The sequence below is a fragment of the Marinobacterium sedimentorum genome, from assembly GCF_024267675.1.
Taxonomy (GTDB): domain Bacteria; phylum Pseudomonadota; class Gammaproteobacteria; order Pseudomonadales; family Balneatricaceae; genus Marinobacterium_A; species Marinobacterium_A sedimentorum.
Genome location: NZ_JALDYX010000008.1, coordinates 112,497 through 169,331, shown reverse-complemented (window position 1 = coordinate 169,331; position 56,835 = coordinate 112,497). Strand labels below are relative to the sequence as shown.

Annotated in this window: 47 protein-coding genes (1 of these 47 cut by a window edge); 25 read left to right on the top strand and 22 right to left on the bottom strand. The window is 59.4% G+C overall.

What is annotated here, in order from left to right:
- Positions 1-457: 457 nt before the first annotated feature.
- Positions 458-1,033 (top strand): SecY-interacting protein, encoded by a 576-nt coding sequence (gene syd, locus MRS74_RS09860; protein ID WP_254580113.1) that lies wholly within the window; start codon positions 458-460, stop codon positions 1,031-1,033.
- Between the two features lie 3 nt (positions 1,034-1,036).
- Entirely contained in the window at positions 1,037-1,627 is a 591-nt protein-coding gene (locus MRS74_RS09855; RefSeq protein WP_254580112.1) for a YajG family lipoprotein, read from the top strand.
- Positions 1,628-1,667: 40 nt separating this feature from the next.
- Here MRS74_RS09855 and MRS74_RS09850 read toward each other — a convergent pair whose 3' ends face one another.
- Positions 1,668-2,336, bottom strand: a complete 669-nt coding sequence (locus MRS74_RS09850; protein WP_254580111.1) for a DNA-3-methyladenine glycosylase I — start codon at positions 2,334-2,336, stop codon at positions 1,668-1,670.
- A 391-nt stretch (positions 2,337-2,727) separates the two neighbouring features.
- Between MRS74_RS09850 and MRS74_RS09845 the strand changes: the two genes are divergently transcribed.
- The 9 genes from MRS74_RS09845 (at position 2,728) to MRS74_RS09805 (ending at position 13,079) form a co-directional block, all read left to right on the top strand.
- Positions 2,728-3,942 (top strand): pyridoxal phosphate-dependent aminotransferase, encoded by a 1,215-nt coding sequence (locus tag MRS74_RS09845; RefSeq protein WP_254580110.1) that lies wholly within the window; start codon positions 2,728-2,730, stop codon positions 3,940-3,942.
- A gap of 115 nt (positions 3,943-4,057) precedes the next feature.
- Positions 4,058-6,328, top strand: coding sequence for a mechanosensitive ion channel family protein (locus MRS74_RS09840; RefSeq protein ID WP_254580109.1), 2,271 nt, complete (start codon positions 4,058-4,060; stop codon positions 6,326-6,328).
- 96 nt (positions 6,329-6,424) lie between these two features.
- On the top strand, positions 6,425-7,603 hold the full coding sequence (locus MRS74_RS09835; protein ID WP_254580108.1) for a glycosyltransferase family protein: 1,179 nt from the start codon (positions 6,425-6,427) through the stop codon (positions 7,601-7,603).
- Entirely contained in the window at positions 7,600-8,766 is a 1,167-nt protein-coding gene (locus tag MRS74_RS09830) for a glycosyltransferase family protein (RefSeq protein ID WP_254580107.1), read from the top strand. The genes MRS74_RS09835 and MRS74_RS09830 overlap by 4 nt, the downstream gene beginning before the upstream one ends.
- Positions 8,763-9,506 carry a polysaccharide deacetylase family protein gene (locus tag MRS74_RS09825; RefSeq protein WP_254580106.1) on the top strand — a complete coding sequence of 248 codons (744 nt, stop codon included), beginning with the start codon at positions 8,763-8,765 and terminating at the stop codon, positions 9,504-9,506. Before MRS74_RS09830 ends, MRS74_RS09825 begins: the two co-directional genes overlap by 4 nt.
- 40 nt (positions 9,507-9,546) lie before the next feature.
- On the top strand, positions 9,547-10,827 hold the full coding sequence (locus MRS74_RS09820) for a glycosyltransferase family 4 protein (protein WP_254580105.1): 1,281 nt from the start codon (positions 9,547-9,549) through the stop codon (positions 10,825-10,827).
- A 5-nt stretch (positions 10,828-10,832) separates the two neighbouring features.
- Positions 10,833-11,975 (top strand): glycosyltransferase family 4 protein, encoded by a 1,143-nt coding sequence (locus tag MRS74_RS09815; protein WP_254580104.1) that lies wholly within the window; start codon positions 10,833-10,835, stop codon positions 11,973-11,975.
- A complete protein-coding gene (locus tag MRS74_RS09810) occupies positions 11,968-12,567 on the top strand; it encodes a histidine phosphatase family protein (protein WP_254580103.1) in 600 nt (199 codons plus the stop codon). Before MRS74_RS09815 ends, MRS74_RS09810 begins: the two co-directional genes overlap by 8 nt.
- 143 nt (positions 12,568-12,710) lie before the next feature.
- A complete protein-coding gene (locus MRS74_RS09805) occupies positions 12,711-13,079 on the top strand; it encodes a hypothetical protein (RefSeq protein ID WP_254580102.1) in 369 nt (122 codons plus the stop codon).
- 108 nt (positions 13,080-13,187) lie between these two features.
- On the opposite strand, the gene MRS74_RS09800 is transcribed toward MRS74_RS09805, so the two are convergent.
- Both MRS74_RS09800 and MRS74_RS09795 read right to left on the bottom strand, forming a co-directional pair.
- Positions 13,188-13,667, bottom strand: a complete 480-nt coding sequence (locus MRS74_RS09800) for a 3'-5' exonuclease family protein (protein ID WP_254580101.1) — start codon at positions 13,665-13,667, stop codon at positions 13,188-13,190.
- Complete coding sequence (locus tag MRS74_RS09795; protein WP_254580100.1) at positions 13,667-14,572, bottom strand: class I SAM-dependent methyltransferase; 906 nt, start codon at positions 14,570-14,572, stop codon at positions 13,667-13,669. The genes MRS74_RS09800 and MRS74_RS09795 overlap by 1 nt, the downstream gene beginning before the upstream one ends.
- Positions 14,573-14,725: 153 nt before the next feature.
- Between MRS74_RS09795 and htpX the strand changes: the two genes are divergently transcribed.
- Positions 14,726-15,613, top strand: coding sequence for a protease HtpX (gene htpX / locus MRS74_RS09790; RefSeq protein ID WP_254580099.1), 888 nt, complete (start codon positions 14,726-14,728; stop codon positions 15,611-15,613).
- Positions 15,614-15,690: 77 nt separating this feature from the next.
- Here htpX and MRS74_RS09785 read toward each other — a convergent pair whose 3' ends face one another.
- The 4 genes from MRS74_RS09785 to pdxB all read right to left on the bottom strand — a co-directional run bounded on the left by MRS74_RS09785 (position 15,691) and on the right by pdxB (position 19,050).
- On the bottom strand, positions 15,691-15,891 hold the full coding sequence (locus tag MRS74_RS09785; protein ID WP_254580098.1) for a hypothetical protein: 201 nt from the start codon (positions 15,889-15,891) through the stop codon (positions 15,691-15,693).
- 89 nt (positions 15,892-15,980) lie between these two features.
- Entirely contained in the window at positions 15,981-17,093 is a 1,113-nt protein-coding gene (locus tag MRS74_RS09780; RefSeq protein WP_254580097.1) for an ATP-NAD kinase family protein, read from the bottom strand.
- Positions 17,094-17,157: 64 nt separating this feature from the next.
- Entirely contained in the window at positions 17,158-17,859 is a 702-nt protein-coding gene (locus MRS74_RS09775) for a flagellar brake protein (protein ID WP_254580096.1), read from the bottom strand.
- 42 nt (positions 17,860-17,901) lie between these two features.
- Positions 17,902-19,050: a 4-phosphoerythronate dehydrogenase PdxB gene (pdxB, locus tag MRS74_RS09770; protein WP_254580095.1), complete on the bottom strand. Its 1,149-nt coding sequence runs from the start codon at positions 19,048-19,050 to the stop codon at positions 17,902-17,904.
- A 165-nt stretch (positions 19,051-19,215) separates the two neighbouring features.
- Between pdxB and MRS74_RS09765 the strand changes: the two genes are divergently transcribed.
- Positions 19,216-19,464 (top strand): hypothetical protein, encoded by a 249-nt coding sequence (locus MRS74_RS09765; protein WP_067380078.1) that lies wholly within the window; start codon positions 19,216-19,218, stop codon positions 19,462-19,464.
- 494 nt (positions 19,465-19,958) lie between these two features.
- Positions 19,959-20,789, top strand: a complete 831-nt coding sequence (speD, locus tag MRS74_RS09760) for an adenosylmethionine decarboxylase (RefSeq protein WP_254580094.1) — start codon at positions 19,959-19,961, stop codon at positions 20,787-20,789.
- 102 nt (positions 20,790-20,891) lie between these two features.
- On the opposite strand, the gene MRS74_RS09755 is transcribed toward speD, so the two are convergent.
- A complete protein-coding gene (locus MRS74_RS09755) occupies positions 20,892-21,269 on the bottom strand; it encodes a diacylglycerol kinase (protein WP_254580093.1) in 378 nt (125 codons plus the stop codon).
- On the bottom strand, positions 21,269-23,056 hold the full coding sequence (locus tag MRS74_RS09750; protein WP_254580092.1) for a phosphoethanolamine transferase: 1,788 nt from the start codon (positions 23,054-23,056) through the stop codon (positions 21,269-21,271). The genes MRS74_RS09755 and MRS74_RS09750 overlap by 1 nt, the downstream gene beginning before the upstream one ends.
- Before the next feature lie 248 nt (positions 23,057-23,304).
- Here MRS74_RS09750 and dusA point away from each other — a divergent pair, with 248 nt between their 5' ends.
- Positions 23,305-24,321 (top strand): tRNA dihydrouridine(20/20a) synthase DusA, encoded by a 1,017-nt coding sequence (dusA, locus tag MRS74_RS09745; RefSeq protein WP_254580091.1) that lies wholly within the window; start codon positions 23,305-23,307, stop codon positions 24,319-24,321.
- Between the two features lie 26 nt (positions 24,322-24,347).
- Complete coding sequence (tal, locus tag MRS74_RS09740; protein ID WP_254580090.1) at positions 24,348-25,301, top strand: transaldolase; 954 nt, start codon at positions 24,348-24,350, stop codon at positions 25,299-25,301.
- Between the two features lie 682 nt (positions 25,302-25,983).
- Here tal and MRS74_RS09735 read toward each other — a convergent pair.
- The 9 genes from MRS74_RS09735 to ppnN form a co-directional block, all read right to left on the bottom strand.
- The gene (locus MRS74_RS09735; RefSeq protein ID WP_254580089.1) at positions 25,984-26,469 is read right to left on the bottom strand and encodes an STAS domain-containing protein; all 486 of its coding nucleotides are present in this window, start codon (positions 26,467-26,469) and stop codon (positions 25,984-25,986) included.
- Positions 26,462-27,637, bottom strand: a complete 1,176-nt coding sequence (locus MRS74_RS09730) for a PP2C family protein-serine/threonine phosphatase (protein ID WP_254580088.1) — start codon at positions 27,635-27,637, stop codon at positions 26,462-26,464. Before MRS74_RS09730 ends, MRS74_RS09735 begins: the two co-directional genes overlap by 8 nt.
- 80 nt (positions 27,638-27,717) lie before the next feature.
- Positions 27,718-28,422 (bottom strand): MlaA family lipoprotein, encoded by a 705-nt coding sequence (locus tag MRS74_RS09725; protein ID WP_254580087.1) that lies wholly within the window; start codon positions 28,420-28,422, stop codon positions 27,718-27,720.
- A 184-nt stretch (positions 28,423-28,606) separates the two neighbouring features.
- Positions 28,607-29,572 (bottom strand): porin, encoded by a 966-nt coding sequence (locus MRS74_RS09720; protein WP_254580086.1) that lies wholly within the window; start codon positions 29,570-29,572, stop codon positions 28,607-28,609.
- A 589-nt stretch (positions 29,573-30,161) separates the two neighbouring features.
- A complete protein-coding gene (hrpA, locus tag MRS74_RS09715) occupies positions 30,162-34,079 on the bottom strand; it encodes an ATP-dependent RNA helicase HrpA (RefSeq protein WP_254580085.1) in 3,918 nt (1,305 codons plus the stop codon).
- 117 nt (positions 34,080-34,196) lie between these two features.
- A complete protein-coding gene (locus tag MRS74_RS09710; protein ID WP_254580084.1) occupies positions 34,197-35,012 on the bottom strand; it encodes a class II glutamine amidotransferase in 816 nt (271 codons plus the stop codon).
- A gap of 90 nt (positions 35,013-35,102) precedes the next feature.
- Positions 35,103-35,495 (bottom strand): bactofilin family protein, encoded by a 393-nt coding sequence (locus MRS74_RS09705; RefSeq protein WP_254580083.1) that lies wholly within the window; start codon positions 35,493-35,495, stop codon positions 35,103-35,105.
- Complete coding sequence (locus MRS74_RS09700; protein ID WP_254580082.1) at positions 35,492-36,451, bottom strand: M23 family metallopeptidase; 960 nt, start codon at positions 36,449-36,451, stop codon at positions 35,492-35,494. The genes MRS74_RS09705 and MRS74_RS09700 overlap by 4 nt, the downstream gene beginning before the upstream one ends.
- A 218-nt stretch (positions 36,452-36,669) precedes the next feature.
- Complete coding sequence (gene ppnN, locus MRS74_RS09695; protein WP_256557876.1) at positions 36,670-38,058, bottom strand: nucleotide 5'-monophosphate nucleosidase PpnN; 1,389 nt, start codon at positions 38,056-38,058, stop codon at positions 36,670-36,672.
- 421 nt (positions 38,059-38,479) lie between these two features.
- On the opposite strand from ppnN, the gene MRS74_RS09690 reads away from it, so the two are divergent.
- The 4 genes from MRS74_RS09690 (at position 38,480) to MRS74_RS09675 (ending at position 44,706) form a co-directional block, all read left to right on the top strand.
- Complete coding sequence (locus tag MRS74_RS09690) at positions 38,480-39,868, top strand: PhoH family protein (RefSeq protein WP_254580081.1); 1,389 nt, start codon at positions 38,480-38,482, stop codon at positions 39,866-39,868.
- A 545-nt stretch (positions 39,869-40,413) separates the two neighbouring features.
- Positions 40,414-41,964 carry a malate dehydrogenase (quinone) gene (gene mqo, locus MRS74_RS09685; protein ID WP_254580080.1) on the top strand — a complete coding sequence of 517 codons (1,551 nt, stop codon included), beginning with the start codon at positions 40,414-40,416 and terminating at the stop codon, positions 41,962-41,964.
- Positions 41,965-42,049: 85 nt separating this feature from the next.
- Positions 42,050-42,349, top strand: coding sequence for a membrane protein insertion efficiency factor YidD (gene yidD / locus MRS74_RS09680; RefSeq protein WP_254580079.1), 300 nt, complete (start codon positions 42,050-42,052; stop codon positions 42,347-42,349).
- A 149-nt stretch (positions 42,350-42,498) separates the two neighbouring features.
- On the top strand, positions 42,499-44,706 hold the full coding sequence (locus MRS74_RS09675) for a sodium:solute symporter family protein (protein ID WP_254580078.1): 2,208 nt from the start codon (positions 42,499-42,501) through the stop codon (positions 44,704-44,706).
- 105 nt (positions 44,707-44,811) lie between these two features.
- Here MRS74_RS09675 and MRS74_RS09670 read toward each other — a convergent pair whose 3' ends face one another.
- Positions 44,812-45,627, bottom strand: coding sequence for a mechanosensitive ion channel family protein (locus tag MRS74_RS09670; RefSeq protein WP_254580077.1), 816 nt, complete (start codon positions 45,625-45,627; stop codon positions 44,812-44,814).
- Between the two features lie 334 nt (positions 45,628-45,961).
- Here MRS74_RS09670 and MRS74_RS09665 point away from each other — a divergent pair, with 334 nt between their 5' ends.
- The 4 genes from MRS74_RS09665 to MRS74_RS24020 all read left to right on the top strand — a co-directional run bounded on the left by MRS74_RS09665 (position 45,962) and on the right by MRS74_RS24020 (position 47,787).
- Positions 45,962-46,567 (top strand): TIGR04211 family SH3 domain-containing protein, encoded by a 606-nt coding sequence (locus tag MRS74_RS09665; protein ID WP_254580076.1) that lies wholly within the window; start codon positions 45,962-45,964, stop codon positions 46,565-46,567.
- Between the two features lie 160 nt (positions 46,568-46,727).
- Positions 46,728-47,183, top strand: coding sequence for an RrF2 family transcriptional regulator (locus tag MRS74_RS09660; RefSeq protein ID WP_254580075.1), 456 nt, complete (start codon positions 46,728-46,730; stop codon positions 47,181-47,183).
- Between the two features lie 82 nt (positions 47,184-47,265).
- Positions 47,266-47,508 carry a GrxA family glutaredoxin gene (locus MRS74_RS09655; protein ID WP_254580074.1) on the top strand — a complete coding sequence of 81 codons (243 nt, stop codon included), beginning with the start codon at positions 47,266-47,268 and terminating at the stop codon, positions 47,506-47,508.
- Positions 47,509-47,652: 144 nt separating this feature from the next.
- Positions 47,653-47,787, top strand: coding sequence for a hypothetical protein (locus tag MRS74_RS24020; protein WP_256557874.1), 135 nt, complete (start codon positions 47,653-47,655; stop codon positions 47,785-47,787).
- A gap of 12 nt (positions 47,788-47,799) precedes the next feature.
- On the opposite strand, the gene recD is transcribed toward MRS74_RS24020, so the two are convergent.
- Genes recD through recC form a run of 3 tightly spaced genes read right to left on the bottom strand, consistent with a single transcriptional unit; the run spans position 47,800 to position 56,528 of the window.
- On the bottom strand, positions 47,800-49,629 hold the full coding sequence (gene recD / locus MRS74_RS09650) for an exodeoxyribonuclease V subunit alpha (protein ID WP_254580073.1): 1,830 nt from the start codon (positions 49,627-49,629) through the stop codon (positions 47,800-47,802).
- A gap of 3 nt (positions 49,630-49,632) precedes the next feature.
- Positions 49,633-53,160: an exodeoxyribonuclease V subunit beta gene (gene recB, locus MRS74_RS09645; RefSeq protein ID WP_254580072.1), complete on the bottom strand. Its 3,528-nt coding sequence runs from the start codon at positions 53,158-53,160 to the stop codon at positions 49,633-49,635.
- Between the two features lie 2 nt (positions 53,161-53,162).
- Positions 53,163-56,528, bottom strand: coding sequence for an exodeoxyribonuclease V subunit gamma (recC, locus tag MRS74_RS09640; protein WP_254580071.1), 3,366 nt, complete (start codon positions 56,526-56,528; stop codon positions 53,163-53,165).
- 153 nt (positions 56,529-56,681) lie between these two features.
- Between recC and MRS74_RS09635 the strand changes: the two genes are divergently transcribed.
- A protein-coding gene (locus MRS74_RS09635) for a hypothetical protein (RefSeq protein ID WP_254580070.1) crosses the window boundary here: on the top strand, positions 56,682-56,835 show its 5' portion. It continues 29 nt past the right edge of the window; the window shows 154 of its 183 coding nt (coding positions 1-154); the start codon lies at positions 56,682-56,684; the stop codon falls past the right edge of the window.

Genomic DNA, 56,835 nt, shown 5'->3' with positions numbered 1-56,835 from the left:
CCCGCGACCCCCTGCGTGACAGGCAGGTATTCTAACCAACTGAACTACCACTCCGCATCCTGATCGAGGGAAGATTACACATCAACCTGCCCTTAGATCAACCGTCCTGAACATGTTGTTGCCTCAGAACGGAGTGCGAATTCTAATGATTTTGCGTGTGCTGTCAAACGTTTAGCAGCATTTTTTTTAAGTCATTCCAATGCTGCGCACTTTTCATACAGAAAAGTTCCTTCGGGTGACTGTAACCACTGCGCGCAACGACAAAGCAAGGCTTCCACAGGCAGTTACGCTCTCTGCCTGAACCGCCCACTGCCCTGCTCCACTGTGCTATTGCACAATCAAATCCGAAGCAGATAGAGTAAGCCGCACTTGAAGACACATAAGCAGACACCCTAACAGACGTGAAGATTGACGCAGCAGTGCAACCTGTATTCCACATCCAGACCCGAGTGACGCAATGACCCAGAGCGCCAACACCGCCCAGGCACTTGATCGCTTTATCGATCGAGTGCTTGAACATCAGCTACAGCAGGCCGGCAGGCTGCCCCTCATAGCTTTTGACACTGAGTGGCGTTCAGACTGCTACCAGAGTGAGGCCGCTGCAGGCGCCCCCACCCGGTGGTGCCCCGTACGCCAGGCCGACATCAGCGATCTGTTCGAGCGTATTGGTCTGGCACTGGAACAACCGATCCATCCCGATATCGTGACCTTTTACAGCCGCTACTGGTCCGACCCCCTGCCCGCTCTGCATCAGTCCGACCGGCTGACCCTGCTGCAACTGTGGAACCCCGAAGATGGCGAACGCCTGCGCAGCAATCTACTCGGCCACGCCCTGATGAAAACGCGCCAGAAGCAGCCTCTCACACTGTTCTTCGCCACCACTGAGCCTGATGACATGTTTATCAGCCTAAACAACAGCGATGGCAGCATCTGGCTCGAAGCACCGGGAAAAAAGCCACTGCGCAAAATTGCTGACAGTCTGACGCCGTTCCTTGACACGCTGCAGCCCGACACCATCCAGGATCAGGAGTAAGTCATGCCCCGTTACACGTACCTGTTTTTCAGCCTGCTCATCACCCTCGTAACCGGCTGTACCAGCCTGAGCCCGCAGCAGATAGAGCTTCAGCCACAGATCGATTCCCAGCAACGCCTGCCCAGCGGCATTCAGGTCGAACTGGATGCGAAGGATCTGCGCACATCTCCGATCATCGGCCACCGCGTATCGCGCTTTGAGCAGAATGCATTTATTACCCTGGCAACGGACGCCCGTTACACGCTGCTGAGCAGCGCCCAGCAGGGGCTGCGGCAAATGGGCGCATACCAGTTTGGCAGCAACACCGGGCAGCGCAACGAACTCAAAATCACGCTGCTACTGGACGAACTGACCTACAAGGCCAGCCAGGCAGGTTCACAGCAACAGGTGCGATTACAGATGACACTGCGACTGGTGACCCAGATGAATGGCCGCTCGCTCAGCGGAGAATATAAATCGGAACAACGCTATCAGTCACCGCTGACGCCCTCGGAACGCAAGAACCAGGAACTGTTCAATCTGCTGGCCAGCGATACTCTCAGCCGCGCCTTCAACGACCCCAAACTACTGCACTTCATCAACCAGCAGTATTAAGCGCGACAATCCTGGATCAGCCCTCGCCTGCTCCTGGCAACTACCAGCCGACGGTCATGGCCAGCAGCCGACTGATCTGACACAGAGGCCGACCGGACTCCAGCTGCCACTGATTGAAGGCCTGCTGCACCAGACGCAGATCACGCTGCGCCGTCGGCCTCTTGTCCACCAGGCCCTGTGCAATCAGGGCAGCAACCACATCGTCGGTCAGCACAAAGGTATCCTTGCCCACCATGCGCAGGAAGTAGGGACCGGAGTTGCCGCCCAGCTGTGAGCCCTGTTTTTTGAGCAACAGCCAGAGCCCGACGATATCATCCTGTGGCCAGTCCGCCAGAAAGCGCGCAAAGCTACCCTGCCTTGAAGCCATTTCTGTCACCATCAAGGCATTAGCACGCACCGACTTGAGCTTGCCCCAGTGCCGGATCAGCTTGTCGTTCTGCATCAGGCGCTCGAGCTGCTCATCCGACATAAGCGCTACCTTGTGGGCATCAAAGCCCCAGAAGGCCTCTTCAAAAGCCGGCCAGCGCGTATCCACCAGCGAATGCCTGAGCCCGGCACGAAACACCCGCCGACACAGGTCAGACAGCAGGCGATCATCACCAACCGCCGCCAGTTGCGCCGCATCAAGCGGCTGCGGCAGCAACGCCTCGATATCTTCGCCTGCGCGATGCTCAACCACATGTTGGTACAGCCACTGAAATGACTTCATCGCCGCTCTTTATCCCCCCTGATGTTGCACCACCCTGACCATTGCACGTGCAGCACGGCTCTATATCTGTGGCCGCATATTCTTTTGCACTGGAAAAGGACGTATGATTTATTCCTTTTCGCCAATGGACACAGGCACTTTGCCTAATAGTGTCCAGCCAGTCGCAGTGCCTGGCAGCCTGTCGGACTTAACACTGGTCTACTGCGGAAAAACCGCTTCTCTTGTACAAAGAGGGGTTATTTCTTGTTCTCTTTATTGTTGAATAGAACCACTATTTGCCTCAAAAGAGCTCAAAAACTAACTCAAATCGGTCTTCCCCTCGCGACGACCGGCCAAGCCCGACAGACTGCTAAAATCAATCGCAACTGCAATGGAGTTCAGGGTTGCAACCATGCCAGTAATCAGAAAATCGAACAAGCTGATCAACGTCTGCTACGACATCCGTGGCCCCGTCCTGCAGGAAGCCAAGCGCCTTGAGGAAGAAGGCCACCGCATCCTCAAGCTCAATATCGGCAACCCGGCACCCTGGGGCTTCGAAGCCCCGGAAGAAATTGTCCAGGACGTCATCCACAACCTGCCATCGGCCCAGGGCTACTGCGACTCCAAGGGCCTGTTTTCGGCGCGCAAGGCTGTCATGCAGGAAACCCAGCGCAAGGGCATTCGCAACGTTACCATCGAAGACATCTACATTGGCAACGGCGTATCCGAACTGATCGTCATGGCCATGCAGGGCCTGCTTAACGATACCGATGAAATGCTGATCCCCTCGCCCGACTACCCGCTCTGGACCGCGGCCGTGAGCCTGGCCGGCGGCAATCCGATCCACTACGTCTGCGACGAGCAGGCCGACTGGTTCCCGGATATCGAGGACATGCGCAGCAAGATTACCGAGCGCACCAAGGGCATAGTGGTAATCAACCCCAACAACCCCACCGGCGCCCTCTACCCGCTGGAGTTGCTGCAGCAGATCATTGATCTGGCCCGCGAGCACGACCTGATCCTGTTTGCCGACGAAATCTACGACAAGATTCTGTTCGACGGCCACGAGCACACCTCCCTCGCCTCCCTGGCGGATGATGTGCTGTGCCTTACCTTTAACGGCCTCTCCAAGACCTACCGCGCCGCCGGTTTTCGCTCCGGCTGGGTAATCGTCAGCGGCCCCAAGCACATTGCCCGCGATTACATCGAGGGGCTCGACATGCTCGCCAGCATGCGCCTGTGCGCCAACGTCCCGGCACAGCATGCCATCCAGACGGCACTTGGGGGTTACCAGAGCATCAACGAACTGACCGTACCCGGCGGACGCCTGTACGACCAGATGGACAGCGCCTGGCGCCTGATCAACGAAATCCCGGGGGTTTCCTGCGTCCGCCCCAAGGCCGCCATGTACCTGTTCCCGAAACTGGATCCGCAGATGTACCCGATCCACAATGACGAAAAAATGGTACTCGACCTGCTGCAGCAGCAAAAAGTGCTGGTGGTGCAGGGCAGCGGCTTCAACATGATGGATACACAGCATTTCCGCGTTGTCTTCCTGCCGCGCCAGGATGAACTCGAAGATGCCATCCAGCGCCTGGCCGACTTCCTGCGCCTGTACCGGCAGTAAGACGGCGGCCCGACGGCCGGAGACTGACCCGGGCGTCATTCTCTGGCATGCTGGAAGACGCGCATGAACAATGCGCACGTGCCGATCCATCAGAATAATAAGGCTGGAACCCACCATGACCCGACTTTTCTGGCGCAACCTGCTGCTGTCGTCCCTGCTGCTGATGTTCAGCCACCTGGGGCTGGCGGCGGCCGTCACCGCAGACCAGGCGCGACAGTCCAGCACCGGCAAGATCGCCCAGATGAGCGATGGCGAAGTACGCCAGATGCTGCTCGACCAGCTCGAACAGCAAAGCATTGCCCGCAAACCCAATCCCTACGACGCCCTGCAAAGCATGCCGGCGCCGACCAATGATTTCGAAAGCAGGCTCCTGCTGCTGCAACAGAGCTTCGACCGCTGGCCACAGCAGCAACAGCATTTCTGGGATTCACTCACCGATCAGCGCGGTTGGGACGGCTTCAGCGATCTGATAATCGCCTTCGCGCTGATGCTGCTGTCGGGCCTGGCGGTCGAGGGCCTGCTGGGCTGGAAGCTCAGACGCATGTCATCCGATATTTCCTGCCAGAAATGCCAGAGCCTGTCCAGCAGCGTGGGCTACCTTTTCCTGCAGGCGGCGCTCAACCTGGTGCGCCTCGGTGCCTTTGTACTCGGTGCCCTTGCCCTCCCGGTGCTGGCCTATGACCCTGGCACCGGCCTGCGCCCGACCCTGATGGCCCTGCTGATGGCCGTCAGCATCACCCGCCTGGTTGGCATCCTGTCGCGCTCGCTGTTCGCCCCCCATGCCCGCGGCATACGTCCGTTCCGGATGGAGTGCGAGAATGCCCAGGATATCCACCACTGGGTTATCGGTTTCGCCATTACCTACGTTATCGTCAACCAGGGCCTGGCGCTGGTCTATCACCACGGTATTGAAACCATTCTGTCGGCTATTACCGTCCCGCTGGGCGGCCTGCTGCTGAACCTGATCGCCATCGCCTTCGTCTGGCATCACCGCGACACCATTACCCGCCTGTTCGCCGACCCGGAAGCCGACCCAAGCTCCTCCATGCGCCAGACACTGCGGCAAAACTGGCCGATGCTGGCGACCATCTGGCTGATGCTGCTCTGGTGCATCTGGAGCTACCACGTCTTTATCGGCAATTACGAAACCGCCCGCAGCGTAGATCCCGTCTGGTGGCTGACCCTGGCCTTTATCCTGATCGACCGGCTGCTGCACGCCCTGCTGCAACGCATCTGTCAGTTTTCATGGCTGCAAAGCCATACCTTCGAGGAGCGCTCACGCAGCTTCATCCGCATCATCCAGAACGGCAGCCGCCTGATCCTGCTTGGCATGACGCTGTTCTTTCTCAGCGAGACCTTCGGCTTTTCGTCCATGTCGATGCTGGAGGAAACCCTGGTGCAGCGCAGCCTGGGTGTCGCCATCGACATAATGGTCATACTGCTGCTGGCCTATACCTGCTGGCAGGTGATCCAGTCCGCCATCGAACGGCGCCTGCCCGAACCCCAGACCGATGACGCCATCGCCAGCCTTGAAGGCGAAGGCGGTGCCGCGGGCGCCTCCAGGGCCGAAACCCTGCTACCGCTGGTACGCAGCTTTACCTCCGTCATTCTGGTGATCGTGGTCGCCCTGATGGCACTGAGCGTAACCGGCGTCGAGATCGGCCCTTTGCTGGCCGGTGCCGGGGTCGTTGGCATCGCCATTGGCTTTGGTGCCCAGAAGCTGGTGCAGGACATTCTGTCCGGCATCTTTTTCCTGCTGGATGATGCCTTTCGCCGCGGCGAGTACATTGAAGCTGCGAGCCTGCGCGGCACCGTGGAACAGATCTCGCTACGCTCCATGCGCCTGCGTCACCACCTCGGTGCGGTGCAGACCATCCCCTACAGCGAAATTGCCACCGTAAAGAACCTGTCACGGGACTGGGTCACCATGAAGCTCGAGTTCCGCCTGCCCTATGACACCGACATCGAGCAGGTGCGCAAGATCATCAAGAAAATAGGCATCAGCATGCTCGACGATCCGGAGATGGGCCCCCATATACTGCTGCCGCTCAAATCCCAGGGAGTGATGCGGGTCGAGGAATCCGCCCTGATCTTTCGCATGAAATTCACCTGCAAGCCCGGCGAGCAATGGATAATCCGCCGCGAAGCCTACCGCCAGGTGAAGGATGCACTGGAAGCCAACGGCATTCGCTTTGCCCACCGCTCGGTCCATGTGCTGCTGCCCGACAGTATCACCGCGGTGCAGCCACCAGATCAGGGGAATGCCACCAGCCTCGGCCTGGTTGGTGCAGCCGCCGCCCAGGCACTGCATCCGGACCTGCTCAAGAGCAACCGCATCGACGATGACCACGGCAAAAACCTGTATGACGAAGATGGTTCGGCCTGAACCGCACCCGCACCGCATCGGCCATGGCTATACAAGGCCTGAGCCGGTGCATTACTATGGCCGCCAGAAATGGACGCAGCTGCATAAGGCAATAGTTTGAAAAACCGTCGCTTGCTGATCTACAGCCATGACTCCTTCGGTCTCGGCCACCTGCGCCGCTGCCGTGCGCTGGCCCATGCCATGGTGGATGCCTACAAGGGACTTTCGGTGCTGATCATGACCGGATCACCCATCATCGGGCGCTTTGATTTCAAGGCCCGGGTCGACTTCGTGCGCATCCCAGGCGTCATCAAGCTGCACAACGGCGATTACACCTCGCTTGCGCTGCACATCGACCTGGCCGATACCCTGGCGCTACGCGAAAGCATTATTCTGAACACCACCAAGGCATTTGCGCCGGATATTTTTCTGGTCGACAAGGAGCCGCTGGGTCTCAAGGGCGAAGTGCACTCGACGCTTGAGATGCTCAAGGACACGTCCACCCACACCATACTGGGTCTGCGCGATGTCATGGATGCGCCGGACCTGCTGACGGCCGAGTGGCACAAGAAGGGCATTTTTGGCGAACTGGAACGGCTCTACGACGAGCTCTGGGTCTATGGCCCCCGCGCCATGGGCAACCCGCTGCGCGGCCTGCCCATCGAAGCAGATACCATGGCGCGAATGCGCTATACCGGCTATCTGCGCCGCGAGATCCCGGAGATCGCCAACACGGTCGACTCCACCACCCCGGAACAGCCCTACATTCTGGTGACGCCCGGCGGCGGTGGCGATGGCATCGAGATGACCGACTGGGTGCTGCGCGCTTACGAGTCCGGCGCCCAACTACCCTGGCGCGCCCTCTTTGTACTAGGCCCCTTTATGCCCCAGGCCGAACGCCAGCAGTTTTTGAACCGCGCAGAAGTAATGCCCAATGTGGACATGATCACCTTCGATGCACAGCTTGAACGCCTTATGGCCAACGCCAGCGCCGTCGTTGCCATGGGCGGCTACAACACTTTCTGCGAGATACTGTCGCTCGATCGCCCGGCGCTGATCCTGCCACGCAGCTTCCCGCGCAAGGAGCAGCTGATACGGGCGCAGAATGCCGCCGCGCTGAGCCTGATCAGCCTGGTGGATGCCGACGGCGAACGCTCCACCGCCGAAATGGTCGATGCCCTGCAACAGCTGCCACTGCAAGCGCCCCCGGGCGTCGCCGACAAGGCCGAATGGCTTGGCGGCCTGGACAGTGTCACTGAACGCATAGGCGAACTTTTCGACCAGGCACCGCTATGAAACCATCAGGCACTACTCCCCCACGGGTGCTGTTTTACGTGCAGCACCTGCTGGGTGTCGGGCACCTGCGCCGCGCTGCGCTGCTGTGCGAGGCGCTGGTCAAAGCGGGCCTTGATGTGCACATGGTACTGGGCGGTGAGGCGGTGCCCTCGATCAGCTTCAGCGGCGCGAGCTCCCATTACCTTAGCGCCATCCGGGTAGAGAATGCCGACTTCGCCACCCTGGTAGACTCAACGGGAAGTCCGCTCAGCGATGCCACGCGCAACGCCCGCCGCGACCAGTTACTGGCTCTGGCGGCGCAGATACGGCCCGATGCCATCATTACCGAGCTGTATCCGTTTGGCCGCCGCCAGATGCGTTTCGAGCTGCGCCCGCTGCTCGACTGGGCACAGCAGCAGAGGCCCCGTCCGCAACTGATTTGCTCCCTGCGCGATATAGTGCAGCAGCGCAGCCCGGCGCGGGAAGAGGAAACCCTGCAACTGATCAACCGGTACTACAGCCGCGTCTGGGCCCACGGCGATCCGCATTTCGCTCCGCTGGATGCCAGCTACGGCCTGACACCAAAGCTGGGCCCTCGGCTGCACTACACCGGATACATCGCCCCCGCCATACCGACGTCCCGGCCGCGCTGCGGCGTTGTCGTCTCGGCCGGTGGCGGTGCCGTCGGCCTGCGTCTGCTGCAGGCGGCCATCGCGGCTCACCGTGCAGGTCTGCTGCCAAACCGCCCCTGGACCTTGATCACGGGGCCCAACCTGCCACAGGCGGACTTTGATCGACTGCAAGCGTCACTGCATTCACCCGATCTGCAGCTCGTGCGCTTTTGCAGCGACTTTATCAGCCGCCTCACAGGCGCCGAGCTGTCCATCTCCCAGGCAGGCTATAACACCGTGATGGACCTGCTGGTCAGCCAGGTACCGGCAGTGCTCGTGCCCTACATCGGCAGCGGCGAAACCGAACAGACAAGCCGCGCACGCCAACTGGCGGACGTCGGGCGCGTCAGCATTGCCGATGAAGCCGAACTCTGCGCCGAGAGCCTCAGCCAGGCAGCACAGCTGGCGCTAAAGACAGGGCAACAGGATGTTGCTTCGCCCGAACTGCGTCTCGATGGCGCCCGCGAAGCCGCCGCAGACCTGCTCAGGCTTCTGAAAGGCCCGCAGCCATGAGCCCCTGGCAGGCGCTGCAGCAGGAACTGGATCGCTGGCACGGGCCCGCCACCTTCTGGTGGCGCGATGACGATGCCATTGCACCCGGCGCAGCCCTCGATCGCCTGCTTGCAATCACCGGCCAGCACGACATTGATCTGAGTCTCGCTGTCATTCCCGCCCTGTGCACCGATGCCCTGGCCCAGCGCCTGAGCACCGGGCCACGCGCCTGGGTGCTGCAGCACGGCTACGATCACCGAGCCTACGCCGCCCCCGGCGAGCGCAAGCGCGAACTCGGTGGCCCCCGGCCACGGGATGAAATTCTGCAGCAACTGCAAATAGGCCGGCAACGACTGGCACAGCTGTTTGGCGCCCAGGCGCTGGATATACTGGTACCCCCCTGGAACCGCATCGATGCCGACCTGCTGCCCCTGCTGCCGCAGCTGGGCTACCGGCGCCTGTCGGTACTGGGACCGCGACCGACGGACCCTGTGGGCCCGCCGCAGGTCAATGTACATATCGATATTATCGACTGGCAGGCGCGGCGCTTCGCCGGCACCGAGCTGGTGCTCAAGCGCATTATTGCCAACCTGGAAGCCCGCAGGCGAGGCCTGGTGGATGCAACCGAACCCTGCGGCCTGATGACCCATCACCTGGATCATGATCCCGACTGCTGGGGCTTCCTTGAGCAGCTCACCCAGGTTCTGGCAGCATCCCCACAGGTTCGCTGGGTTGAAGGATGCGCCCTGCCAACCGCCTGAGCGGCGGCTTTGTAAAGTATTGGCCATGAAGGAGTACCGCTTGAGCCGACAGATCACCCTCGTACTGAAAGGCTATCCACGCCTGTCGGAAACCTTTATCGCCCAGGAAATACGCGCCCTGGAACTGCGAGGCATGAAGATTACCCTGGCCTCCCTGCGCCACCCTACCGACAAGGCCACCCACCCGATACACGACGAAATTCAGGCTCCGGTGCTCTATCTGCCCGAATACCTGCACCAGGAACCCCTGCGCGTACTCAAGGGATGGTGGCAGGCGCGCCGCATGCCGGGCTACCGCACCTGCCTGCAGCGCTGGTGGCAGGATTTCAAGCGTGACCGCAGCCGCAACCGCCTGCGCCGCCTGGGCCAGGCCCTGGTGCTGGCGGCTGAGCTGCCGCCTGGTACCGAGCAGCTCTACGCCCACTTCCTGCACACGCCAGCCTCGGTCACGCGCTATTGCGCCCTGCTCACCGAACTGCCCTGGAGCGCCTCGGCCCACGCCAAGGATATCTGGACCAGCGAAGCCTGGGAGCTGCGGGAGAAACTCGCAGAACTTGCCTGGCTGGCCACGTGCACCGGCGCCAATCACGACTACCTGCAGGGTCTGGCGGCCGACCCATCAAGGGTACACCTGGTATACCACGGGCTGGATTTTCGCCGTTTTTCGGCCCCGCCCAGTGCTCCCCAGCGACGGGACGCGCGTGACGCAGAAGATCCGGTTCGGCTTGTATCGGTAGGCCGCGCCGTCGCCAAGAAAGGTTACGACGATCTACTGAGCGCACTGGCGGCACTGCCGAACGACTGCGCCTGGCAACTGACCCATATTGGCGGCGGCCCGCTGCTGAGCAGTCTCAAACAACAGGCAGAGGAGCTAGGCATAGGCGGGCGCATCCAGTGGCTCGGGGCCCTGCCCCAGAAAGAGGTACTGGAAAGCTATCGCGCCTCGGATCTGTTCGTGCTGGCCAGCAAGATTGTCGATGATGGCGATCGCGACGGCCTGCCCAACGTGCTGATGGAAGCCCAGAGCCAGGGACTCTGCTGCCTGAGCACGACCATTTCCGGCATTCCAGAGCTTATCGAACACCAGCGCACCGGCTGGCTGGTGGGCCCCGCCGATGCTCCCGCGCTGTCTGATGCGCTGCTACAGCTGCTGCAGGATCCTGCGCTGCGTACCCGTCTGGGCGAGGCCGGCCAGCAGCGTGTGCGGCAGGTATTCGATGTCGAGCGCGGTATTGATCAACTGGCAGCGCTGTTCGATCTGCCGGAAACGCCGGCCGGCACTAAAACTGCCGCTGCCCGGCACTGCGGCTGCGACCACTGAGCCTTATGTCCGCCCCCGTCGCCTTCTACGCCCCCCTCAAGGCCCCCGGCCACACCAACCCGTCGGGCGACCGATTGTTGGCCCGACTGCTAATGAGCGCACTGCAGGAAGCGGGTTTTGATGTGCGCCTGGCCAGCACCCTGCGCAGTCGTGACGCCAACGGTGACCCAGAACGCCAGCAGCGCATGGCGCAGCTGGGCGAGCACCTGGCAGCGCGCCTGATCCGGCACTGGCAACAGCAGCAATGGCGCCCCCGACTCTGGTTTACCTATCATCTGTACTACAAGGCGCCGGACTGGATTGGCCCCGCCGTCTGCCGACAGCTCGGTATTCCCTATGTCTGTGCTGAAGCCTCCTGGACCGCCAGCCGCGCCCAGGGCCGCTGGGCACTGTCGCACCAGAGCGTTGGCGATGCGCTGCACCTGGCACAACGCATTTTCACCCTCAACCCCACCGATATTGACGGCCTCCAGGACTGCCTTGGCCCAAACGCCCCCATTGTCAGCCTCGCGCCCTTTATTGACCTCGATGCGCAACCCTCCGCCTGCATCGACAAAACCGCCCTGGCCCGACGCTGGCAGCTAGACCCCAACAAGCCCTGGCTGATCAGCGTGGCCATGATGCGTCCCGGTGACAAGCTGGCGTCCTACCGTCTGCTGGCGGCAAGCCTTGGGCAACTGCACAGCGACGCCCAGCTGCTGATTGTCGGTGACGGCAGCGCCAGGGATGAGGTTCTGGCTGCCTTTGGCCCGCAGAACACCTCGGGTCAGCAGGCGCGTGTGCGCTTTTTGGGCCGGCTCTTACCCGCTGAGCTGACGCCCCTGCTGGGGGCTGCTGACCTGATGGTCTGGCCGGCGGTCAATGAAGCCTTTGGCATGGCCCTGCTGGAGGCCCAGGCCCAGGGATTGCCGGTGATCGCGGGCAACGAAAGAGGTGTCGCGACGGTAGTGCATCACAACCTGACCGGCCAACTGGTTGCCCCGCGGGACCCAGGCGCCCTTGCCCGCGCCCTGGACCAGGCACTGGCACAGCCTGAACTGCGCCAGCAATGGCGTGACGCAAGCCTGGCCAGCATTCGCCAGCGACACTCACTGGAAGCCGCCGCCGCCGTGCTGCGCACTGAACTGGAGGCTCTTGTCCATGTCTGAGCCCATACTCGAACTGATCTGTCTGCGCCACGGCCCCACCGAATGGAATCACCTGAAGCGCCTGCAGGGCCGCCACGACGAGCCGCTGATGCCGCAAAGCCGCAGCGATTTCCAGCGCCTCCAGCTGCCCGAGAGCCTGAGCGGGCTCGATTGGTACAGCAGCCCGCTGCTGCGTGCGAGGGAAACGGCACAGCTGCTCGGGCTGGCAGCGCGCAGCGCACCGGCGCTGATCGAAATGGACTGGGGCGACTGGGAAGGAAAACGCATTACCGATCTGCGACTTAAGGACCCCGCAGGCATGGCGGCGATGGAAACCCTGGGGCTGGATCTGTATCCGCCCAACGGCGAGTCGCCGCGCCAGGTGCAACAGCGCCTCACGGACTGGGCCGAGACGATGCGCCTGGCGGGATCCAGGCACATTGGCGCTGTATGTCACAAAGGCGTGATACGGGCGCTGCTCGCCGCCGCCTGCCAGTGGGACATGCGCGGCAAGGCCCCGGTCAAACTGGATTATCGTTGCCTGCAGCACTTTGCCTGGGATGGCCACCAGTGGTATCTGCGACAGGCCAACCTGGCACTGGAAGAGCGCTGAGTCACGAGCACCGGGCACGAAAACAACTGAGGGCACTCTGAAAAGACCAAATTTTTCAACAACCTGCTAAGCTGTCACACAACCTAAGTCAAATTGTCTTATTGTCGTTCGCAGTCGAAAAAACACGCAGAGGTTCGTCAATCATGTTTATCAAGATCAACAAGAACAGTGGCATCTACATGGAACACAACGGGCTGGAAAAACAGCGCCTGATTCCGGTGACCTCCAACTTTCTGATCAACCTGAATCACGTCACCGAAGTGTCCTTCTACAGCATCAAGGAAGCCAAGAAGCGCTTCGACCTGGAAAACCATGAGTTTACCGTGCAGCCGCACACCCGGGTTATCCACTTGCAGATGAGTTACCTGCACGCCACCTACAAGGAAACCATCCACGGCAACAAGGGCAACCTGGTGGATCGAGGCTACTTCAAGCTGTACTTCATGCCCGAAGAAACCGGCCAGTACGATGCCATCCGCAGCCAGATCGACGGACTGACGCTGAACGTCTGAGACGATTCTGCGGCACCACTCAAGCACTCTGCGCGTCACTGCAAGGCTTGACCTCCTCAGCCTTCAGTGGCCGCGCCGCACGCTCAGCCTCAAGCGTTAACTTGGGGATCAGGATCTTTCATAGGCGTATTTCAAAGCGCTGATCAGATCGGCAACATCATCCAGCGCGCGGTGATTGCGATCCTGACACTCGATGGCATCCAGAAAGCGCTGGCGCTGCGCGGCGTTGAGCAACACCTCCAGCCCCCTGAGCCGAAACAACGGGCGCATTTGCGCCGCATCGTACAGGCGCCGCATCCAGAAGTGGTCGAACTCCAGCGCATCGCAGTAAACCGTCTTGCCTTCCAGCGCCCGATTCAGCCGCCAGCAGGCCGCAGCAGCAGTAACGCCCTGATCGTACAACTCTGCGCGGGCCAGACCATGAATGCCCTCGGCCACCTCATCCCAGTGCGTCCAGCCCGGCACGGACTGAGGGTCAATCAGAAAACTGTCCTGCTCGCCGCTGCCGGCATTACGCCAGGCCACTTCTATAGGGTATGAGCTTGTACCCAGACCGCTGGCCTCGAAATCCAGGCAGATAATGTTCATCAGGCCTGCCGCTCGAACAGCAATACCTTGAGGGCCCGCTCCGGGTCCTGCTCGGGAAAGTCATCGGGGTTATCCAGCCGTTCAAGATAGGCAAACTGCGGGCATTCCTCTGCCATGAGGGCACGGATAAAACCGCTGTCGTGCAAGGGGTCATTATGGCACGCCAGTATGCGGCTGCCGGTCTGGGTCAGTTCAGGGAGGCGCCGTACCACCTTGCGATAGTCATGCTCGGCAACAAAGCTGCCGGGCTGGAAGCTCGGTGGATCAATCAGGATCAGATCATAGGGTCCGAGCTTGCGCAGCTTGCCCCAGGATTTAAGCAGATCATGCCCCAGGTAGCGCACATCGCGCTGATCATGCCCGTTAAGCTGATGATTCTCGCGCCCGCGCGCCAGGGCGCCGCGGCTCATGTCCAGATTCACCACCGAGGCCGCACCGCCCGCCATGGCCGCCACGGAAAAAGCACAACTGTAGGCAAACAGGTTAAGCACCCGGGCACCACGAGCCTGCGCACGCACCCAGCGACGTCCCTCGCGCATGTCCAGAAAGAGGCCGCTGTTCTGATTCTGCAGCGGTGAAACCCAGTATTGCAGACCCAGTTCCGTTGCCGCCAAACGCTCTGGCACCTCGCCCCAGGCAACCTGATTACGCGTTTCACGGCCCCGGCCGCGAGACTGTACCACCAGGGCTTCGATACCAGCCACCTGCGCCAGCGCAGCACACAGCCGCTCACACCAGCCAGGCTCGACCTCTTCATACAGCCGTACGACAGCCACAGGCGCAAACCAGTCGATCACCAGGTGCTCAAAACCCGGATAACGGTGGCCTCGACCGTGAAATAGCCGGCGTGTTTCGCCCGCCGCTAACTGCAATTGCTGTGTGACTGTCTCGATCAGCGGTTCCATTTTGTACCCCGGCCGGATCGGCGGCTGCAAAAGCGCGGCATTATAGCCGCCGTGGCAGACGGCAACCAGACGATTTTTAATGCCAAATTCATTGAAACTTTAACGCCTCGCCCACATCTTATCGCCTAACACCCAACCAGGTAGACTTACACCATGATGCGGATCGTCCTGTTTCTTGCCACCAACATCGCTGTACTGCTCGTCGCCAGCATTACGCTGAGCCTGCTGGGCGTCGAGCATTACCTCAGCGGGACCGGGCTCAACCTCAGTTCGCTGCTGGCCTTCTGTGCGGTGTTCGGTTTCGCGGGATCCATTATTTCGCTATTGCTCTCCAAGATGATGGCCAAGATGTCGACCGGCACCCAGATCATCACCCAGCCGCGCACCGAAGCGGAGCGCTGGCTGCTGGACACCGTTGCCGAGCTGTCGGAAAAGGCCGGCATCAGTATGCCCGAGGTCGGCATCTTCCCGGCTCAGCAGGCCAACGCCTTCGCCACCGGCTGGAACAAGAATGCCGCCCTGGTGGCTGTCAGCCAGGGTCTGCTGGAGCGCTTTCGCAAGGAAGAAACCCGCGCCGTACTGGCCCATGAGATTGGCCATGTAGCCAACGGCGACATGGTCACGCTGGCGCTGATACAGGGCGTGGTCAACACCTTCGTGATGTTCTTCGCCCGTATCGCCGCCTATGCCGTGGATTCCTTCCTGCGCCGTGATGGCGACGATTCGCGCCCGGGTATTGGTTTCTACATCACCACCTTTGTGTTTGAAATCCTGTTTGGCATCGTGGCCTCCGTTATCGTGGCCTGGTTCTCGCGCCGCCGCGAATACCGCGCCGATGAATCCGGCGCATCGCTTGCCAGCCCCCACGCCATGATTGGCGCACTGCAGCGCCTGAAGTCCGAATATGGTGTACCCGACCAGCTGCAGGGTCAGCTGACCGCCTTTGGCATCAGCAGCCACATGAAGCAGGGTTTCATGGCACTGCTGTCTTCTCATCCGCCGCTGGATGACCGCATCGCTGCTCTGCAGAATCGCCGCTAAGCCACGCACTAAGGATATTGCACTGCAGATACAGCAACGGGCGCCCCAGGGCGCCCGTTTTGCATTGTGCGGCTCGCTCAGCCGCCTTCATCCAGCACACAAAAGGACAGACAGGTACTGAAGAGCGCCACCGCCATCATCAGCGGAGGCTGCGCCAGCCACAGCATAAAGAGTCCCGACAGTATCCAGATGTTGCGCACCAGTTTCAGGCGAGAACGCACTTGCCATTCGCCCAGCCCGAGCCATCGCAGCACAAATCCGAACAGACCGGGAAACATGAGCACCTCCAGGGCGAGGGAACACCTATCGCCGCGCATCCGCATACACCGGCAACCGTCCCTTACGTCCCTTCAGGTTAGAAGCCCACTCAGCAATCCGCCACCCGATAGAGCACGGCATCGTGGTAACCGGTGGTGATACGCATCAGGCCTGTGAAGGCGGCATCCAGCTGCGGATCTCCACTGTCGACAATCAGGGGCCGCCCCTCCAGCGCCTTGAGCTTGGTTTTGGACGCCAGCAAATGGATGTTGTCACGCCCGATACGGCGCAGCAGCGCAGGGCTCAGCTGCTGATTGCCCCGCCCGATGATATGCCCCTGGCCACCGATAACCGTAATCACCAACTGACTGTCCCGGCCCTCGGTCAATGTAAGCAACTGCTCGGCAGTACAGTCGCTGGCGATCAGCTGAGCATCCTCGATGACATCCACCCCCAGCAACGTATTGGCGAGCCCGAGTTCCTGCATCACCGCCTGCACCGTAGTACCAGAGCCCATAACATAGCGCACCCCGGGCAACATGGCTTCCACCATGTCCGCGGCTATATCAGCCAGCACCAGTTCTTCAACCTCACGGGCGCCGTTTTTCACGTGCTGCAGATAACGGTGCTCCTGGGGCACCAGCAGCTCGCCATAGTACTTGGCACGCACCTGCCCCTGGCGAAAGGCCTCCTCGTCGATATCCCGCACTTCCTGATCCGCCAGCGTCACCAGCTCGCCGCGCACCAGCATGGCAACTATTTCACCGGCCGCCCGGGGTGTAACAGCGTAGACACCAGAATGGATTTTCACCCCGGCGGGAATCCCCAGTACCGGCACCCGATCGGACAACACATTGCAGATATTGCGCGCCGTGCCATCGCCGCCAGCAAACAGGATCAGATCAACCCCGGCCGCCGCCAGCGCCAGCGCCGCGCGCTCCGTGTCCTCTGGCCCGGTATGACCCGACTCGATCTGGCCCAGAACCCGAGGCTCAAAACCTGCGCTAATCGCCACATCGGCCCCCATTTCCACAGGCCAGGTCAGCACCTCGACTTCCAGTCCCTGTAGCGGCAGCAACGCCTGCAGCGCACGCTCGCAGGCTTTCGGCTTAGCACCGAGTTCCAGCGCAAGACGGGCGGTTTCGGCACCATCGCTGCCCTTGAGGGCCACACTGCCGCCAATGCCTGCCAGCGGGTTGATGATCAATCCCAGTCGAAACACTCGACCTCCTGCACTTGATAAATTGAATAATTGAACACTTGGCGGCCCGCAGCATCCAGTTCCCTTAGAGAACCGCGTCTATATGGCCGGTTTCGAGCAGCAACTGCTGATAAACAAAGCCTGCCAGCATCACGCGGCTATCTTCCTCCAGATCGCAGAATTCCACTCCGTAGCGAAACCCGGTTGCCAGCGCCTGCTGACTCCTGATCTGCACCGGCACCAGCAGAACCTGGTCGATACCGGCCAGCGCAATGCGCAGGGTCACAAACAGCCGCTCACCCGGCTGGCCGATCATCCCCAGGGTCTCGAAACAGGCCCCCTGCAGGCTGATATCGGTACAGAGCGCCGAACAGGGCAAACCCGACTGGGCCGTTGCAGCATCATCCTCGGTATCCAGCGCTATTTTCAGGCGCACAGGGACACGGGTGCAGTTGCGGATGCGGCGCACTTCCACCTCGCCTGGGTACTCAAGGTGCCAGTAGCCAAAGGGTTGCGACTGAATGCGCAGCAACCGGCTGGTAAAGGCGCAAATGCGATTGCCTGCCATCAGCCGCACAGTCACCGGCGAGCCCAGATTGACACTGGCCGCGAGTGAACCCGCCCGGGGCGCAGCAATCAGCACGCTGCCATCAACCCTGTAGCCAATGAGTTCTGATACAAAGCGGCTGCGCGGCGTGCGGCTTTCTACCCGCAGGCGTTCGCCCGGCAACGGCCGCAACTGCGCGAGATCCAGGGAGTCGGCACTCTGTTCAAGTGACTTGGGCATTAAGGTTCCGGCGTTGTCATGACGCATTAAAAACGCGACAGCTTACGACAATTCCACCCTGAAGCCGAGCGCCGCAAGCTCCTCGGCCAGAGCGGGCTCCAGTTGGCCGCTAACCGTCAGGGTGTCGAACTCCCGCCGTACCGGATACTCCTTGCGCAGACGGTCAAATGCTGCTCCACGCTGCGCCTGTGGCAAGCCAAAGGTCGCGCGCAGCGCTCGGTCATCCCGGTAGGGGTCATACAGCAGACGCATCAGCTCAAGCGGTGCCAGCCCCGGGCCCGCCTCTACACGAGCTACTGACGCTGCGGGCAGATAGTCCTGCAGAGGGGCGGCTTCTGGCAGCCCAAGGTGGCGACACAGCGCCTGATACAGCATATAGGTGCCGCGAATCTTGCCATCCAGGCTGTAACCGGCAATGTGGGGCGAGCCGATGCGCACGCCAGGTACAAGCGCAGCATCAATAGCAGGTTCATTTTCCCAGACATCCAGCACCAGGGTCAGATCCGGGCGCTGCAGCGCCACCTGCAGCAAAGCCGCACCGTCGATGGCCGCGCCGCGACCGGCGTTCAGCACAATAGCCCCCGGGCGCAGACGCGCCAACTGCGCAGTACCCAGCAGATGCTGCGTGGGGTGCGGCCCGGTGGTGACCAGCGGCGTGTGCAGGCAGAGGATATCGGCTTCGTCCAGCAACCTATCCAGACTGATGAACGACTCGCCCCCCTCGGACGCACGCGGTGGATCATTGAGCAGCAGCTTGATGCCAAGACGCTGCAGGCGACGCTGCAGGCGTGACCCGACATTGCCAACGCCAATGATGCCAACGGTTTTGTCCCGCAGCACAAAACCCTGCTCAGCCGCCAGGCTATAGAGTACGGTCAGAACATACTCCACCACCGCATCGGCATTGCAGCCCGGCGCGCTGCTAAATGCTATGCCCTGCTCGCGCAGGTAGGCCAGATCAACATGGTCCATGCCAATGGTTGCCGTGCCGACAAAGCGCACCGGCGTACCCTCAAGCAGAGACCGGTCGACCCGGGTAATGGAGCGCACCAGCAGTACATCGGCCTCGGCCAGATCAGCCGCCGTCATGCTGCGCCCCGGCAGGGTTCGGATAGTGCCAACAGACCCCAGCAGGGCCTGGAGCGCGGGTATGTTTTCGTCGGCAACAATATTCAGATGGCTGGACTTCAATCTGTACTCCGGATCTTTACAAATGCCATGGTTTCGGGCTCAATGCGCCGTTACGCCCGCTGCACCTTGCAGCGGGGTCTGGCGCGGCGGGCCTGGGTCTGTCGCATAAACGGGTATGCATTCACTGCAACATTTTCCCCCCGATCGAGTTACGGTAAAAGCCCCTTGATAGTACGCTGGCAAAAAGAGCAGGAATACTTCATTGTTCGCCTGTATCAGGACCTTGTCGGTGACTGGATTCTAAGCCAGAGCTGGGGTGATCGAGCCGCAAATGAAGCGACAGTGACCCATACCGTATTGCACTCCTACAAGGAAGCCAGACGCCTGCTCAGCAGCATCGCCCGTCAGCAGCGCAAGTTGGGCTACCGTCACACGGGCCGCAGCGAAGAGCAGCTAGGATTCGATTTTAACTAGCCCTCCCGCCCCCCTGCACTGCCTACCGCCTCACTACCCTTTCTAAAGCGCGCGCTTTGCGAGCAACTCCGATACCACTGCGTTTCCAGCAGACACCAAACCCGCGCCAATAAAAAAAGCCGGCCCCATGACAGAGCCGGCATTCACAATATGCGTGATAAGAGCCTTGAACATTAAGCAATGTCACTGAGCGCACCCCGCCAAAGGTGGGCCCTGTGAAGCCGACAGCACAGCGGCATACTCTCCGATAGTTGCCAGCAAAGTGCGAACGACACAAACGATAATCTAAACGATAACCATTTACAACAACAGAAAAACGAATCTGCATATGCTCTGCCCACGGACTGATTTTTGTACAGCATGACATTTGTCGCCCCATGGACTTTTTCTGATCGCCCAGTTGCACTACAATCACGACACATTGCCGGGGCCAGCCCCATAGCTATTCGTCCATCGCGCCCGAGAGGCGCGTTATTTTTTTGGAGGCCTGATCGTTGACACCCAGTGGCAAGATCAAACTGCAGGGCTTTAACAACCTCACCAAAAGCCTGAGTTTCTGTATTTACGATATCTGTTACACCCGGACTCCGGAGCAGAAAGCAGAATATATCGAGTACATTGATGAGCAATACAACGCGGACCGCCTGACCGAGATCCTGACCGAGGTCTGCGACATCATCGGCGCCAACGTACTGAACGTCGCTCGCCAGGACTACGAGCCCCAGGGCGCGAGCGTGACGATTCTGGTATCGGAGGAGCCGTTGAAAGACTCGCTGATGGTGGATACATCGGAAAAACCGGGCCCGCTGCAGCCGGACTCCGTCGTGGCTCACCTGGATAAGAGCCATATCTGCGTACACACCTACCCGGAAAGCCATCCGGATAACGGCATCTGCACCTTCCGTGCCGATATCGAGGTATCTACCTGTGGGGTAATTTCGCCGCTGAAGGCGCTGAACTACCTGATTCACAAGCTCGAGTCAGATATCGTGACAATCGACTATCGCGTACGCGGCTTTACCCGCGACGTTCACGGTATCAAGCACTATATCGACCATGATATTCACTCAATCCAGAATTTCATGAGCGACGATATCCGTGATCTGTACCAGATGGTGGATGTGAACGTTTATCAGGAAAACATCTTCCACACCAAGATGATGCTGAACGACTTCGACCTCAACCAGTACCTGTTTGGCACCACCACTCAGGGCATGAGCGAAGAAGAAATCAACACCATCACCGACAATCTCTTTCGTGAGATGCGGGAAATATTCTACGCGCGCAACCTGCCGGAAATGCCGTTCAGCCAGAGTTTGGTCTAAACCCAGGCGACGAAAAAAAGCAGGCGCCGGGATAACCCGACGCCTGCTTTTTTGCTACAAAGCGTTATTGAATTAAAACAGCGCCGTCAAAGGCACCCGGCATCAGCCAGCGGCTAGATTGTCCCAGAGCACACCACCCCAGATCAGCATCACGATCAGCAGCGTAAAAAACACCCCCGCAGACCCCAGATCCTTGGCGCGCCCGGCGAGCTCATGCCTTTCGAGCCCGGCCCGATCCACTACCGCCTCGATAGCACTGTTAAACACTTCGGCCATCAGTACCAGCAGACAACTGCCAATCAGCAGCCCGAGCTGGATTCCCGTCTGGGCGACCCAAAACGACAGCGGTATCAGCAGCAGCGCCCCATACACCTCGTAGCGAAAAGCCGGCTCATGAACGAAGGCCGCGCGAATTCCCTTCATCGAGTAGCAGGTTGCATAATAAAAGCGCGCCGGCCCTGTCACTTTCTCGTTGGACATCATCCCTCTCCAGACATGGTAAGTCGCGGCTCAAACAAGCCCCGGTACTTAGATTCCAGCTCATCGTAACGAATCAGTGTTTCACCATCACTTAATTTCACACTGCCGCGCTTGAAATCAATGTCGTAGATGGACTGATCAGGAAACACCAGCGCGGCCCGCGGGTCGTTGTGCAGCGTACTCATATAGGCCGTCACGATGCGCATGCGCTGCGGATCTATCGGGTGCAGCAAACTCACGCCACCGAGCTCAGTGACAGGCGTAACCGCCATCAGTTCCAGCACGCTGGGCACTATGTCCGCCGCACTGACCGGCGCGTCCACCGCAGCCTTCACCCTGGCTGCCTGACCGGTGGGCGGGAACACCAGCAGCGGGTTGCGAATCACTTCGGGAAGAAAATCGGCATGAAAGCGGCTGCCCTTGTCATCCACATGCTCGCCATGATCGCTGGCGTAGAACACCCAGGTATTGGAATCAAGACGACGCGCCTCCTCCACCAGCCTCGACAAATACCGATCCGCATAGCGCACCGTATTATCATAGGCATTCACGCTATTGGGACCGCCTTCCGGCAGGTACATCTTATAGGCTGCCGGAACCTGGGCACCAAAGGGGGTGTGGCTGCCGCTCATCTGGGTCACCAGCATAAAGGGCTTTGCCCGCTCAGACGCGCGCTCGATGTAAGGCAGAATTCCCCGCTCCAGCACCTGCAAGTCATCAGCCCCCACGGATACCGACACATTGGCGCTGAAATTCACGCCCTGCTCGTAATGATCCAGATCACCGTCAACGAACAGCTGATCCAGGTTACGCCACTGAAAATCCTGCGCCGTAATCAGCGCCGTCTGATAGCCGCCACTCTTGGCGTAATTGAACAAGGTGGGCACGCTATAGATAACACCATGAGGGTCCACACCCTGCAATCCGGTAAGCATATAGGGCACCGATGTCAGGGTACGGGGCGATACCCCCACCGCATTTTGCATGGCCAGCATCTCGCCGCGCCGGAGCATCGCCGACAGCTGTGGTGTCGTGTCCCGTCCATAGCCGTAGAGACCCAGGTGATCCCGGTTCAGCGACTCGCCGATCACCACTATGACATTAGGCGCGCCTAACCTGGCGGCATGCTGCAACAGCTCAGGTTTAGCTGGCCGGTCGAACGCTTTGACCTGCACCTCTAACGCACTAACAAGACTGCCAAAATAGGCCACCGGCGCCATCTGAAAGCTCGAGGTGCCATACCAGTTCAATGTGATCAGCAGAAACAACGGTAAGGCCAGCGCAGCGCTAAGCCCGCGCCGCAGTAACGACGGACGAGCATCGAGCGACATCACCAGTAGCAGAATTAACACAACAGACGCCGTTACCCAGACCGAATGCCAAAGCGAAACGGTTTGCACGCCCAGCTGCAGGGACAGCAGTGGATCGGCGGCAAAAAAACGAAAATCAAATGCGGTAACAAATTTGCCATAGACATTGAAGTAAGATGTCTGGGCAAAGCAGGCCGCGCCCAGCAGCACGAGTACAACAGACCCAAACCAGGGCCTGCGACACAGCAAACCTCGCACGCAGTACAGCAGCAACCAGAAAATGAGCGTGCTGAGGGCAAAATTTACCGCAAAGCGCTTGCCGAACAGGTTTTCAACCAGCCAGGCGCTATCGCGCACCATAAACAGATCCAGCAGGATCAAGAGTAGCCAGGCGAGCAGCAGCGCGGAGCGGCGAAACAGCGAAGCGCACCGACAGAGCGCATGCCAGGGTGTAATAATTAATCGCGAAAATAACATAACCGATTGAAACCTGGACGCTTGATGCTAAACGGGGCTCGATACTCGCATGACGGTGATACCCAAACGGATACCACCGGCGGTTGAATGAAACGCAGGCGCCAATAATAACGATTTTAACCTCTGGCCGCACCATTAGGCCGCCCTGCTAGCCGCTACCTACCGCACCAGTCGCCTGCACTTGTGTGCTTGGTGTATAATCAAGCCCGCCAAATTCCATCGCCGATCACAGACCTCAGTTGTACAACATGCCCAGCAGCCTCCAGCACCAGCCAGCCTCCAGCATAAACAGCCAGGCGCCCAACCGCCGCTTCTCAGTCGCGCCGATGATGGATTGGACAGATCGCCACTGTCGCTACTTTCATCGCCTGCTGAGCCGCAATGCGCTGCTGTACACCGAAATGGTGACAACCGGCGCCCTGATTCACGGCGACAGCGAACGCTTTCTGCGTTATCAGAATGCGGAGCACCCCATAGCACTGCAGCTTGGCGGCAGCGATCCGGATGCACTGGCGCGCTGCAGCCGCATGGCACAGGAGCATGGATACGACGAAGTAAACCTCAATGTTGGCTGCCCCAGCGACCGGGTGCAGAACAACATGATTGGCGCCTGTCTGATGGCCCACCCACAGCTGGTGGCCGAATGCCTTGAGCGCATGCAAAGCGCAGTATCGATACCCGTTACAGTTAAACACCGCCTGGGTATTGACGATATGGACAGCTACGAGGAGCTGCATCATTTTGTCGACATAGTGCGCACCTCAGGCTGCAGCACTTTCATTATCCATGCGCGCAAGGCGATCTTGAAAGGCCTCAGCCCGAAGGAAAATCGCCAGGTGCCGCCGCTGAAGTACGACTGGGTTTACCGTATCAAGCAAGCCTTTCCCGAACTCGAGATCATTATCAATGGCGGCATCAAGTCACTCGACGAATGCGACACGCACCTTGAGCACGTTGATGGCGTCATGGTTGGGCGCGAAGCCTACCAGAATCCCTACAGCCTGTTGGCCGATGTGGACAGCCGCCTTTACGGTGAGCCAGGCGATGCCATCAGTCGCCTCGATGCATTGCAGCACATGATCAGCTACAGCGAGCAGGAGCTCGATGACAGGGTTAATCTGGGCCACATTTCACGCCATATTCTGGGTCTCTTTCATGCCCAGCGCGGCGGCAAGCAATTCCGCCGCTATTTGAGCGAGAACGCCCACAAGCCCGGTGCCGGCCCCGAGGTGCTCAAGCAAGCAATGGAACGGATACCCGCCTAATTATTTCGACATAGGACACACAGAGCATGCAAAGCCAGCTGGAACAGTTGAAAGCCTTCACCAGTGTTGTGGCAGATACCGGCGATATCGAGGCGATACGCCAGTTCAGACCCGTCGACGCCACCACCAACCCCTCACTGCTGCTCAAGGCGGGCCAGAACCCGGCCTATCGCCCCCTGCTGGAACAGGCACGCAGCTGGGCGCAGAAGCTTGGCGGTGACAATCAGCAGCAGCTCGGCAACATGACCGATAAGCTGGCGGTTCTCATCGGGCTGGAAATCCTCAAGCTGGTGCCCGGACGCGTCTCCACCGAGGTAGATGCCCGCCTGTCCTTCGATACGGACGCCACCGTCGCCCGCGCCAAAAAGCTCATGGCCATGTACCAGGACGCCGGCATCGGCGCCGATCGCATACTGATCAAGATCGCCTCCACCTGGGAAGGCATACGCGCCGCCGAGATACTGGAACGCGAAGGCATCAACTGCAACCTCACCCTGCTGTTTGGCTTTGCCCAGGCCCAGGCCTGCGCTGACGCAGGCGCATTCCTGATATCTCCCTTTGTCGGCCGCATCCTCGACTGGCACCGTGCCCAGCAACCCGACGCCGACTTTGGTGGCGACCGCGATCCCGGCGTGGTTTCGGTGACACGCATTTACAACCACTACAAGCAGCACGACTACGGCACCGTTGTAATGGGCGCAAGCTTTCGCAATATTGGCGAAATCCAGGCACTGGCCGGCTGCGATCGCCTGACCATTAGCCCGGCTCTGATGCAGGAGCTGGACGCCACCCAGGCACCACTGGCACAACGCCTGAGCCGTGCGAGCGCCCGCAGTCAGGAACTCAACACCAGGCTGACACAAAGCAGCTATCGCTGGCAGATGAACGAAGACGCCATGGCAACGGACAAGCTGGCAGAAGGTATTCGCAACTTTACAGCAGACCAGATCAAGCTCGAGCACCTGCTACTGGCACTCTGACGCACTTGACCTGCCAAGGACGGCGGGCACACTACTGCACTTTCGCCCAGACATAGATGCAAAAAAGATGACTGTCGGGCGAGCGCCTGGCTATGGGAAACATCAGAAAACCGAGGCGCAAGCGGGCCAAAGAAACCAGCGCAGATCAGACAATTCACCCGGGTGAATACATGAAGCAAGGATGCTTTGCCATTGGCCCTTTCGCAGGAGAGACCGCCTAATGCGAACGCCACCATATACCAAGAGAGACCAATATATCCGCGTACCTGCACCCACCCTTTTGGACTAAAGAGCCCTCATACGCGCATGACCGCCAGGAATGGCGGAAAACCTTACTGTGCAGGAGCAAAAGTAAGCGACCGTACTTCCTGCATATACCTGTGAAATAGGAAGGGAACTAAATTGTCCGTCAAGTTAATAGCGCAAAGCGCTTAAAGCAGAGATAAATAAAACTGCAGACATAAAAAAAGGGCTCTTTGGCATCCTGCCATCAAGCCCTCGCCCAGCATCCTTGCCGGTCACCCCTCAAATCCCTGAGAAGTGAGTAATTGAGTTCGTATCCCTTCGTCGTGCCCTATCCCTGTGACCTCAGCTTACAAAGTCAATACTAGAGCTTTTATCGACAGATACCATAGGACAAACTCCTAAACGCAAGCCCGGCCGGCAAGAATCCCGCCCAGACTCAGGGATGGCACTCCAACGTAGAGACCAGATCAACAAAGGCATCCCGATTAGACTCATTCAGACTCATCAGAACCTTGTGTGCTTCAATAATACGGTCACGTACCGCCGCCTCTGACTCCTGCACAAACGGCAGCCGCTTGAGATCGACCAGGCTGGTTGGCATGGTATCCAGCAGTAAAAAAATGCGTTCAAAGCCCATGGTAAAAAGAATGCGCGTCACATCTTCATTGGTGGACACCAGGGTCGGCGCTGCCAGAGACAGGCGGCCAGCCCCCACCGCCAGCTTGGCAATCAACCCCAGCGAAGTACTGTCAATGCTATCTGTTTCGGTCAGATCCACCAAGATATGCCGGACACCCCCGCCGGCCAACACCTGCTCCAGGTGGCGATCAAGGGTCGTACAGAGCGTGAGGCGCACTTCGCCGACAAACTTCAATACGTAACTGTCGCCCTCGCGGGCAAAAAATATCGAGCCTTCACGCATCAGAAGCGTCCCGGAACAAAGTCAAAATAGCAATATCATCCGGACAACTGGCGGTACCGAGCACAGTGTCCAGCAAATCATCAGGTTGCACCACACCCGCCGCCACCAGTGCGCGCAACCGCTCCTCACGCTTTTCCAGCGAGCCTTCTTTAACCATGACTTCGAGCACACCGTCCGAGAACAGCGTTAGTGAAAACGTATCGGCCAAGTGCAGCTCGTGCTCATCAAAAAACGGCTCATCAAACAGGCCCACCGGCATGCCCCGACCGGACAGAAAGCGCGCCTCACCCTCCTGACTCAGAATCGGCATTGGGTGATGGCCGCCCACCGCGTACTTGAGCACGGAATTGCGCGCATCCAGAATCCCGGCAAAAATCGTAAAGTGCTTGCCAAGACCGGTATCAAGCAGCTCACGGTTCAGCAGATAGAGTGTAGAGGCAGGGGATAGCTCAGACAGCGGCGTATCGCGATGGTGGGCGCGCAGCACGCGGTTGGTCATGTTCTTGAGCAGCACAGTAACCAGCGCCGACGAGGCACCATGGCCGGAAACGTCCGCCAGATAAAACAGCGTTAGATGATCATCCAGCGGCGCCACATCGACAAAGTCGCCACTCAGCACCAGGGACGGCGTCAGATCATAGGCAAAACTGACGCCACCGATGGTTTGCAGCTTCGCCGGCAGCAGATTCTGTTGCACCTGCTGAGCCGCCATCTGGTCCGAACGCAGCTCATCAAGACTGCGCTCAAGACTCTCGCGGTATAGGTTTGCAGCCTCTAGCTGCGCCGCCCGACTCAGCAGGCGGGAGAGCGTCGCCACAAAGGCCTGGGCTTCGTACTGCAAGCAGCGGTAGCTATAGATGTCACTGGCACCGGCACGCAGCCCACTGAGCAAATAGGAAGCATCGAGCTCAGGCACCAGCGCAATAACCGGCTTGGGATGCAAACGGATACAAAGGTCGCGCAGGGCAAGATCCGCCGGTAATCTCTGGACATTGACCACAGCCAGCGAAAACTCGTAGTGATCCAGCAGGCTTTCGAGCGCCAAAGCATCAGAGGCTCTGAGTATCTGCAGGCGAAAAGGCTCGACCTGCTCGCTGAGTTCAAAGATCTGATCGATTAGCTGAGTGTCGGACTCCACCAGCAGAATCCGGTGGCAGGGGGGACTCATAGAGTAGCCTGCGGTAGAAAAAGCCACATATTCATGAGCCTGCACACTACGCCGATTACCCTGAAGTTGCAACGCAAAGGTCAGAAGTCCTGAGCATCAAAAGGTGCATTGATCTGGCCGTCATTCACCTGATATTCCCGACGCTGCAGGTAGGCATCGCGAATAAAAAGATAGCGATCGCCGCTGATCAAACCTTCAGACTTCAACAACTCAGCGCGGGTATCGATCAGGCGCATTGCATAGAGGCTGTTACGCGTCGGCACATCCTCGACTTCACCCACAGGGTCCAGATAACTGTCCGGTACCAGCGCCACGCCATCGCGCACAGTGCTGGGCCCAAACAGCGGCAGCACCAAATAACTGCCACTGGGCACGCCCCAATAGCCCAGCGTCTGACCGAAATCCTCATTGTGCTTTTCCAGCCCCAGCGGGGTCGCCAGATCCAGCACACCCGCAAGACCAAAGGTGGTATTAAGCGTTACGCGGGCGACATCACTGGCGGCATCATGCAGCTTCAACTGCAGCGCGTTGTTAACCAGGGTACGTACATCACCCAGATTGCCAAAAAAATTCGACACGCCACGTTCAACCAGATCGGGCGTTACATACTGATAACCCTGGGCAACGGGTTTGAGGGCATAACGATCCAGCACATCGTTAAACTCAAACACAGTCCGGTTAAAACCTTCCCACGGATCCGCAGACCCGCCCTTGCCTTGTTCGGCCGCAACCAGTGGCGCGCCAATCAGCGCTACGCTAAGAATCGCAACCTTGCAGGATTTCATCGTCAATGCTTCCTTCACTAAACTCAACACCACCCAAACATCTGCTCTTTATAGCATTTCGCACCCGCGCAAACCAGATGCAGCACAGCATCCCCGCCACGCAGCCCACCCGGCGAACATTCACCCAAACGAAAAAGGGCCCCCTTGCGGGGACCCTTCTGTACTACCAATCACGCCAGGCGGATTAGAAGTTTACGTAGTAGCTCAGAGTAACAGTGTCGGTGCTGGAGGCGTTATCCGGATCCAGAACTGCGTACTCAGCTTTCACACCGGCCTTTTTGCCCAGTTTGTAGGCAGCCTGCACAGCGTAAGCCTGCTCGTCGTTGTTACCGCCACCATCGTTGAAGTTTTCACCGTAAACGGCTTTCAGCGTAGTGTTGCCCAGCGCATAGGTAGCGGCCAGAGCATACATTTCGTCTTCAGCTGAACCCTGCTCACCTTTCTCATAGGTAGCGCCCAGGCCCAGATCACCGATGCTGTAACCGGCACCCACTACCACCAGCTGAGCGTCGTCTGCACCAGTATCCACACCAACACCGTCAGTGTAGTTGCCATTCAGCTCAGAATAACCAACGGACAGGTCCAGGCCCATCAGCGCGTAGTTGAAGCCAACGGTGTAGCCGTCAACATCTTCTTCGTTGTCGTCGCCGCTACCATCCACGATCAGCTGAGCATAGGCTTCGAAACCAGCCATATTCGGCGTCACGTAGGTCAACGCATTACCGACACGGTCGTTGTTCATGAAGTTGTTGCCGGCCGACATCATGATGTCGGTGTAGCCTTCACCGGCTTCAGTCAGGCGGTTCTGACGACCCACCTGAACAATACCAAAGCCGCCAACCAGGCCGACGTTGGCTTTACGCATGATAACGTCGCCATTGACATTGCTGCCATTTGCAGCAGTATCACCGGTACCGTTGGCATCCAGACGGAATTCGATCTGGTAAGTAGCTTGAACGCCGTCCAGATTTTCCAGGTCGGAAGAGCCTTTAACACCCATTTCAGCCTTGTCGACGTACAGGTCAGCATCTTTGTCTTCAGCGAACTTCAGACGCGTTTCAACACCACCGTACAGAGTGGCATCAGCCTGAGCGACGATCGGAGCAGTCATGGCACCGGCGATAGCCAGAGCGATCAGTGACTTTTTCATCAACATTCCCCTTCAATGATTCAACTTACTAGTTGTGTACTCTAGTTTTTCTTAGTGCACCTAAGTGCTTCTAGGAAAGTACTATAAATCCTAAATATTTCAAACCAGTGAAAGGATTTTTTTCATTTCTTTTCCTTTCTGTCTGGCTACCTTATTTATAGTCACATACGAATTGTAACTAAAGGCAAAGTGATCCAGTACATTCTTTGGCCTTGCCTGGCTCCGTTTCACTTTCGAAAAGCGATACAGATACCCCTAATTACAACTGCCAGACAATAGCAAAACCGCAAGCATTACAGCATACCCGCCTGCGGCGCGCAAGCCCACGGACAGCGCCCGTGCAGCCAATTATCACACCGCATCTATAACCGCCACGCCAATGAATTCAGAAGCTTGAAAATAAACCCAGCTCGCACGCAATCGCTTAACAGCCCATTAACAGCGCATTAATACAACCGCGCCACTACCGCGACCGACAGCCGCAGCTACAAAGCAAGCGCCAAAAACATGCAGACTACTGACAGCTATTTTAACCCTGTCTGCCGCCTCTGCGGACACCACTCGGTGGCGTCTCAACAAAAAAGCATCCTCAGGCCTGCAACTGGCGCCACTGCTGCTGCAGCCGCTTGTCCGATACCGCTGTTTGGGTACCCAGCGTTTGGGCAAAAAGCGATACACGGTACTCCTCCAGCATCCAGCGAAAGTCTTCCAGCGCCGGATCAAACAATCCTTGAGCCTTGTTTTTGTCGCGCAAACCTTTATATCGCTGCCAATACTGTTGCAACTGGTCAGATAGCAACCGCTCCCGATTAAGGTCTCGCTGATATTTTTCCAGCCGTTTTAGTATTGCCTGCAGGTAACGCGGATAATGCTGTAACTGCGACCAGGAGGTTGTCAGCAAATATTCAGCCTGGATCAGCTCCGAAAGCTGACTTTTTATATCGTTCAGTACCGTTACCGCTTGCAACGGGATCTTTCCGCCCAACTGTTTGCGTACCTGGTGATAATCCCGGTGGCAGTCGCGCACAAACCCAGCCAGCTGAACAACCTTTTCCCACAGGTCTGCACGCGCCTTCTCAAGCCTGCCCCTGTAATCCTCCTCTGAACGCGGCAGCGACTCATCCAGCTGCATTAATTGCATCAATGCCTGCATCAGGATGGCATCCGCCAGCCGCGCCTTGTCAAACTGGGCACCGCCGTACAGCAGCGATTCATTCAGATGTGGCATTTCGCGCCGCGCATAGCGCACCGGCGCCGCGAGCTCCAGCATGGCAAGCCGTGCAACGCCCAGGCGCGATTCCGCCTGCGCCTGATCCGCCGAGGCGCAGATATGCAGCTCAACACTCGCACCGCAGTCCCGCAGCCCGGGATAAGCCGCCACACGGATGCCGCCGGCCTGGCGTAGTTCCACGGACTCAGGCAGCTCGCCGAAGTCCCAGCGCATCAGGCCACTGCGACCCCAGTTATCCCCCGGCCCTTGGCGCAGCGCAGCTTCAGCCTGCTTGCCAAATTCACTTGAAAGCGCCTCCAGGTCCCGACCGGCACCCAACTGCTGACCTGCCGCATCCAGCAATCGGATATTCATGCGGTAGTGCTTGTCGAGCTCAACGGCGCGCAACTCGGCCGGATCCACGCGCACACCGGTTTTGCGCCGCAAAAACAGGCTGAGCGCCTCGTACAGATCGCCGTCTGCGAACACCACCTGATCGGTAAAGGCCCGCACATGATCCGGAATGGGCACGAAATGCTTGCGCAGCGACTTGGGCAACCCCTTGAGGATGGCGATACACTTGTCTTCCAGCATGCCCGGCACCAGCCAGTCGGGGCGGCGCGGCGTCACGCCATTCAACAGCGCCAGCGGCAAATCAAGCGTAACGCCGTCGCTGGCGGCGCCCGGCTCGAACTGATAGCTCAGTGGCAGATCGACACCCTCCAGGCGCATGCGCTGCGGATAGTCCCGCGCTGTGACATGAGCCGCCGAGCGCTGCAGTACGTCCTCTTCGGTAAAGAACAGTACCTGAGGGTTCTGCTGCTCGGCACTCCTGCGCCAGTGCTCGAAGCCGGCACCATTGACGATACCTGCGCCACCGTGCTCGGCCAGGCGCCCGGCATAAAAGTCGTACAGACTGTCCTCATCCACCAGCAGATCACGACGCCGGCTTTTGGCTTCCAGCGCCTCCACCCCGTCCAGCAGTTTGCGGTTGTGGCTGAAATACGTCGCCTGTGTCTGGTACTCTCCTTCCACCAGCGCACTGCGAATGAAGATCTCGTGGCAGACCGCGGGGTCTATAGTGCCGTAATGTACCTTGCGCCGCGGTACTATGATCAAACCAAAGAGCGTCACCTGCTCGCTGGCCACCACCTGCGCGCGCTTTTTCTCCCAGTGCGGTTCAAGATAGCTGCGCTTGACCAGATGCCCGGCCAGCGGCTCGACCCACTCCGGCTTGATCGAGGCGTTCATGCGGGCAAACAGGCGTGATGTCTCAACCATTTCCGCCGACATGACCCACTTGGGCGCCTTCTTGAAGACAGTCGAGGCCGGAAACAGATGAAAGCGACGATTACGCGCTCCCAGATACTCTCGATTCTCCTGCCGCATGCCAATCTGACTCAGCAACCCAGCCAGCAGCGAGCGATGAAACGGCTCGTACTCCGCTGGTACCGAATTCTCCTGCAACTTAAGCTGCCGGCTGATCAGGTGCAGCTGGCGGTGTACATCGCGCCACTCGCGCATGCGCAAAAATGACAGGAAGTGTTTCTGGCAGTACTTGCGCAGCTGATTCTGGCTCAGGGCCTGGCGCTGTTCTTCGTACAGATTCCACAGTTTAAGCAGGGTGACAAAGTCCGATTCATCGTCAGCGTATTCGCGGTGTTTCTCGTCAGCCGCCTGCTGTTTGTCGAGCGGGCGCTCTCGCGGATCCTGGCTGCTCAGCGCACTGGCCACCACCAGCACCTCACGCAGCGCATTCTGCTTGGCCCCCTCCAGCACCATGCGCCCGATGCGCGGATCCACCGGCAACTGCGCCAGCTGGCGCCCAAGGGCCGTCATGCCGCGCGCGGTATCGACTGCACCGAGCTCTTCGAGCAACTTGAAGCCATCATTGATAAAACGACTGTCGGGTGGATCGATAAAGGGAAAATCGGCGATATCACCGAGGCGCAGGCTGAGCATCTGCAGAATTACCGCCGCCAGATTGGTACGCCGGATCTCGGCATCGGTAAAGCGCGGCCGGGCCGCGAAATCCTCTTCGGAATAAAGCCGAATGCAGACACCTTCGGATATGCGACCGCAACGCCCCATGCGCTGATTCGCGCTGGCCTGGGACACCGCCTCGATCGGCAAACGCTGCACCTTGGCTCTATAGCTGTAACGTGAAATGCGGGCCTGCCCGGGGTCAATAACATAGCCGATACCCGGCACCGTAACCGAGGTTTCCGCCACGTTGGTCGCCAGCACGATACGCCGGCCGGCGCCGCGATCAGCCTGAAACACCCGATTCTGCTCCGCCACGCTCAGACGCGCATAGAGCGGCATGACTTCGGTATCACGTAGCTGTGCCCGGCGCAGCACCTCAGCCGTTTCGCGGATTTCCCGCTCACCACTGAGAAAAATCAGGATGTCCCGCGCACCGTTACTACGCTGGCTGCGAGCCAGATCGGTGATTTCCTCCACAGCCTCCAGAATCGCCTGCTGCTGGTCTACATCGGGCTGATCTTCGCCGCGATCATTCAGCGGGCGATAGAGCACTTCAACCGGGTAGGTTCGCCCCGAAACCTCAATAATGGGCGCGTCATCAAAGTGGCGGGAAAAACGCTCCAAATCGATCGTGGCCGACGTAATGATGACCTTGAGGTCCGGACGCTGTGGCAGAATCCGTTTCAGATAACCCAGCAAAAAGTCGATATTGAGACTGCGCTCATGGGCTTCATCGATAATGATGACGTCATAGCGTTCAAGCAACCGGTCGTGCTGCGTTTCCGCCAGCAGGATACCATCGGTCATCAGCTTGATCAGGGTATGGTCGGACACCTGCTCAGTGAAACGCACCTGATACCCCACCTGATCACCCAGACTGCAATTCAGCTCTTCGGCTATGCGTGTCGCCACAGTACGCGCCGCCAGGCGCCGCGGCTGGGTATGGCCAATCAGGCCACGCACGCCCAGGCCAAGCTCCAGGCAGATTTTGGGCAACTGCGTGGTTTTACCGGAACCGGTTTCACCGGCGATAACGACCACCTGATTCGCAGCGATCACCTTGCCGATTTCCTCGCGCCGCACTGAAACCGGCAAATCGGGATAATTAATAGTCTTGACTCGCGCGGCGCGCGCCTTTACCAGGGCCGCAGAGTATTCCAGCGCCTGCTCCAGCTGGATCGCGATGCGATCCGCCGGCAACCCCTTTTCCAGGCGCTGCTCCAGCTGCTGAAGCTTTCTGAGAAGACCAAGGCGATCCTTGCACTGGCAGAGCGCAAGCTGCTGACGGAGATGTTCAATATCGATAGTCACGAATGGGCTGCAGTCGTTCAGGCTGAAAGAGGAGGCACATTATAAAGGAGACACTCGGCGGATACACGGGCACTGCACTATAGAGCCTCGCAGCGCGCGCCACTCTTGAAGTACGACTTAGATAACGCCGACCGGCGCTTGCGATGCGAAGTCTGCGCTGCGCTTTGCGACCACAAGGCCGTTCTCAAACACGCACAACTCACCGGTTTGCAGTGCCTGCCAGTGTTCGTTATCCGTCAGCGGATCCGTCGCTATCACGGTAACTATATCCAGAGGCGTGGTTTCCTGGCAGAAATCGACCGTCAGTTCGTAGTCTTTGAGCCTTGCCTCACCGAATGGCGCCCGGCGCGTGATCCAGGACAGCTTGGTGGTGCAGTAACAGAACAGGTAGCGTGACTCCGTCAGCAGCATGTTGAACACACCAAAGCCACGCAGACGATCACAGAGCCCGGCAATAAAGTCACTCAGCTCAGCAATGTCATCGGGCTGCTCGGGAAAACGACTGCGCACCTGCCCCAGCAACCAGCAAAAGGCATATTCGCTGTCGGTGGTACCGATGGGGCGGTAGAACTCCAGCGGCAACTCGTACAGCTGCGCATCCAGCTGCCCATTGTGGGCGTAAGTCCAGCTACGGCCCCAGAGTTCACGGGAAAACGGGTGGGTATTTTCCAGGCAGATCTGACCGACGTTCGCCTGGCGGATATGACTGATAACGATATGGCTTTTGATCGGATGACTGCGCACCAGCCGTGCAATGGCCGACTCCACACTGGGTGCCGGATCATGGAAAAAGCGCACCCCCCGCCCCTCGTAAAAGGCGATGCCCCAGCCGTCACGATGCGGCCCGGTTGCCCCGCCTCGCTGCATCAGCCCGGAGAAGCTGAAACAGATATCGGTGGGTACATTGGCACTCATGCCCAAGAGTTCACACATCGGTACGGCTCCGTCTGCTCTGATCAGTTAGCGTGCAGCGCCCCGAGACCCTGCCACGCCATGAAAGCGGTGTTGCTTGTGCCCATGGCCTCATTTGCCTTCAAACTTGCCTCGGCCCCGGCCTCGACCCAGCACGATTCGATCGGGCAGGCTGTCGATTGCCTCAACCCCAAATTCAAACGCTTTTTCCGCCGCGCCCTGCAATGCCAGCACCTGCTGGATCTGCTCGCGCCGCTCCCCCTGAAAGCAGCCTCTGGGATCTACCGACATCTGGCGGCTCAAGACCCGGGCCCGCACCTTGCCACCGGCCTCGACATAGAGAATATCGCAGATCACCTCGCCTTCGAGGCGCCCGCTGACATGCACATGCTTGGCCTTTACCAGCCCTTTAACCTCGCCGGTCTTGCCAATGGAAATATCGTCATTGGCGTCAATCTTGCCTTCGATAACACCGTCGACGTGCACCTTGCCCTGTACCGTCATGTCTCCGGTGAATCGGTTTCCTTCTGCGATGATGGTAACTGCACCGCGGCCTGATTTAACGGATACATTTCTTTTAAGGATGCCCATTTTACGCTCGTTACGTCTGTAAAGATGGTGTCAAAATTCGCAATATTCCACTTCAGAAAAGGTGCCGGATCAATCGCCGTAAACAGGCGCCTTACCTCGTAGTGCAAATGCGGCCCGGTCGAACGACCACTGTTTCCGCTGTGTGCAATCAACTGGCCTTTGGCCACAAGATCACCTGTTTCGACATTCAGTTTATCCAGATGTGCAAAGTAAGTCTTGAAACCAAAACTGTGCTGCATGATGACCAGCTTGCCAAAACCACTCTGCCGGCCACTGAATTCCACCACACCGTCCGCAGTGGCATAGACTTCGGTACCCCGGGTCGCAGCGAAGTCGACGCCATTGTGCATACTGCGCTTGCGAGTCACCGGGTGGGTACGCATGCCGAAGCGATCCGTCATGCGGGTGCCCTGCAACGGTACACCGTTGGGAATATTATGCAGCAGAAACAACCGCTGCGCGGCCGTCGATTTCAAGACCTCCGCCCGCTCCGGCGTATAGGAGTCACTGGCGGGCATGCCAAGCATAGACTCCAGGCCACCCAGACTCTCGTCCAGCGAGGCATTCAATTCCCCGATACGGTAATTTTCCTGCTGCAGCACCTCAAGGGTACTGCTGAGCTGATTCAGCTCGGACACATAGAGCTGCTGAGTCCCGAGCACGGTTTCGTACTGATCGGACAACAACTGATGATCCTCTTCCAGAATGGCCAGATCGTCACTGGTCTTCACCAGTAAGGCGTTGGACACAAAGAAGCTGAGCACCGCCATCAACAAGAAGGCCGGTACCAGCACTCGCGCCACCTGGTTCAGCGTATACTGCCGCGAACCCTTCACCGTCGTCAGGGTAACGATCAGTTTGTTTTTCAAGGCACGCCCCCGCATGAATCGACAAGGAGGTTGAAGACAACAATCCGCTTGCAAAAGTTCAGCGGACACTTGCAACACAACAGCGACTACTCCGGCCGCAGAGCACTGTAACCACAAAAACCAGCTACACCCAGTGGGCGCGGGATATCATAACGCAGGATGCACAGAGCGCGACAACCCTGGCGGATTATCGCGCTCTGTTTTCAGGCAGCTAGACCTCAGGCCACGGTGCCCGCTACCCCGGTAAGGCGGTAACAGGGCGTGTATTCCTGATAGTTCAGTTTCATGCGCCGCTGCTGCACAAAGGAAGTGAGCAGCTGATCCAGCGGATCCATCAAATCAGGCTCGCCGCAAAGCTCGAAAGGCCCGAATTCCTCGATGGCCCGTACCCCCGGCTCCTTGACGTTGCCTGCCACAATGCCCGAGAGCGCGCGCCGCAGGTTGGACGCCAGATCGCAGGATGACTGATCCTGGAACAGGTTAAGCGTCGCCATGTTTTCATGGGTGGGTTCAAACGGCTGCTGGAAGGTCAACGGAATACTGATTTGCCAGTTGAAGTGGAAGGACTCGCTGGTCACCTTGCGGTAGGCCGTGACAGCGCGCAGACCCGCCTCCATGCGCAGCGCAACCTTGATCGGGTCGCCGACAATGATTTCATAGCGGTTCGCCGCAGCATCGCCCAGCGTCTTGCGCAGGAAACGATCAATGGTTTCGAAGTAGGCCTCACTGCCCTCGGGCCCGGTAAAGATCAGCGGGAACGGCAGCTCATTGTTCTTCTCGTGCAACAGCACGCCCAGAATATACAGAATCTCCTCCGCCGTGCCGGCGCCGCCCGGAAAGACCACGATGCCATGCCCAAGACGCACAAAAGCCTCCAGTCGCTTTTCGATATCCGGCATGATCAGCAGCTCATTGACGATCGGGTTCGGCGACTCGGCGGCAATAATGCCGGGCTCCGAAATACCCACATAGCGCGCATCGCGGATACGCTGCTTGGCATGGGCGATGGCCGCCCCCTTCATGGGGCCCTTCATCGCCCCCGGGCCACAACCGGTACAGATATTCAACCGCCGCAGGCCGAGCTCGTAGCCCACCTTCTTGGTGTATTCATACTCGTCATGGCCAATGGAGTGGCCACCCCAGCACACCACCAGATTGGGCTTCACGTGCGGACGGAAAACATCGGCGTGACGCAGAATCTGAAAAACGGCGTGCGTAATAGTGCTCCCCTCATCCAGACCATGACAATAATCATCCAGTTCATCGCCGATATAGAGCAGATCTCGCAGCACCGAAAACAGGTGCTCGCGTATCCCCTGGATGATTTCGCCATCCACGAAGGCGCTGGCTGGCGCATTGATCAGATCCAGCTGCAGACCACGATGTTTCTGGCTGATTTTAATATCGAAATTCTTGTATCGCTCGAGCACCATCTTGGTGCTGTCAAGCTCACTGCCGCAATTGAGAACCGCCAGGCAGCACTGCCGAAACAGTCGGTACAAACCACCCTGGCTTGCATCCTGCAGCCTGGCAACTTCAACAGGGGAAAGTGTCGCCAGGCTCTCGCTGGGCGTCACACTGGTGGTCACGAAGTCTTCGGTGATCATAAATATCACCTCCCTTGAGCATCGAATTCCTGAAATGCCGAGCCCGGCCACACTTTATGCGTCACCGGCCCAACCGGTAAAACCCTGCACCGCCCCTGGCTGACAGATGCCGGCACTCTGGCGCAGGCTTTCATGAGACAGGGCCAGCACACCAGAGGTTCACCCTCTTCAATATAGGGAATTTCCATGAATCCCACCATAACCCTTTTAAAAACAATGCGATCCAGATCATTTTTTGATCAAACGGGGCAGCATGGCCCAAGCAGAAAACTTTTTTACGGCCAATTAAACGCAGTCCTCATTTGTACGGTTACACGCAACATTGAGGCTGCTATTGTGTAAGTGCGGCAGCTGTATTGTGCTTATGGATCCGCAGGATACAGCCGCATGCTTATCAAGCGAGCAGCTGAAGGAAAAGCCGATGACCGCATCGAAACTTTATATTCTTGATACCAACGTGTTGCTGCATGATCCCAAGTGCCTGTTCGAATTCAAGGAACAGGACATCACCATCCCCATGACCGTGCTTGAGGAGCTTGATGACATCAAGGACCGCAAGAAAACAGTGGCGCAGGAAGCCCGTTTTGCCATCCGGGCGATCGACAATATTCTCAGTGCCGCGAACAGCCCCACCCAGATAACCAAGGGTGTGCGCATCATGCTGCCAGGACTCGACCGGGAAACCCCCCTGGGCAAACTGAGCATCTTCCCCGACCACGAACTGGGTGCGCGCCAGGGCTTTCTGCCCGCCGACAAGAACAAGGACAATCAGATCATCAACTGCGCCCTGCACCTGCAGGCGACCAACCCGCACCGCGACATCATTCTGGTCACCAAGGACATCAACATGCGGCTCAAGGCCCTTGGGGCCGGGCTGCTGAAAGTTGAAGACTACCGTACCGACCAGCTGATCTCCGATCTCGACCTGCTGCCCGCCGGGCACCAGAAGATAGAGGGCAATTTCTGGGACCGCATCGAGCAGGTAGACAGCTACCGCGATGGCGATCGCACTTACCACCGCGTCAACCGGGAAATGCTGCCCCACACCTACCCCAACGAATACATCTACGACGAAAGCAAGGACTTTGCCGCCCGTACCATCTCCATCGAAGACGACAAGGTGGTACTGCTGGATCTGGGCTACAGTCACCTGATGCAGCAGAACTGCTGGGGTATCAAACCTATCACGCTGTACCAGGCTTTTGCCATGCAATCCCTGCTGGATCCGACCATCGACATGTGCCTGCTCAATGGTGCCGCAGGCTCGGGCAAAACCCTGATTGCGCTGGCCTGCGCGCTGGAAATGGTGATCGAGCAGAAGCGCTTCAACAAGATCATCGTCACCCGCTCCACACCGCCGGTGGCCGAGGATATAGGCTTTCTGCCCGGAACCGAAGAAGAGAAGATGACGCCCTGGCTCAGCTCCATCCACGACAACCTCGAAGCCATGCATGAGCATGACGAACGCCCCCAGAGCAGTGTCAAATATGCCATTGAAAAGGCTAACATCCAGTTCAAGTCACTGAACTTCATTCGTGGCCGCAGCATCCAGGATGCGGTGGTCATCGTTGATGAAGCCCAGAACCTGACCCCACAGCAGCTCAAGACCATCATCACTCGCTGCGGCAAGGGCACCAAGATGATCTGTCTGGGCAACCTGGCGCAGATCGACTCCAATTATCTGACCGCCCTGACCTCGGGCCTGACCTATATCGTTGAGCGCTTCAAGGGGTTCGAAGGCTCCGCCAACGTCCACTTCGAAGGCATCTTCCGCTCCCGCCTGGCACGCTACGCCGAAGAGCACCTCTGATCCGCCATAGCTTTTACTACCCAGCAATGCCCCGGCCGCCGCGCCGTGGCATTGCTCCCTCGTAAACCCTCTTTGCGACCCGCCATACCAAAGTATCAATTGCCTCTGCAGCCCCTACCGCAACTGCGTTACAACCTCATGAAACCGTTGTGTTATAGGCACTATAAAAGATGGCCGCGTTTCCTTCCGTCGCGCCTGACTTATAATGCGTCGCAACTGCGAAAGATAATAATAAAGCCTAGAGCCGGATCAATCCGTGTTTTGAACCGATCGAAAAGACCCGGATTTGACGGGCGCAAGCAGCTTTTTAAAGATGCCCTGCGCCCCGCTGCCCAAACGCAGACAGGAATTCTACGGCTGATGCCACGGCGACCTGATGAGCGCCCAACAGATGCATCAGCCGCTCCATAGCGAACGGGACCGAGACCGCGCGATACTCTGAAGAATGCCGCCCCGCAGGGCGACAAAAGTTTCAGGGCAGGGCCAAAAACCCCTATCCGCGGCGCCTCAACTCCATGATCAACTATCTAACAGGCGGAGTTATCATGACTGCAAAATCCGTAGACGTACTGCTCGTCGGGGCCGGCGCAATGAGCGCAACCCTGGGCACGCTGCTCAAGCAGCTGGATCCGAACCTCAGCATCAGCATGGTTGAGCGTCTGGACCAGGTTGCCCAGGAAAGCACCGACGGCTGGAACAACGCCGGCACCGGTCACGCAGCCTACTGCGAACTGAATTACGCTCCCCTGACGGCTGATGGCACCATCGACACCCGCAAGGCCTTCACCATCAATAACGCCTTTGAAGTCAGCCTGCAGTTCTGGTCTTACCTGGTGGAACAGCAGATATTGCCGGCGCCGAAAAACTTTATTAATGCCACGCCGCACCAGAGCTTTGTCTGGGGCGAGGAAAACGTCAACTTTCTGCGCAAGCGCCATGCAACCCTGAGCGCCCATCCCGCCTTCGCCGCCATGGAATACAGCGAAGACCACGAGGTTCTGCGTCAGTGGATGCCTCTGATCATGCAGAACCGTAGTCCGGACGAAAAAGTCGCCGGTACCCGCGTACGCTATGGCTCGGATGTCGACTTTGGCTCGCTGACACGCGGCATGACACAGAACCTGCAGACCCAGGCCGGTTTCGAACTGCTGCTCGCACGTACGGTAACCGACCTTAACCAGCAGGCCGACGGCCAGTGGGACGTCAAACTGAAGAACAGCCAGAGCGGCGGCACCGAGCATATCCGTGCCCGCTTCGTTTTTCTGGGTGCCGGCGGCGGCGCCCTGCCCCTGCTGCAAAAATCCGGCATTGCCGAAGGCGACGGCTACGGCGGCTTCCCGGTCAGCGGCCAGTGGCTGGTATGCAAAAAACCCGAGATCGTCAGCCAGCACCTGGCCAAGGTCTACGGCAAGGCCCCCATTGGCGCCCCCCCCATGTCGGTACCCCACCTGGATACCCGCATTATCGACGGCGAAAAGGCCCTGCTGTTTGGCCCCTTTGCAGGCTTCACCACCAAATTTCTCAAGCGCGGATCCAATCTGGATCTGCTCAAGAGCGTGCGCCTGAACAACATCAAGCCCATGCTGTCCGTGGGCATGAACAACATGGACCTGACCCGCTACCTGATCAGCGAAGTCCTGCAGTCCCATGACGCCAGGATCGAGGCACTGCGCAAATTCTACCCCGATGCGCGCACCGAAGACTGGACCCTGTCCCACGCCGGACAGCGGGTGCAGATCATCAAGAAAGACGCCGAGAAAGGCGGCAAGCTGGAATTCGGTACCGAAGTGATCACCTCGGCCGATGGCAGCCTGTCCGCTCTGCTCGGCGCCTCTCCCGGCGCCTCTACAGCCGCCAGCGCCATGATCGGCATTATCGAACGCTGCTTTGCCGACCAGCTGGCAAGCCCGGCCTGGCAGGAAAAGATCCGCACCATGGTGCCTTCGTATCAGCAGGATTTGATGCAGAATACCCAGCTGCTGGAGCAGGTCCGCAAACGCACTCTGTCCGTGCTGCAGCTGGATGAGGGCCAGACCAGCCCAAAGTCACAGCCAGCGCCTGATACGCTTGATGACATCCAGGCTCTGGCCAGCTAACTGACAGACAAAACCGCAAAGCGCGCAGGCCCCGCCTGCGCGCTTTCCCACAGGCTGATTTTTCCCTATGCTGGTGACTTCATGCATGGCACCGGAGTCATACACTATGCGCTGGCTGCTGATCGGCCCTATCCGCGCCTACCAACTGGTGATCAGCCCGATTATCGGGCCCCGATGCCGCTTCTACCCCAGCTGTTCCAGCTATGGTATTGAAGCCATTCAGCTCCACGGCCCAGCCAAGGGCGGCTGGCTGACGCTCAAGCGCATCGCCAAGTGTCACCCACTGCACCCCGGTGGCGTCGATCTGGTGCCCGGTCACTGCGCTACAAAATCAGCCGATCCCGATGCTGCTCAGGCACCTGAAAGGTTCCGCGATCGCCCCTGACTAACGCTATAGCCAGCCGCAACACACGCAAATTCAGCCACTTAAGTTAGACTTGAAGTGAAATAGCAGCACCACATCGATTGACCCCCCCGCCCGCAGCAGCTATTAAATAAACACTCCCATAGCGCTGACGACAGGCACCTGCATCCATGTTTTCTCCGACAACAGTCACGATCGTGGTGCTGCTCTATATGGGCATTCTGTTCAGCATTGCACAACTGGTGGAAAAACGCGTTGAGCGCAACGGCCAGGCCAAGCGCGGCCCCTGGATCTATGCGCTGTCGCTGGCGGTGTACGCCACCTCCTGGACCTTCTACGGCAGCGTAGGTCTTGCGAGCCATTCCGGCCTGCTGTTTCTGGGCATCTATGTCGGCGCACTGATGGCCATCGCGCTCTGGTGGGTCATCCTGCGCCCCATGGTGGCCGCCAAGGAAACCTTCCATATCACCAGCATTGCCGACTTTATATCCACCCGCTACAATCGCTCCCAGACCATCGCCGCCGCCGTTACCCTGATCGCACTGATCGGCGCCCTGCCCTATATAGCCCTGCAGCTCGAAGCCATTATCAGCTCCTTCAACCTGATCACATCGGGCAATAATCCGGGTGTCGGCGGCTTTACCGGCCTGATGATCACGCTGGTGATGATTATCTTTACCATTATATTCGGCGCCCGCAGGCTCGACCCCACGGAACGCCACCCGGGCATGGTCACGGTGCTGGCCGTGGAGTGCGTGGTCAAGTTGATCGCCTTCATGGCCATCGGCGCCTTCGTCACCATGACCGTATTCGGCGGCTTGGCGCCCCTGCTGGAACGCCTGAGCGAAGGCGACCTGCGCCACCTTACCCGCATCAGCAGTTACAAGGGCGACGGTCTCACCTGGCTGACCTTCATTATCCTGAGTTTCGCCGGCATTCAGCTGCTGCCGCGCCAGTTTCATGTGGCAGTGGTGGAAAACTCGAACCAGCAGCATATCAAGACCGCCATGTGGCTGTTCCCGTTGTACCTGATTCTGATCAACCTGTTTGTATTGCCCATCGCCGGTGCAGGACTGATCAGCGACCTGCCCATCAGCATGGCGGACTTCTATGTGCTGCTGATCCCGCAGCAGGCCGGTGAGCAGGCCCTGACGCTGCTGGTGTTTATCGGCGGCTTCTCCGCCGCCACAGCAATGGTGCTGGTCACCACCATGACCCTGGCCACCATGGCCTCGAACCACCTGTTGCTGCCGCTGTTCGAGCGCACTCCGGGCCTCAGGCGCGCACGGGGCTCGCTGCTGCAGGTGCGCTGGGTGCTTATTGCGCTCATCCTGGTGTCGGCCTACGGCTTTGCCGTCGAATTTGCCGACTCCTACCTGCTGGTCACCATAGGCCTGCTGTCCTTCGCCGCGGTACTGCAGTTCGCCCCGGCGCTCTTTGGTGGCCTGTTCTGGAAGCGCGGCAACAGTGCCGGAGCCCTGGCGGGCCTGTGCAGCGGCTTCCTGATCTGGTGTTATACCCTGGCGCTGCCCACCTTTATTCGCCAGGGCTGGTATGAACCCGGCCTGCTGACCGACGGCCCCTGGGGCATAACACTGCTGCGCCCCGAAGCGCTGCTCGGGCTCGACAGCCTGCCAACCCTGAGCCACAGCGTGTTCTGGTCACTCATGATCAATATCAGCGCCTATGTACTGGGCTCGCTGCTCTACAGCCCCGGCAAGGGCGAGCGCACTCTCACCAGCGACTTCCTCTCCGCCATGCTGCCGCAGCAGCACCGCAGCCGGGCCCGTCATACCGGGCTGCACGCCTACATCGACCTGAAACCCAAGATCGCGGAAGCCCGCAGCCTGCTGGCCAAATACCTCAATAGCGACAAGGCGGAAGCCGCGGTACACGGTCTGTTGCAGGACCTGCAGGTGGCAAATAAGCCCCACGTCACCATTATTGAACTGGTGGAATTTCACCGCTCGCTGGAGCATATCCTGGCCGGTGCCATCGGCGCCGCCAGCGCCCACAGCGCCATCGAAACCTCAATCCACTACAGTGACCGCGAAGCCACCGACCTGAAAGCGCTCTATAGCCATATAGTGAGCGAACTCAATGGCCCGCACCTGAGTGCGTCCGTGCTCAATAGCCCCAGCGCAGCGGCTCAAGGCTCAGCGGACCATTACGGCATGGTGAGCGAACTGCAACGCAGCATCGAGAAACTGGAGCAGAATATCAAGCTGCAGAAAAACCAGATCGACCAGCTCGAAACCAAACTGGAGGAGCGCTATACGGATATTTTCCGCTACCGTATTGATGCCCAGAAGCTGCTGCAGGAAAACGAACTGCTGCGCCGGGAGCTCGGCGCCCTGCGGGCCGAGGATCAGCTGTAGCATCAGGCCAGGCAACATACCAAACCGACCACAGAGCCCCTAACGCAAAAGACCGCCAACAGGCGGTCTTTGCATTGCAACGCTCAGTGACAGACCGCGGGCCGATCAGGCAGTCGGTTTGTGCAGATGAACATCCATCTGCGGGAACGGAATACTGATACCTTCCTCGTCCAGACGCAGCTTCACTTTTTCCGTGGTATCCCAAAGAACGGGCCAGTAATCGACACTATTGACCCAGGGACGCACATTGAAATTCACGCTGCTGTCCGCCAGTGCAGCCACGGCAATGACCGGCGCAGGCTCAGCCAGTACACGCTCGTCTGCTGCCAGAATTTCGCCGAAGATGCGCTTGGCCTTGAGCAGGTCGGCGTCATATCCGATTCCAAACACCATATCAACGCGACGTGTAGCGCGCTTGGAGTAATTGACAATCACACCACCATAGATCCCGCCATTGGGTACCATAACCTCGCGGTTATCGCCGGTGCGCATTACGGTACTGAAAATCGAAATATGCTCAACGATTCCCGACACCCCGCCGGCCTCTATGAAATCCCCTTCCTTGAACGGACGGAACACGATCAGCATCACGCCAGCGGCGAAGTTCTTCAACGAATCCTGCAGCGCCAGACCGACCGCCAAACCCGCCGCACCCACCACGGCAATCAGCGATGTCGTATCCACACCCAACTGATCCACCGCAGCAACAATCACGAACAGCAACATCAGCACATTGCTGATAGCACAGATAAAGTTGATCAGCATCTGATCAACCTTGGCCTTGCGCAGAATCCGGTCGAGCAGATTCAGCACCAGCTTGGCTAAGCCGCGGCCCACCAGAAAGATGGCCAGCGCAAAGAAAATATTGATCGCCCAGGGCACAGCATAGGCATCAATGTAATCTGCATAGAACGTATCCATACACTCTCTCCGTAAATTGAAAAAAAACTTCTGCCCGCTCCAGCCTCCCCCGGCACTTGAACAGACCTCAAACTGTCGGGTTAGCGCGACAAGCTGACGCCGCCACGCGGCCAAATGACGCCCGATGGCGACATAGGATAATAAAATCCACCACGATCGCAACCGTTGTGACGCTATAGGGTTTCAGGATTTTTTTTCGGAACTATAATCAGGAACCTTGGACAGCGGTTATACGTCAGATACCGAGACTCTGCACCGCACAGGCTGCATCACATTCAAGCCCGCTCCATCGGCAGGCAACCCGGCAACCAAGGACAACGACTTTCGAAACTCAATGATTATACTTCCGGACTCACGCACCCCGACACGACTCGCCACTGGCCTCATTCTGTTCGCGTCCCTTTCCCTGCAGACAGCTTTCGCTCAACCAGGCCATGTCGCCGACGACGTTTACACCTTCTATCACAGTGGCCCGAGCAATCAGTATCGCATTGCCGGACGGATTCGCAGCGGCGATGCCGTGGAAATTCTCAAGCGCGACGCCAGCACCGACTATGTCCAGGTCAAGCTTGAAAACGGCCGTACAGGCTGGCTGCCCGGTGATCAGATCACCGAAGGGCAAAGCACCCTGGCCCGCTTGCCCGAGCTGCAGTCCGCCCTGAATGAAAAAAGTACCACGGTTGTACAGCAGGCCGATGAGATTGTACGGCTGCGCTCGGAACTGACCGATATCAAGACCCGCAACCAGTCCTACGATGGCGAGCGTGACCAGCTTAATCGCCAGATCAAGGACCTGAACAACCAGATCGAGAACATGGACGACAGCAACCTGATGCGCTGGCTCACCCACGGTGGCCTGGTGGCTCTGGGTGGCGTCCTGCTCGGACTGCTGATCCCCTACTTCCCGAAACGCCGAAAACGCAATGCCGACTGGTTCTGACTCCCCAGCAGGCCCTTGCCAGGGTAGCGACAGTCAATAGCAGACTGTCGCTATTCCGCGTCGATTATTTTTCCACCCAGTGCGTTTTTGATTGAATATTCATTAAGGTGCATAGATAATGCGACGCCTGTGCAATACATGATCAGTCGACGCCAGACCTATGCAACTCACCAAGCAGACCGACTACGCCATACGCGTACTCATCTATCTTGCCACAGCCCCTCGGAGCAAACTCTGCACCGTCGCACAGCTGGCGTCTGCCCTGGATATCTCACCCAACAACCTGGCCAAAATCGTCAACCGCTTTGCCGCCCAGGGCCTGATCACCACGGTTCGTGGCCGCCACGGTGGCATGATGATCAATACCGACACTTTGGACTACCGCATGGGCGACCTGGTGGCCTCGTTTGAAACCGATACTGAACTGGCGCGCTGCGAGCAGCCCGCATGCATACTGTCGGCGCAGTGCCGCTGGCGCCAGATTCTGGCCGCGTCCCTGCACCACATGATCGAATACATGAACCAGTACCGCCTGCGCGATCTGCTGCACGACACCGACTGGCTCGAGCAGGTATTGCAACTCGCGCCCCAGCCCCCCAGCGATAGCCTGCGATAATCATCCCCATTGCGATGTCCAATTGGTCGCACTTCCAGCCCCTGTGTTTTACTGGCCGGCACTGACTGACAGGAGCACCACCATGGAACGCATTACCATTTTCGGGCGTGAAGGCTGCGGCTACTGCCGCCGCGCCAAAGAGCTGTGCGACATCAAATCCCTCAACTATCGCTATATCGATATTCAGCGTGAGGGTATCAGCAAGGCCGATCTGGAAAAGACCATCGGCAAGCCTGTAATCACGGTACCGCAGATATTTCATGGCCAGCAGCACATCGGCGGCTACACTGAATTTGCGCGCCTGCTGCAACAGACCCAGGCATAACTTGACCCGCAGCCAAGGCACCTCAGCGCCACCCGGCGCTGTCATAGTGGGCGCAGAACTGGTACAAAGGAGTATGTTGTTCGGGCACAAGGCCCGGCGCATGCGCTGATTCACAGCACACTATGTCGGAAACGGAGGCATGCCATGCTCACACTGACAATACTCGCGTTACTTGCAGGTGGCCTGATGATACTGGCAACATCCGCCAAGCACCGCGCCAGGCCAGAACCCCGCCTTATCCCGATACGGGTACGGGAAGACCGCAGGCCCCGGCGCTAGCCGCCGCCGGGCTTAGCCCCATAGCCGGCCAGCCAGACCGCTGGCCCGCTGCGTACGCCGCGCAATGACCCTCTTCAGCAGATAATCCGGCGCATAAAGCTCAAACTGTTTGCGCGCCCGCGTAATCCCCGTATACAGCAATTCCCGCGTCAGCACCGGCGCATCCTCTGGTGGCAACAACAGCAGCGTCTGATCGAACTCAGACCCCTGCGACTTATGCACCGTCATGGCATAGACAGTGTCATGTTCCGGCATGCGACTGGGCAACAGTGCCCGCACCTCGCCACCCTGATCAAACCAGACCCGCAACTCACCCTCGGCATTGGCCATGGTGATACCGATATCGCCGTTGAATAGATCCAGCGCCCTGTCGTTGCGCGTGACGATCACCGGCCGCCCGGCATACCAGCTTGCGCCGGTGACAATCAGCCTGGCGGCGGCCAGTGCCTGCTCGATACGTTCATTCAGACCCGCCACACCATAAGGCCCGTTGCGCAACGCACAGAGCAGCTGAAAACGATTGAATGCCGCCAGCACCAGCGCCGCCGGCTGCTGTGCCGCTATCGCCTGCAGATACTCCCGGTAACCCTGGACACAGCGATCAATCAGCGTCTGATAGCCGGCAGAATCGAGCCCGTGCCAGGCAATATCGGCAAAGGTCCCCTGCCACAACGCCTCAAACTGCGCCGCATCCCCCTGATTGACCGCCCGGGCCAGACGCCCGATACCGCTATCCGCACCAAAGCGGTAGCTGGTGCGCAGCTGCGCCAGGGAATCCGCGATGGGTCTTGCGTCCTGCGCTAGCAGCAGGGCACTATCGAGCGTGCAGGCCTGGGCCAGATAGTCGGCCTGCGCCTGGCCATAACGCAACTCGCCGGCCCAGCTGCAGATATCCCCCAGCACACTGCCCGCCTCCACCGAGGCCAGCTGATCCCGGTCACCGATCAGGATCAGCCGCGCACTGTCTGGCAATGCCGCCAGCAACCGCGCCATCATCGGCAGATCCACCATCGAGGCTTCATCCACGATCAGCAGATCCAGATGCAGCGGGTTGTCGGCGTTATGCCGAAAGCCGCGACTGCCCGGACGCACGCCCAGCAGCCGGTGCAGGGTCGAGGCGTCCTGCGGGATCAGGCGGGCAACCTCGTCGGCAAGCCCGAGTCCTGCCCGTGCCGCCGAGATGGACTCCGCCATGCGGGCCGCGGCCTTGCCGGTCGGCGCCGCGAGGCGAATGCGCGGCTTGGCCCCCGCCGCCAGCTGTTGCTCGATATAGAGCGCCAGCAACTTGATCACCGTGGTGGTCTTGCCGGTACCAGGCCCGCCGCTGATGACCGAGAAGCGCCGGTTCACCGCCACCGCAGCGGCCACCATCTGCCAGTCTGGCGCCGCAGTACCTGCGCCAAACAGCAGTTCCAGCGAAGCCCTGAGTGCATTGGGATCAACATTCAGCGGCTCGCTGCGCTGCAACAGAAAACCGGCGACGTCACGCTCGAAACGCCAGTAGCGCTGCAGATAGAGCCGGTCCAGCTCCAGCACCAGCGGCGTCAGACGCTCGCCGCCGGAGAGCACAGCACCGCCGACAGCCGGGTCCGGTGTACCACTGAACCAGGGCCGCAGCTGCTCACCCAGGCCAGGTGCAAGGCTGTGCAGCAGATCAGGCACCGCTGCCAGCGGCAGACAGACATTGCCGCGCCCCAGCTCAAAACTGGCGAGCGCCGCCAGCAGCAGCAAATTGGGCTCCTGGCACTGGCCGGTCTGGTGCAGAAAGCGCGCAAACTGCACATCCAGCGAGCGCAGACCACCGGGTATAACTGCGCTCTGTAACAGGCTCAGTATCTGCATCGCTCAGACCTCCGCCAGGGTTAGGCTCTGGCCGGCAAAGAGCCGGTCCAGGGATTCGATCAGGGCCTTGTCAGGCCGGCTCTGAAACACGCCAGTGCGCTCCCGGGCACCGGCACGCATACCGCGCACAAACAGATAGAAGACACCGCCCATATGGGTGTCGTAATCGTAATCCGGCAGGCGCTGGCGCAGCAGCCGGTGCAGCGCCAGGGTGTAGAGCTGATACTGCAGATCGTAGCGGTGCTCGAGCATGGCGCCCTCCAGTGCGTCCTGTGCATAGGCTTGAGTGTCATGTCCCAGATGGTTGGACTTATAATCGGCGATGTAATAACGCTCATCGATACGGAACACCAGGTCGATAAACCCCTTGAGCATGCCCTGCACGCGGTCAAACTGCAGCAGGCCAGCCCTGGCCGAGAGCGCATCGCCCTCGGCCAGCAAAAGGTTCAGGGCGCGGCAGTCAAGTCCTGCCACCGGCAACAGGAACTCCAGCTCCACCAGCCGATCGGCAGCGGCCACCTGGCGCAGACACAGACTTTCGCTGTCCAGAGGTGCATCCAGTACATCGGCCACCAGCTGCTCCAGCACGGGCTGCCACAGGGGATCGTAGCCCTCCAGCTGCAGACGCTGCTGCACCACCTGCGCCAATAAAGCCCCACTGGCATCGGGGAAGTCCAGCTGCTCGAAGAGCCCGTGCAGGAAGGTGCCCGCGCGGGCACCCTTGGGAAAACTGAATATATCCGCCTGCTCGATCAGGGGCGCCGGGCTATCGGCCTCGGCAACGACCTCCAGATCCAGCCCCGGCAGCTCGGTGAGAGTTTGGCTACGGCCATGGGAACTGAGCCCGGAATAGCTGGCAATACGCCAGTCGCGCAGAATGGCGGTGCGAAACGCCCGCGCCTGCAGTGTTACTTCCCCCTGCAAGGGCGTCTGCAGGCTGCGCTCGTGCAACGGTGGCTCACATAACGAGATACCCGCAGCGCTGGCGAAATCCTCCAGACAGCTGCGCAGCTCGGCGGGTTTGGCACCACGCAGCAACAGGTACCCCAGCGCACTGGCCGGCAGCACACTTTTCTTGCCACTGCCGAGCCTGATATCACTGATGCCCAGGTAGCAGGCATGCACCGAGCGGGTCAGTGCCACATAGAGCAGGCGCAGATCCTCGGCCAGGCGCTCGCCGTCGGCCTGCTCCATGGATTCCCTGGCCGCGCTGAGATCCAGCACAGTGCCTTGGGCCTCATCGTGATACAGGGCGGTGGATGCGACCCGGTAACTGTTGGGAAAGGGCAACAGCACCACCGGATACTCCAGCCCCTTGGACTTGTGTATGGTCACCAGGGTAACGCGGTTGCGATCGCTTTCGAGCCGCAGCTGCTGCGCGGTACTGGCGCTATTGGGGTTTTGCAGGTGCTCGCCAAACCAGCGCATCAGACCCGGCATACCCTCCAGCTGCTGACTGGCTTCCTGCAGCAGCTCCGCCAGATGCAGCAGGTCCGTCAGGCGGCGCTCACCGTCCGGCAGCGCCAGCAAGGCTGGCGCGAGCTTTCGCTGCTCCAGCAGCTGATGCACCATCGCCAGCACCCCCAGATTCAGCCAGCGCAGGTGATAGTCCATAAACTGCGCCACCAGCGCCTCCCAGCAGCGCTCATCCTCATTCAGGGCGTTCAGCGCTTCGGCATCCTGCAGCAAGAGTGCACTGGCCAGGGCCGTACGCAGATAGCGTTCCTGCTGTGGCTCCTGCACGGCCTGCAAAATGCGATACAGATCCACGGCCTCCTGGGTGCTGAAGACACTGTCGCGGCCCGACTGATACACAGAAGGCACATTGCGCCGCTGCAGTTCGCGCTGCACCGCCGCCGCCTCGTAGCGATCCCGCACCAGCACCGCCAGATCCGCCGCCTCCAGCGCCCTATCGCCCAGAGTCGCCTCCCCCTCCAGCAGCGTAACCACCTGACTGGCGCAGCTGGCGGCAAAATAAGCCAGGTAATCGGCCTTGGCAATAGGCTCGCCGGGCAGATGCCAGAGCGTCATAGCCGGCACCAGGTCGCCCTGCAGTTTCAGCGGTTTCTTGTCGGCATGGGCGGCAGCCCGCACCGACACAAAGGGAATGTCTTCGTCATAGATAAAGGGCGCGTCGTGGCGGGCAAAGAGCCGGTTGACCGCATCCACCATCTTCTGGCCCGAGCGCCAGTTGGTCTCAAGCGTGTAGTGATCCGCCACCGCCCGACGCGCCTGAATATAGGTAAAGATATCGGCACCGCGAAAGGCATAGATCGCCTGCTTGGGGTCGCCGATCATGAACAGGCCACATTCTGAGGCATCTGCATAAAGAGTGCTGAAGATGCGGTACTGCTGCGGGTCTGTATCCTGGAATTCATCGATCAGGGCGACGGGGTACTGCTCGCGAATGGCCGTCGCCAGACGCTCCCCCGCAACAGAAGCCAGGGCGCGGTCGAGGCCGCTGAGCAGATCGTCAAACCCCTGCACCCGGCGCTGCTGCTTGTTGTGCGCCAGACGCAGGCGCACCTCGTGCAGCGCCTCGGTAAGGATCAGTTCGCGCAGCGGTGCCCAGCTGGCACAGAGGTCATCCAGCCGTTCAAACAGCGGATGCTCGGGCGTGACACCGTTCTTTTTGGTTTTTTCCTGCAGACGGCTCTGGCAAAAGCGCTCCAGCACTTCGTTCAGCTTGCTATCCGGCAACACCTGGGCCGATTCGCAGTAATCGTCAATGGCCTGCAGCCAGCCGGGAATCGAGGCCTTGCGGTAACTGTTGCCGTTCAGATCAGCCGCTTCCAGCAAGGCCAGCAGATCGTCCGTATTACTGCGCCAGGCCTGCTTGAAGGCGGTAACGCGCGCAGCCTGTTTTTGCCACTGCTCAAGCAGATCAACCCCTGCCAGATCCGGCTCCAGCCGCAGGCCATCAGTGGCCAGATGGGGGCGAATTTCCTTCAGCAGCCGGCTGGGCTCGGCCCAGAGCGACAGCACTTCGTCGGCCAGGGCATCGGGCAAGGTATAGACTCGCTGGCGCCAGTAGTCGAGCATGGCCTCGTGCAGCAGCGGCGCATCATCCTGCTCCAGTTCTGTATCGAACAGGCTGCCGCTTTCAAATGCATGCTGCTTGAGCATGCGCTGACAAAAACCATGGATGGTGAATATGGCCGCCTGATCCATGTTGCGCGCGGCATCGCCCAGCAGCCTTGCGGCACCGGCGTGATCCGGCGTATCCGCCAGCAGCCCCTGAATAAAGACATCATCACTGGCACCACGCATAAAGGCCCGGCGCGCCTCCTGGATGCGCGCCCTCACACGGTCGCGCAGTTCTTCAGTCGCAGCCTCGGTAAAGGTCACCACCAGGATTTCATCAACATCCAGCGGCCTTGCGTGGGCGCTGCCCTTGGCACCGTGGCCCAGCAGCAGGCGCAGATAGAGCGCAGCGATGGTGTAGGTCTTGCCGGTGCCGGCGCTGGCCTCGATCAGGCGCATGGCGTGCAGCGGAAAACTCAGGGAATCCAGTATTTTATGGGCGGCCATGCTCAGGACTCCTCCTCAATGTAAGCGACAAGATCACCGAACAGTTGCTCGCTCAGGGAGGGCAGCTGCACGCTGATGGACTCGAAATCGGGCCAGGCCCTGGCAATGTAAGGATCGTCTCCCTCCCCCGGCACCAGATAGCCGGTGTTGAAGGCACTCCGCGCCCGCTGCAGCGCCTGATCCTTGTCTTCCTCGGTAAGCCAGGCCCAGGCAGTATTCGGGGCCAGCGCCAGAGGCTCCCGCAGGCCGCGGCGATAGCCCGCCAGCAAGCGGTTCAGCGCCGCCACCGCTGTGGCCCGGTCGATGGGTTTAAAACGCAGCGTCGTGACGCCGGCCTTGCGATCCACCCCCAGATACTGACAGCCCTTCAGACCTGCGCCGGCAGAAGCGACCAGGTGCAGTATCCAGCCACGCAGATAGTCGTGCCCTTTCAGGCCCGCAGGGCGATAGCGGATCAGACAGCCGTCATGCACGCCATCGAGCCAGCCACTGAGCAGACAGTCGTCCAGCTCAAGGCCAAGCTCGTGCCGGGTGGCAGGGCTTGCCAGCAGCGGCTGCAGCGCCTGCGCCAGGGGTGCAACATCGGTACGATGCCGATCGAGCAACCGGGTACCCGCCTTGCCCACCGGCAGGCCGCCCTGGGCCATCAGCCGGCGCGCCAGCAGATCAAGCGGCTCCGCCCGCAACTGCGCCTGCAGAATCTGCTGTTTGAGGCCGTAGCCTTCAAGCCCGTCGAGGGCGAAGGGTTCTTCATCCAGGGTATCGACGCCCTGCTCGTAAAAACTCACCCGCAGCCTGCGCTGAAAAAAGTAGCGACACGGATTGCGATAGAAACCCAGCAGTTCATCGAGCTCCAGATCAGCCACCGGCTCCGCCGTCAGGGGTGTGGCGCAGAAGGGCTCCACCGCGCCACTTTGACTGCACGCGGCGGGCAACCACTGGGCGGCATAACTGAACAGCTGTGGCGATTCAGCATTGAAATAGCGCTCGCTGTAGGCGGTCAGCGGATGCTCGGTGACCAGCGCCTGGCGCAACGCTCGCGCGCTGTTTTCAGGGCTCTGATCCAGATGTTCTGGCAGCACGAAGCCCTGGGTGCTGTATTCGAGCAGTTCGCTCACCAGCACCGAGGGCACGCGTTCGCGATTGTCCTGAATGGAGCGGCCGATATAGCTGATATAGAGCAGGTCCCTTGCCGACAGCATGGCCTCGAGGAACAGGTAGCGGTCATCGTCACGACGCGAGCGATCGCCGCGGCGCGGATGACGGGCGATAAGGTCAAAGCCCATGGGCGCCAGAGTGCGCGGATACACACCCTCGTTCATGCCCAGCAGGCAGACAACGCGAAACGGAATGGAACGCATGGGCATCAGGGTACAGAAGTTGACCGGCCCCACCATGAAACGCTGGCTGCTGCGCTGTTCACCCAGGCTCTGGGCCAGATAGTCCACCAGGATCTCGGCACCCAGCGGCTCTTCGGACGCCGCATCGGCCAGTTCCTGATGCAGGTTTTCCAGAACCCGGCGCACCTGGGACAGCGCCAGCTCGTCCTCTTCATCGGGGGCGTAGCAGGCCTGCAGCAGGCGGTTGATTTCACTGACCCAGTCGGCCACCGGACGGGCACCGCGAAACAGCGCGCAGGTCTGTTCCAGCAGATCGATGAAATCCGCCAGGGGGCCCAGCAGTACCGCGCCCAGCCCCTCAATCTCGCCATAGGGCGCCTGCTCCTGCCAGAGGTCGGTATCATCCATCAGGGCATAGCCTGCCAGCATCCGGCGCAGACCAAAACGCCAGCTGTTCTGCTCGAACGCAGGCAGCGCCAGGGATTCACGCTGGCTGGCATCCAGCCCCCAGCGCACGCCGGCCTGCTCGATCCAGGCCCGCAGCTGATCAAAGCCCTCATCATCCAGACCAAAGCGGCGCAGCGTGGCCGGCACTTCCAGCAAATCCAGCACTTCGGACACTCGCAGCCGGCTTTGTGGCAGCTGCAGCAACGCCAGAAAACTCTGCAGCAGCGGGCTTTCCTGCTGCAAGGACCTGTCCGAGATCGCAAAGGGGATGCGCCGCTCATAGCGCGCACTGCCAAATACTGCTTCTATATGGGGCGCGTAGGCGGCCACATCCGGCATCATGACGATAATATCCCGCGGCGCCAGGCTGGGATCGGCCTCGAACAGCGCCAGAATCTGATCCTGCAGCACTTCAAGCTCGCGCAACGGGCTATGGCAACTGTGCAGCTGCAGGGAGCGATCCGCCGGCGAGAGCACAGTCTTGTAGCCGGAGTCCTGCCTGCCCGGCGGCTCAAGGCTGCGATCCTCCAGCTCCAGGATGTCCCGCTGCACAAACCCCAGCAACCTGTCAGGCACCTGCAACTCCTCCCCCGGCAGCTCGAAGAAGTCAAACCCCGTCAGCTCCATGTCCTGCAGCTGATGCAAATAGTCGCGCCCCAGTTTGCCCATGGAGGCCAGCAGCGGATTGCCGCTTTCGAGGTAACCCGTGGGATCGGCCGCAAACAGCTGTCCTTGCCTGCCGTCCGCCGCCCCGGCCTGCCCTGCACTCTCCGCACGGGCAGTGCCCGACTTGAAGAGCCGGCGACTGAGCTTGGCCAGATAGGCCGGGTCAATAATGTCGCCCCAGTAATGGCGACAGGGATTGAGGATCATCAGGTGCACATCGATACGCTGACCCAGCGCCTGCAGCGCCTGCAGGAAAGTCTGGGGCAATGCTGAAATACCGAACACGAAGAGCCTTGAAGACAGCCCTTGCGGCGTACGGGCCGCGAGGGCCTTTACAAAGGTCTGCTGCATATTGGCCCGGTGCCAGTGCGGCTGCCCCAGGGCTTGCGTTTTTGCCACCAGCGCACGCCACAGCAGCGGCTGCCATGCCTGATCCCCGAGGGGCGCCGGCACCGCTTCTGAGCGATCCCAGGCTTCGATCCAGTCGGGTCTATACACCAGATACTGATCAAAGATGTCGGCGATCTTGCCGCATAGCTGATAACGCTTGAAGCCGGCCTCATCGTTTTGCAGATACTGGCGCAGTGGCAGGAATTCCTCCAGCGGCAACAGCGGCGGCAACAGGTCCATCAGTTTCCAGGTCATGGCCTCCTTGCGATAGGCCGAACGCTCCGGCACCTCGGGCAGGAGCGCGGCAAAGCTCTCCCACAAAAAGGTGGCGGGCAGCGGAAACTGCACAGCAGCGGCAATACCAAGGCCCGCAGCCATTTCCAGCTTGAGCCACTGTGCCATGCCGGGACTCTGCACCAGGATGGTTTCATCCTGAAAGGGATCGGGCAACGGGTCTCGCTCGATCAGCAGCACCAGCAGGTCTTTCAGATTGGTCAATGAATGGGAGTGGTAGATCTGCAGCATGTCCTGTCCCTGGGAAACTGTGCGTACGTGAGGCCGTGCCACTGGAGTGTGCACGTCGATGATGACGCCCTGGCGTCATCAGATTGTCGCAAGCCGCGGGTCTAATAAGAACCACACAAGCGATCGTCACGAACTGATTACGGGAGCCCGACCATGAACCTACAGCCCCAGAGCGTCACCAGGCCCTTGCAGCCTCAGCCCACACCGTCGCCGCAGACACGCAGCCAGTCGCGCCAGCGCCTGCTCAGCCGCGCCCTGGATATCCGCCAGCAGGCCCGCGATACAACCGACCTGTGGCTGGCGGTGC

Bases quoted from the DNA above. Each gene is read 5' to 3' on its own strand.
- syd (WP_254580113.1), top strand. From the start codon at position 458: ATGACCCAGAGCGCCAACACCGCCCAGGCACTTGATCGCTTTATCGAT.
- MRS74_RS09855 (WP_254580112.1), top strand. From the start codon at position 1,037: ATGCCCCGTTACACGTACCTGTTTTTCAGCCTGCTCATCACCCTCGTA.
- MRS74_RS09850 (WP_254580111.1), bottom strand. From the start codon at position 2,336: ATGAAGTCATTTCAGTGGCTGTACCAACATGTGGTTGAGCATCGCGCA.
- MRS74_RS09845 (WP_254580110.1), top strand. From the start codon at position 2,728: ATGCCAGTAATCAGAAAATCGAACAAGCTGATCAACGTCTGCTACGAC.
- MRS74_RS09840 (WP_254580109.1), top strand. From the start codon at position 4,058: ATGACCCGACTTTTCTGGCGCAACCTGCTGCTGTCGTCCCTGCTGCTG.
- MRS74_RS09830 (WP_254580107.1), top strand. From the start codon at position 7,600: ATGAAACCATCAGGCACTACTCCCCCACGGGTGCTGTTTTACGTGCAG.
- MRS74_RS09825 (WP_254580106.1), top strand. From the start codon at position 8,763: ATGAGCCCCTGGCAGGCGCTGCAGCAGGAACTGGATCGCTGGCACGGG.
- MRS74_RS09815 (WP_254580104.1), top strand. From the start codon at position 10,833: ATGTCCGCCCCCGTCGCCTTCTACGCCCCCCTCAAGGCCCCCGGCCAC.
- MRS74_RS09810 (WP_254580103.1), top strand. From the start codon at position 11,968: ATGTCTGAGCCCATACTCGAACTGATCTGTCTGCGCCACGGCCCCACC.
- MRS74_RS09805 (WP_254580102.1), top strand. From the start codon at position 12,711: ATGTTTATCAAGATCAACAAGAACAGTGGCATCTACATGGAACACAAC.
- MRS74_RS09800 (WP_254580101.1), bottom strand. From the start codon at position 13,667: ATGAACATTATCTGCCTGGATTTCGAGGCCAGCGGTCTGGGTACAAGC.
- MRS74_RS09795 (WP_254580100.1), bottom strand. From the start codon at position 14,572: ATGGAACCGCTGATCGAGACAGTCACACAGCAATTGCAGTTAGCGGCG.
- htpX (WP_254580099.1), top strand. From the start codon at position 14,726: ATGATGCGGATCGTCCTGTTTCTTGCCACCAACATCGCTGTACTGCTC.
- MRS74_RS09785 (WP_254580098.1), bottom strand. From the start codon at position 15,891: ATGTTTCCCGGTCTGTTCGGATTTGTGCTGCGATGGCTCGGGCTGGGC.
- MRS74_RS09775 (WP_254580096.1), bottom strand. From the start codon at position 17,859: ATGCCCAAGTCACTTGAACAGAGTGCCGACTCCCTGGATCTCGCGCAG.
- MRS74_RS09755 (WP_254580093.1), bottom strand. From the start codon at position 21,269: ATGTCCAACGAGAAAGTGACAGGGCCGGCGCGCTTTTATTATGCAACC.
- MRS74_RS09750 (WP_254580092.1), bottom strand. From the start codon at position 23,056: ATGTTATTTTCGCGATTAATTATTACACCCTGGCATGCGCTCTGTCGG.
- dusA (WP_254580091.1), top strand. From the start codon at position 23,305: ATGCCCAGCAGCCTCCAGCACCAGCCAGCCTCCAGCATAAACAGCCAG.
- tal (WP_254580090.1), top strand. From the start codon at position 24,348: ATGCAAAGCCAGCTGGAACAGTTGAAAGCCTTCACCAGTGTTGTGGCA.
- MRS74_RS09735 (WP_254580089.1), bottom strand. From the start codon at position 26,469: ATGCGTGAAGGCTCGATATTTTTTGCCCGCGAGGGCGACAGTTACGTA.
- MRS74_RS09730 (WP_254580088.1), bottom strand. From the start codon at position 27,637: ATGAGTCCCCCCTGCCACCGGATTCTGCTGGTGGAGTCCGACACTCAG.
- MRS74_RS09725 (WP_254580087.1), bottom strand. From the start codon at position 28,422: ATGAAATCCTGCAAGGTTGCGATTCTTAGCGTAGCGCTGATTGGCGCG.
- MRS74_RS09720 (WP_254580086.1), bottom strand. From the start codon at position 29,572: ATGAAAAAGTCACTGATCGCTCTGGCTATCGCCGGTGCCATGACTGCT.
- MRS74_RS09710 (WP_254580084.1), bottom strand. From the start codon at position 35,012: ATGTGTGAACTCTTGGGCATGAGTGCCAATGTACCCACCGATATCTGT.
- MRS74_RS09705 (WP_254580083.1), bottom strand. From the start codon at position 35,495: ATGACGGTACAGGGCAAGGTGCACGTCGACGGTGTTATCGAAGGCAAG.
- ppnN (WP_256557876.1), bottom strand. From the start codon at position 38,058: ATGATCACCGAAGACTTCGTGACCACCAGTGTGACGCCCAGCGAGAGC.
- MRS74_RS09690 (WP_254580081.1), top strand. From the start codon at position 38,480: ATGACCGCATCGAAACTTTATATTCTTGATACCAACGTGTTGCTGCAT.
- mqo (WP_254580080.1), top strand. From the start codon at position 40,414: ATGACTGCAAAATCCGTAGACGTACTGCTCGTCGGGGCCGGCGCAATG.
- yidD (WP_254580079.1), top strand. From the start codon at position 42,050: ATGGCACCGGAGTCATACACTATGCGCTGGCTGCTGATCGGCCCTATC.
- MRS74_RS09675 (WP_254580078.1), top strand. From the start codon at position 42,499: ATGTTTTCTCCGACAACAGTCACGATCGTGGTGCTGCTCTATATGGGC.
- MRS74_RS09670 (WP_254580077.1), bottom strand. From the start codon at position 45,627: ATGGATACGTTCTATGCAGATTACATTGATGCCTATGCTGTGCCCTGG.
- MRS74_RS09665 (WP_254580076.1), top strand. From the start codon at position 45,962: ATGATTATACTTCCGGACTCACGCACCCCGACACGACTCGCCACTGGC.
- MRS74_RS09660 (WP_254580075.1), top strand. From the start codon at position 46,728: ATGCAACTCACCAAGCAGACCGACTACGCCATACGCGTACTCATCTAT.
- MRS74_RS09655 (WP_254580074.1), top strand. From the start codon at position 47,266: ATGGAACGCATTACCATTTTCGGGCGTGAAGGCTGCGGCTACTGCCGC.
- MRS74_RS24020 (WP_256557874.1), top strand. From the start codon at position 47,653: ATGCTCACACTGACAATACTCGCGTTACTTGCAGGTGGCCTGATGATA.
- recD (WP_254580073.1), bottom strand. From the start codon at position 49,629: ATGCAGATACTGAGCCTGTTACAGAGCGCAGTTATACCCGGTGGTCTG.
- recB (WP_254580072.1), bottom strand. From the start codon at position 53,160: ATGGCCGCCCATAAAATACTGGATTCCCTGAGTTTTCCGCTGCACGCC.
- recC (WP_254580071.1), bottom strand. From the start codon at position 56,528: ATGCTGCAGATCTACCACTCCCATTCATTGACCAATCTGAAAGACCTG.